We start from the raw sequence: 56,803 nt of genomic DNA on the forward strand, positions 1-56,803 counted from the left end.
GGTTGTGGGGGAAGGATCCTCTGGGGGGTTCAGGGAGGAAAGAAAGGGGGTGGAGTGGTTGGCGAAAAACCCTCCCCCCGCTATTGTCCGTGCTGGCCGGGCCTGCCTAGATGAGCCCCTGGGCGAGCATCGCGTCGGCCACCTTGACGAAGCCGCCGATGTTTGCGCCGAGCACGTAGTTGCCCGGGTCGCCGTATTCGTCCGCGGTGGCGGCGCAGCGGTCGTGGATCCCGATCATGATCTCGGTGAGCCGCTCCTCGGTATGCGCGAAGGTCCAGGAGTCGCGGCTCGCGTTCTGCTGCATTTCCAGCGCGGAGGTGGCCACGCCGCCCGCGTTGGCGGCCTTGCCCGGCCCGAACAGGATGCGGGCTTCCTGGAAGACCGCGACGGCGTCGGGGGTCGAGGGCATGTTGGCGCCCTCCCCCACGGCCAGCAGTCCGTTGCGGACCAGCCGGGCGGCGGCGACGCCGTCGAGCTCGTTCTGCGTGGCACACGGCAGCGCGACGGTCGCGTCGATGTCCCAGACCGAGCCGCCCTCCACGTACGAGACGTTGGAGCGCCGGGCCTCGTAGTCCTTGAGCCGTCCGCGCTCGACCTCCTTGATCTGGCGCAGCAGCTCGACGTCGATCCCGGCTTCGTCCACGACGTAGCCGGAGGAATCGGAGCAGGCAACGACCGTGGCGCCGAGTGACTGGGCCTTGGCAATCGCGTTGATGGCGACGTTGCCCGAGCCGGAGACCACCACGCGCTGGCCGTCGAAGGTCCGGCCGCGGGTCTTGAGCATTTCCTCGGTAAAGATCACGGTGCCGTAGCCGGTGGCCTCGGGCCGCACCAGCGAGCCGCCCCAGCTGATGCCCTTACCGGTGAGGACACCGGATTCGTAGCGGTTGGTGATCCGCTTGTACTGCCCGAAGAGGTAGCCGATTTCGCGGCCGCCGACGCCGATGTCCCCGGCCGGGACATCGGTGTACTCGCCGATGTGGCGGTACAGCTCGGTCATAAAGGACTGGCAGAAGCGCATGATCTCGGCGTCCGAACGCCCGCGGGGGTCGAAGTCGGAGCCGCCCTTGCCGCCGCCGATTGGCATGCCGGTGAGGGCATTCTTGAAGATCTGTTCGAAGCCGAGGAACTTCACGATTCCCAGGTTCACCGACGGGTGGAACCGCAGGCCGCCCTTGAACGGGCCCAGGGCCGAGCTGAACTCGACGCGGAAGCCGCGGTTGATCTGGAACGTACCGGAGTCATCGGCCCACGGGACCCGGAAGATGATCTGCCGCTCGGGCTCGCAAAGCCGCTCGAGCACGGCGCCTTCGAGGAACTCCGGGTGGCGGTCGTGCACCGGCCCGAGGCTTTCGAAGACCTCGGTGACTGCCTGGTGGAATTCCCCTTCACCGGGATTCCGTGCCAGCACCGTGTCCCGGATGGCTTCAAGCCGTGCGTCCATTCCAACTCCCTAACCTTGGCGCCCCTCGCGGGGCGCAACAAACAAGCCTATCCATGGTTGCACCGGGCGGTGAGGATTTTCTATTTCGGGCCCCAGCGGCCACCGCGTGTGACAAAAACGGGGTGGTGAGAAACACAGCGCTGCGGGTCCGTTGGCGGCCGCGCTGCCTGCGTTGAACGGTTGGCGGCGGACTGTTTGCGGCCGGCTTTTGGCGGCCGGTTACTTCCGGCGGCCGAACTTCGGCAGGCTGGCCAGAAGGTCAGCGGCCCTGGTGGCGGCGCGGCCGACGGTGCGGCCGATCTGCTGGGGCCTGCTGTCCTCGCCTGCCGTGCCGACCGGCAGGACGACGGCGGGACTGAGCGGGCTGCCGGCGGGCCGTCCGGCGAGTGCCGCGGCTGCTGCACCGGGCGGCGTTGCTGCGGCGGGCGCTGCTGCGGCGGGTGCCGGGGTGGCTGAAGAGGCTTCGGGGACGGAGAGGACGGCGGCCAGGGTGTCCGGGACGGGCTGGGTGTCCGGGACCTGCTGGATCCGGGGCTTCGCGGTCCGCGCCGCGGACGCTTCCGGCGCGGCGGTTCCGCCGACGTCGAACGTCTCCAGCCAGCTGACGATCCCGGCCAGCGGCTTCGGATTCAGTGTGTAGTAGCGCTTCTGGCCCTGGGCGCGCATGCTCACCAGGTCCGCTTCGCGGAGTACCTTCAGGTGCTTGGAAATGGTGGGCTGGCTGGCGGCGAGCTCCTGGACCAGCTCCCCCACTGCTTTGTCCCCCTTGCGGAGGGAGACCAGAATGTCACGCCGGGTTGCCTCAGCAATGACGGCAAATACGTCGTCTGTCACCATGCCCTCCACACTAGCGACATATACGCCGGATGGCATCCACCAATTGCCTGCCCCGCTGCTAGCGCCCGGGCATTGCCCCGGACCGGGCGCGGTGCTACAACGGACGCACCGCCTTCCCGGCAGGTGGGGCCGCAGCCTACCGACGCAGAGGAGTGGACCGCCATGGGTGATTTCTTCCGGAAACAGCTATTCAATATCATCGCCGCCGTGTTCCTGGCCCTGTTCGTGATCGTTTGGGGCAACGTGCTGTTCAAGGTCTGGGTGTTCATCCCGGAGGTGCCGGGTACCGCGCCCGACCTGAACGGCGCGGTCGTCTGCGCCGCCGGTGTGCTCTCCACCTCGCTGAGTTCACTCACCGCCTCCGCCCTCGGCTTCACCATTGCCGAGATGCGCCGGGAGGAACAGGGCGGCGGGCAGGCCGTGGCCGGCACGTTCGACGCCGGCGGGATCACCACGAAGCTGTCGGGCCGGGTCATCGCCGCGCTGCTGGTGTACCTCGTGATCGGGCTGCTGGTGCTCGCCGTGTGGCTCGTCAAAGGCACCGCCTCCACCGACCTGATCGGGGCGTTCTCACTCTCGCTGCTGGGCTGGATCATCGGCGCCGCCGGGGTCGTGTTCCAGACCGAGAACCCCGCCGCGCAACCCGCCGAAGCCGGTCAGCAGTCAAACCAGGCGAACCCGGCGTCCAGCGCTCAGTCGAACCAGGGGTCCAGCGCTCAGTCGAACCAGGGGTCCAGCCCGTAGAGCGGGAAGACTTCCTTGCGGGTGGCCATCACGGTCCGGTCAACGTCGTCGTTCGGGTCGAAGCCGACTTCCCAGGAGCGCCACCAGAGGTCTACGTCGTCGCCCATCATGTGCGGTGCATCGACGCCGTACTTGGCCCCGTACTTTTCCTTTACATAGCTGCGCCAGTCCTCCGGCACCGGGGTGCGGAGGGGAACGGGGCGGCCGGCCGCAATGGCGATCAGGTGGCTCCAGGACCGCGGCACGACGGTGATGACGTTGTAGCCGCCGCCGCCGGTGGAGATCCAGCGGTTGTCGCAGTAGCGGGCCGCAAGGTTGCTGATGGCGGTGGCGGCCTCCCGCTGGCCGTCGACGCTGATGTTCAGGTGCGTGAGCGGGTCCAGCCGGTGCGAGTCACAGCCGTGCTGGCTCACGATGACCTCGGGCTTGAAGGCGCCGACGAGCTGCGGCACGACGGCGTGGAACGCGCGCAGCCAGCCACCGTCGCCGGTGCCGGCCGGCAGGGCCACGTTTACGGCGCTGCCCTCCGCGTTGGGCCCGCCGATCTCATTGGCGTAGCCGGTGCCCGGGAACAGGGTCAGTCCCGTCTCGTGGAGGGAGATCGTGAGCACGCGGGGATCGTTCCAGAAGATGCTCTGGGTTCCGTCGCCGTGGTGGGCGTCGATGTCGATGTAGACCACGCGCTGCAGGCCGCCGTCGAGCAGCCGCTGGATGGCGAGGGCGGCGTCGTTGTAGATGCAGAAGCCGCTCGCGCGTTCGCGGGCCGCGTGATGCATGCCGCCGCCGAAGTTCACCGCCCGGACGGCGCTGCCGTCCAGGATCGCGGCCGCGGCCAGCAGCGAGCCGCCGGCCAGCCGGGCGCTGGCCTCGTGCATGCCGGCGAAGGCCGGGTCATCCTCGGTGCCGAGTCCGCGCTCGAGGTCAGGGGACTCCGGATCCGCGCTGACGCGCCGCACGGCCGCGACGAACTCCGGGCTGTGGACGGTGCTGAGCTCCGCGTCACTGGCGACTTCCGGGGCCGCGACGGTAACGTGCTCCAGATCCAGCAGGCCGAGGCTTCCGGCCAGCCGGGCCGTGAGTTCCATCCGCTCCGGGGCCATCGGGTGGCTGTGGCCGAAGTTGTACGCGGTCATGGCAGGATCCCACACCACCGTCGTCGGCAGTGCGGTCTTTGCGAGCCCCGGCAGGTATGTCATCAATCACAGGCTACCCGAGCGTGGGGCTCCGTTCCCCCGTCATTGCGCGGGGTTTAGTGGTTTACTACTGAAGGAAGAAGTTTCAAGCGAGGATAAGCGACACATGACGCAGAGCCAGTCGAGGTCCCAGAGCCCGGCCAACTGGCACCCCGGCGCTCCGGAGCGGGAAGGCCTGTGGATTTTCACACGCCTCCGCGACTTCATCGACAACATCGCCAACACGACGCCGGCCCGGCTCGCGCTGTCCGCGTTCGGCATGGTGATCCTGGTCTTCACCTTCTTGCTGTCCCTGCCGGTCTCCTCTGCCACCGGTGATTTCACGCCGCTGCACCAGGCAATGTTCACCGCGGTGTCCGCCGTCTGCGTGACCGGCCTGACCGTGGTGTCAACAGCGGTGCACTGGTCCTTCTTCGGCCAGCTCATCATCCTGATCGGCATTTTCGTCGGCGGCCTGGGCACCCTGACGCTGGCCTCGCTGCTGGCCCTCATGGTCAGCAAGAAGCTGGGTGTCCGCGGCAAACTGATCGCCCAGGAGGCCATGAACGCCGGCCGCCTCGGCGAGGTGGGCACCCTGCTGCGGATCGTCATCGTCACCTCGGTTGTGATCGAGGCCGCGCTGGCGGTTGTCCTGATCCCGCGGTTCCTGACGCTGGGCGAAAGCTTCGGCCAGTCAGTCTGGCACGGGGTGTTCTACTCGATTTCGGCGTTCAACAACGCCGGCTTCACCCCGCACTCGGACGGGATTGTGCCCTATGAGACGGACTTGTGGATCCTGGTCCCGCTGATGGTCGGCGTCTTCCTCGGCAGCCTGGGTTTCCCGGTGGTGATGGTGCTGCAGCAGAACGGGCTGAACTGGAAGAAATGGAACCTGCACACCAAGCTGACCATCCAGGTCTCCCTGATCCTGCTGGTCGGCGGCACGCTGCTGTGGGGGCTGATGGAATGGGAGAACCTGAGGACCATCGGCGGCATGAACGTGGCGGACAAGGTCATCCATTCGATGTTTGCGTCGGTGATGACCCGTTCCGGCGGCTTCAACCTGGTGGACCAGAACCAGATGGATTCCACCACGATGCTCCTGACCGACGCCCTGATGTTCGCCGGCGGCGGCTCGGCGTCGACCGCGGGCGGCATCAAGGTGACCACCATCGCGGTGATGTTCCTGGCGATCCTGGCCGAGGCCCGCGGCGACTCCGATGTAAAGGTGTACGGCCGGACCATCCCGGAGGGAACCATGCGGGTGGCCATCTCGGTCATCGTCGCCGGCGCCACACTGGTCGCCGTGTCGGCGATGCTGCTGCTTCACATCAGCGGCGCGTCCCTGGACCGGGTGCTCTTTGAGACCATTTCGGCCTTCGCCACGGTGGGCCTCAGCACGAACCTCAGCGCCGAGCTCCCGCCGTCGGGCGTCTACGTCCTCACCGTCCTGATGTTCGCCGGTCGCGTCGGGACCGTCACCCTTGCCGCCGCCCTGGCCCTGCGCCAGCGCAGCCAGCTGTACCACTACCCGGAAGAGAGACCGATCATTGGCTAGTTCCTCAAACGCCGTCAACCGCCCCGCCCACAACGCACCCGTGCTGGTGATCGGGCTGGGCCGCTTCGGCGCTTCCACCGCTGAACAGCTGGTCAAGCAGGGCCGCGAGGTGCTGGCCATCGAACGCGACCGCAGCCTGGTGCAGAAGTGGTCGGGCGTCCTGACGCACGTCGTCGAGGCCGACGCCACCAACATCGACGCCCTCCGCCAGCTCGGCGCGCAGGAGTTCAGCTCCGCCGTCGTGGGGGTGGGCACCTCGATCGAATCCTCGGTGCTGATCACCGTGAACCTGGTGGACCTCGGCATCGAGCACCTCTGGGTCAAGGCGATCACGCCCTCGCACGGCAAGATCCTGACCCGGATCGGCGCCAACCACGTGATCTACCCGGAGGCCGACGCCGGTGTCCGGGCCGCGCACCTGGTCTCCGGCCGGATGCTGGACTTCATCGAGTTCGACGACGACTTCGCGATCGTGAAGATGTACCCGCCGCGCGAAACCGTGGGCTTCACGCTGGACGAATCCAAGGTCCGGTCCAAGTACGGCGTCACGATTGTAGGCGTGAAGTCCCCGGGCGAGGACTTCACCTACGCCCGCCCGGAGACGAAGGTTTCCGCACGGGACATGCTCATTGTTTCCGGGCACGTAGACCTGCTGGAGCGGTTCGCCGCCCGGCCGTAACGGCCGGTGCGGGGGCTCCGGGCGTCAGGCCAGCGGCGTCCGGGCGTCAGGCCAGCTGCTGGGTGATCTCCGCGGCCCGGGCGGAGGCGGCGCGGGCGCCCTCGGCAATGATCGCGGGCAGGCCGCCGGCGTCGAAGCTGGCGATCGCGCGTTCGGTCGTGCCGTTGGGGCTGCTGACTCCCTTGCGCAGCGCCTCCGCATCCGCGCCCGGCTCAGCGAGCATATAGCCGGCTCCGGCCACGGTTTCACGGGCGATCATCAGCGAGAGGTCGCGGTCCAGTCCCAGCTCGACGCCGGCGTTCGCCATCGCTTCGGCCAGATAGAACACGTACGCCGGACCCGAGCCGCTGATCGCCGACAGCGCGTCCACCTGCTCTTCGGGGATTTCGACAACGGTGCCCGCGGCGGCCAGCAGATCCTTGGCCCGCTGAAGCTGCTCCGGGGTGCAGTGCGTGCCCGGCGACACGGACACGACGCCGCGGCCCAGCCGCGCCGGGGTGTTGGGCATGCTCCGGATCACCGGCTGGCCGGCCGGCAGTGCCGCTTCGAGCTGCTCGAGGGACACGGCGGCCGCGACGCTGATGACGATGGTGTCCGGAGCCAGCGAACCACCGATTTCCCGGGCGAGCTCAGCGGTGCCAATGGGCTTCACACCCAGGATCACGACGCCTGCGCCGGTGGCCGCCTGCTTGTTGTTCTCCGGCTCTTCCTCGCCGGCAATGGCGGTGATGCCCTGATGCCGTTTGGCGAGTTCGTCGGCCCGTTCGGCGCGGCGGACCGTGGCGACAATGTCCGCCGGGTCAGCGCCGCCGGCGATCAGGCCGGTCATGATGGCCTCGTTCATTGACCCACAGCCCAGGAATGCGATTCGGTTGCTCATGCCCCCATCATTGCAGTCCGGCCCGATTCACAGCCAGCTCACATCCCGGGGTCAGGGTCTTAACAAACTCCCCGCGTAACTTAGTAGTTACCCCATTGAGGGTGCGAGTGATGCGGCAGGCATGCGGATGTCTGCCCGGCACCGGTGGTCTGCAGCGGGTTTTCCCCCATTTTCCCGCAGCAGACGGCCGGTGCCTTTCGACGTTAAGCGGTATCTCCGGTTCCGGGAGCCGCCACGTCAAGGAGGCGGGCTTCCAGAAATCTCCGGTCGGCCGCGTTTCGGGCCAGGTTCAGGGCGGAGGCGTATGCTCCCGCGGCCTCATCGGCGCGGCCCAGCCGGACGAGGAAATCCGCGCGGACGGCGTGGAACAGGTGGTAGCCCTCCAGCTCGAGCGCGTCGGCGAGGCGCAGCGCGACTTCCGGACCTTCGAGCTCGGCCACTGCCACGGTCCGGTTGAGCGCCACGACCGGCCCCGGCGCGACCTCAAGGAGCTGATCGTAGAGCCGGAGGATCTGCCGCCAGTCCGTTGCCGCGGCCTCGGGAGCGACGCTGTGGACAACGCTGATCGAGGCCTGCAACTGGTAGGGCCCGGGCTGGTTCCGCCGCAAACATTGTCGGACCAGTGCCTGGCCCTCCGCGATCAGGGTTCGGTCCCACCGGGTCCGGTCCTGATCCGCCAGCAGCACCAGACCTCCCTCGGCTTCCCGCGCGGTGCGCCGCGATTCGGTCAGCAGCATCAGGGCCAGCAGGCCCGTCACCTCGGGTTCGTCCGGCATCAGCGCCGCCAGCAGGCGGCCCAGCCTGATCGCCTCCCGGCAAAGGTCCTCCCGGATCAGCGGCCCGCCGAAACTGGAACTGTAGCCCTCGTTGAAGATGAGATACACCACCGCGAGCACCGCCGGCAGCCGCGCGGGACGTTCCGCGCCCTGCGGCACCCGGTAAGGAATCCGGGCATCCCTGATCTTCACTTTGGCCCGGACCAGGCGCTGCGCCATGGTGGATTCCGGGACCAGGAAAGCATGGGCGATTTCCGCCGTCGTGAGTCCGCCTAGCAGCCGGAGCGTCAGGGCCACCTGCGCGTTGGTGGCCAGGGCCGGGTGGCAGCAGGTGAAAATTAGCCGCAGCCGGTCATCGTCCACGGTGCCCTCCCTTGAGAGTTCGGCGACCACGTGCTCCTCGGGCGTCCGCGGGTCCGCGGAACGGGCCGCGTGCAGCTGCGCCGCGCCGCGCTGTTTGTCCTCGCGTCCGGCTTCCCGGCGCAGACGGTCGACCGCACGGTTCCGCGCCGTGGTGATGATCCACGCCGCCGGGCTGCGCAGGACGCCGCCGGACGGCCAGTGCTGGACCGCGAGGGTGAAAGCATCCTGGACGGCGTCCTCGGCGGCGTCGATGTCCCCCAGCACGCGGGTCAGCACGGCAACGGCACGCCCGTATTCCTCCCGGAAGACACGGGCAATGTCCGGCACCGGTGTCCCAGTGGGTTCCGGCACCGGTCCGGTGGACGCTGCTTCACCCGCCATTCTGGGTGCCTAGTGCTGGATCGGGCGGACTTCGATGGGTAGCGTCGTCGCGCGGGCGAGCTTGCCGGCCCAGCCGAGTGCGGCGTCGAGGTCCTCCGCCTCGATGACGGTGAACCCGCCGAGGTGCTCCTTGGCTTCGGCGAAGGGACCGTCCGTGATGAGCAGCTCAGTGCCCTGCGGCCGGACGACAGTGGCTGTTTCGGTGGGATGGAGACCGGCGCCAAAAACCCAGGCGCCGGCGTCCTGCATTTCACGGTTAAGGGCGTCGACGTCCCGCATGATGGGCTCAAGAAAGTCCGCGGCCGGGGCGGGGCCGACGGGCTGGTAAACGTTGAGCAGGTACTGTGCCATGGTGCTGTCCTCCTTGACGAAGCGGCCGGCTTTCTGCCGGCCTCTCACCTATTAGACGAACGGCCTGCGTCCGGATCGACATCCGACAGCGCGACATCCGGTCTGCCTGACTCGGGCCTGCGCGAAATCCGGCCTGCCTGACTTGGGCCTGCGCCACGTCAAAATCCGCGGAGTCACCGGACGTCGGACGGCCGTGCCATTGCATCCTCGGGCGCCTTGGCGTCGAGTGACGGCCGCTGGACGGGGCGGTCGTTCCGGGTCACGTGTGGTGCTGGCTGCAGCGGACCCTCGAAGACCAGCTGATCCAGCCGGCGGAGGATCAGGCCTTCGCGAAGGGCCCAAGGGCAGATTTCCAGGCTCGAAAACTCGAACATTTCGAGAGCGGCTTCGGCCACCAGCGCCCCTGCCAACAGCTGGGGGGCACGGGCCTCGGAGACTCCGGGAAGGTTCAGCCGGTCCTTGACCTCCATGGCAGAAATACGCTGCGCCCAGAGACCAAGGTCCGTGGCGAACAGCTCACGCTTGACGTAGGGGCCTGCGGCGCTGGGCGCGGCGCCGGCGATGCGCGCCAGCGAACGGAAGGTCTTGGAGGTGCCCGCCACGTGGTTCGCCCTGCCAAGCTTCGCGAAGTCGCGTACGACCGGTTTGAGCGTGGCCCTGATGTAGCGGCGAAGGTCCTTGACGCTCTTGGCCGAGGGCGGGTCGTCCTGGAGCCAGTCCCGGGTCAGCCGGCTCGCACCCAGCGGGACGGAGGTCGCGAGTTCGGGGAGTTCGTCTTCACCGTAGGCCATTTCAAAGGACCCGCCGCCGATATCCAGGTTCAGCATGGGTCCGGCGCCCCAGCCATACCAGCGGCGGACGGCGAAGAACGTCATCGAGGATTCCTCGCTGCCGGTCAGCTCCTGCAAAGTTACGGTGGTCTCGTGCTTGACGCGGGCCAGTACGGCAGCCCCATTGGTAGCCTCGCGGATCGCGGACGTACAGAACGCCAGCAGGTCTTCGGCCTTGTGCTTGGCCGCGAATTCCCACGCCTCGAGGACGAACTCGATCAGCTCATGCTGCCCGGCGTCATTGATGCTGCCGTCGCTCTCAAGGAACTGCACCAGGGACAGCGGGCGCTTGTGTGAGGCGAAAGGCACCGGGCGCGCACCCGCGTGGGCATCCACCAGCAGGAGATGGACAGTGTTTGATCCGATATCGAGGACGCCAAGACGCATAGGGCCATTATCCCCCCGGGGACCAAACCCGCCTTACGCACCGGTCGCCTGACACGATCGTCACGGCCGGCGGGCCGGCTGGCCGGCGGGGCGGCGGGCCGGCCGGCCGGAGGTACCGGGATCAGGGTCGGGTCTCAGGTCCCAGGCCCCGGGCCTGGGTTACCAGGGTCCGGGCCTGGGCCTGTGTTACCCGTGCTGAGTTTAGGGTCAGCCTTAGGGCTGGGCGTCCTCGTCCTCGTTCTCGTTCTCGTCGGTGGGCTTGAAGTCGCGGCGGATGTTCGCCACGCCCTCCGGATCGATCTCGAAGCCAAAGGCTGCACCGGGGTTGATGACCATGCCGAGGTCGTCGCCGAGGTTGCCGAGGATCGCGGCGCCCTGAGTGCCGAGCACGTTGGGCGCTGCGGCCAGGTACTGCTCCGTGGCACGGTTCGGGTGGGAGAACACGGCCAGGACCGGCTTGCCGGAGGAGTTCGCCAGCACCAGCGGCTCAACCTGGGAATCGGCACCTTCGAGGACATCGGCGCTCACGATGTACACCTCGTTGTTGAGGAAGGCGAGGATAACGTCAACGGGGTTGGCGTCCGGGTCTTCCCCGCGGGCAAGCTTCTCTTCAAGGTCGTTCAGCGGCTGGAGGTCCAAGTGCTCGGGCTGTTCAGTCATGTTCCTACTCGATCACGTTGGGCCCGGGTCCGCAAACGCGAAATCGCGGGAAACCTGCGAATCCGCCCCGGAACTTACGGCGAACCCAGCAGTGCTCCCGCGATTTCGGCGCGGCTGAGCCCCCTCGTGACCGCGAACCAGCACGTATCCGGCGACTTCGGCGCGGCTGAGCCACCTCGTGACCGCGAACCAGCACGTTTCCGGCGACTCCGGCGCGGCTGAGCCACCTCGTGACCGCGAACCCGCACGTATCCCGCGATTTCGGCGCGGCTGAGCCACCTCGAGCCGCCCACCCCGGCGCGGCTGAGCTACTTCTTGGCGGTGGCCTTGCGGGCCGGGGCCTTGCGCGCCGTCGTCGTGCGCTTGACCGGGCCCTTGGCGCGCTTCTCCGCGAGGAGTTCGACGGCCTGTTCCCGGGTGAGCTCCTCCAGCGCGGTGGAGCGCGGGACGGTGATGTTGGTGACGCCGTCGGTGATGTACGGGCCGAAGCGGCCCTCCTTCACCACGATGTTCTTCTCCGACACCGGATCCGGGCCGAACTCCGCCAGCGGCGGGACGGCGGCGCGGGCGCCGCGCTGCTTCGGCTGGGAGTAGATCTCCAGCGCCTGCTCCAGCGTGATCGTGAAGATTTCCTCCTCCGAACCGATGGACCGGGAATCCGTGCCCTTTTTCAGGTACGGGCCGAAGCGGCCGTTCTGCACGGTGATCGGGTTGTTTTCGGCGTCCTGGCCGAGCACCCGGGGCAGGCTCATAAGCTGCAGGGCCTCGTCCAGGGTGATGGTGTCCACGCTCATCGAGGCGAACAGTGACCCGGTGCGGGGCTTGGCCTTCACAGGCTTCTTCGCCGGTTTGGGCTTGCCGTTTTTGTAGTACTCCACCGGCTGGTTGGCAAGCTGCTCCTCGGTCATCTCCGGAATGACCTCGGTAACATAGGCGCCGTAGCGGCCGTTCTTGGCCACCACGGTGTGCCCGGTGTGCGGGTCCGCGCCAAGAACGCGCTCTTCGGGGGCAGCGGTTTCCATCAGCTCGACGGCCTTGGCGGCGGTGAGCTCGTCCGGCGCCAGGTCCTCCGGGACGTTGGCGCGCGCGGCCTCAACCACTTCGCCGGTCTTCGGATCGACCGTCGCGACGGAGCTTTCCAGGTACGGGCCGAACTTCCCGACCCGCAGCGTGATCTCATCCGTGATCGGGATGGAGTTGATTTCCCGGGCGTCGATCTCGCCGAGGTTGTTGACAATGCTCAGCAGGCCGGGCTCGGAATCCTCACCGAAGTAGAAGTGCTTGAGCCAGGCCGGCCCCTGGGCCTGGCCGTTGGCGATCTTGTCGAGGTCGGTCTCCATGTCGGCCGTGAACTCGTAGTCCACGTAGTCGTGGAAGTGCTGCTCCAACAGGCGGATCACGGAGAACGCGATCCAGCTCGGGACCAGCGCGGAGCCCTGCTTCCGGACGTAGCCGCGGTCCTGGATCGTGGAGATGGTGGAGGCGTAGGTGGACGGGCGGCCGATGCCCTTCTTTTCCAGCTCGGCGGTCAGCGATGCTTCGGTGAAGCGCGGCGGCGGGGACGTCTCGTGCCCGACGGCGGCGATCTCCGACGCGGTCAGCGCGTCGTCCTTGGCCACGTTGGGCAGCCGGCGGGCTTCGTCGGACTCGTCGTCGCCGCGGCTTTCGTCCTTGCCTTCTTCGTAGGCGGCGAGGAAGCCGGGGAAGGTGATGACCGTGCCGGAGGCCGAGAACTCGGCGTCGCGTCCGTCCGCTGCGACCGCACCGAGGCGGATCGTTGCGGTGGAGCCCTTGGCATCGGCCATCTGCGAGGCGACGGTGCGCTTCCAGATCAGCTCGTAGAGGCGGAACTCGTCGCCGGACAGCAGCTTGGCCACCTGGGCGGGGGTACGGAAGGAGTCGCCGGCGGGACGGATGGCCTCGTGGGCCTCCTGCGCGTTGGCGGCCTTCCCGCTGTAGACGCGCGGGGACGCCGGGATGTATTCCGGACCGTACAGCTCGGAGGCCTGGCGCCGAGCCGCCGTGAGGGCCTCGTTGCTCAGCGCGGAGGAGTCGGTACGCATGTAGGTGATGTAGCCGTTTTCGTACAGCCGCTGGGCCACCTGCATGGTGCTCTTGGAGGAGAAGCGCAGCTTGCGGCCGGCCTCCTGCTGGAGCGTCGAGGTGGTGAACGGGGCGGCCGGGCGGCGGGTGTACGGCTTGGTGTCGACGGAGCGGACGCGGAAATCGGCGTCCTGCAGCCCGGCGGCAAGGGAGGTGGCGCGTTCCTCATTGAGGTGCACGGCGTTGCGGGAGGTGAGCTCGCCACTGTCGTTGAAGTCCCGGCCGCTGGCGACCTTGGCGCCGTCGACCATCGCGAGTTTGGCCTTGAAGGAGCCGGAACCTGCGCCGAACTGGCCGGTCAGGTCCCAGTAGGAGGCCGCTTTGAAGGCCATCCGCTCACGCTCGCGGTCCACGACCATGCGGGTCACCACGGACTGCACGCGGCCGGCGGAGAGGCCGCGGGCCACCTTGCGCCACAGCACCGGGGAGATCTCGTAGCCGTAGAGGCGGTCCAGCACTCGGCGGGTTTCCTGCGCGTCCACCAGGTCCTGGTCGACGTCACGCAGGTTGTCCATAGCGCGGTGAATGGCTTCCTTGGTGATTTCACCGAAGGTCATCCGGTAGACCGGCACCTTGGGCTTGAGCACTTCGAGAAGGTGCCACGCGATGGCCTCGCCCTCGCGGTCCCCATCGGTTGCGAGATAGAGAGCGTCAGCGTCTTTGAGTTGCGCCTTGAGTTCGGCGACCTTTTTCTTCTTGTCCGGGGACACCACGTAGTACGGCTTGAAGTCGTTATCAATGTCGACGGCGAACTTGCCCACCGAGGTCTTCTTCAGTTCCGCCGGCAGTTCCGAGGGCTGCGGGAGGTCCCGGATGTGACCAATGGAGGCCTCAACAATGAAGCCCTCGCCGAGGTACTTGGCGATGGTCTTGCTCTTGGCGGGAGACTCCACAATCACGAGTTTCTTACCGGTTTTGGCCTTACTTGGCACGGTGCTCCTACAGAAAAAGGTTGCTCGGGCAGATGCGCCCATACCCGCCTAGTTCACCATATTTTGCGGATTACCGCGCATTCAGCCTGAAAAGACGGGGTCCCGGACGCGACTTCCGGGCGTAAAGAACCGTCTGCGCCGCACGCTCTCGCCCGGCGCCGGCGCGCGGCCCGGAGCTTGTCAGACGGGGCCGGGACCTGGGGCGGCCGGGGACCGCCCGGGCGTCGCCGGGGACTGTCCGGAGCCCGCCGGGGACCGCCCGGGCGTCGCCGGGGACTGTCCGGAGCCCGCCGGGGACTGCCCGGGCGTCGCCGGGGACTGTCCGCGGTCATCCGGAATCATCGACCACATGGTCGCCATCCGCTCCGCACCCTCGGGGACGTGGTCCGGATCCTCCAGTTCGTAGTCCCGCAATAGTTCAAAGAGCCTGCTATTCAGCTCCGTACGCTGCTCCGGCGTCAAATAGAGCAGGTTGCTGGCCAGCACGACGGACGAGGAGGGCCCGTCCACGGTTTCGCCGCGCTGGCGCAGCTCGTCCCGGGTCTTGGCGTAGGCACTGACACGCCGGCGGTAGGCATCAAGTTCGAGATCCAGCACGGCGAACTCCGGACTTGCCACGCCGCCGCCGGAGTTGATCGTGAAGTCCGTTCCCGCCGCTTTCCAGCGGCGCTCCCTGGCGTCGCCCGCGGTGGCCGCCGGGACCACAATGCCCCATTTCTGCAGGGCGCGCAGGTGGTAGCTCATGGCGCTCGGCGTGAGGCCGGTCTGTGCGGCGAGTTCGGTGGCCGTCCGGCTGACCTGGGTCGAATACAGTTCGGAAATGACTTCCAGCCGGGCGGCGTGGGCCAGCGCCCGGATCGCCTTCGGGTCGGTGATTTCCACTTTCTTTTCCGCGCGCTGCCGACGCCTGGCCGCCGGAGGCACCGGTGGCTCCGCCGCTGGGGTTCCTGTACTCACCCTTCAAGTCTACCGAGCACCGCCAAACTATGAAAGGAATGCTTGACACCTAATTCCCGGCGCGATAGTTTGCTCTCATGAAACAGGTATTTCATGACGCTCCGGGCGGATCCGTGGCCGCGCTGCCGCTCTGGCGCAACCACGATTTCCTGCTCGCCAGCGGCTCCCGCTTCGTTGCCACGGCAGGCATGGGCGCCGTCATCATCAGCGTTATGTTGCACCTGCAGAATCTTGCCGCCGCCGGCCAGACCCCAGTTGCAGGGCCCTGGCTCGTGGCGGCCTATCTGCTCTGCTCGGCACTCCCCCTGGTGCTGCTGGCCCCGTGGGCCGGCCGGCTGGCGGACACAAGGGATTCGCGGACGCTCGCGACGGCGTCGTCCGTGGTCAGTGCCGTGGCCGTCGGCGGCATGGGCCTGGGAATGCAGTATCTGGAAAACTACCTGCCGGTGCTGTTTGCCATGACCTTCCTGCTCGACACAGCGCAGGCCGTGGCCGGACCGACCTGGCAGGCCCTGCTGCCCAGGATTGTGGGCGAGGAGCGGACCCCGCGCGCGCTGGGCACGATGCAGGCAACGATTATGATCGCCGGCATGGTGGGACCGGCGGCGGGAGGGCTACTCAGCGGCTGGGGCGGATCCGGCCTGGTTTTTGCCGTGGCCAGCGGCTGCTACCTCGCGATGGCCGCGGGCGCCATGCTGATCCGGACCCGGCGCGGGACGGCGGCCGAACGGGCCGGCATGGAACGGCCCGCCCTGCTTGACGGACTCCGCCACCTCCGGCGGGACGGCCTGGTCTGGGCGCTGGTCATCGGCGCGCTGTTCTTCATCACCGTCGGCGAGGCGACGAACGTCCTTGAGGTTTTCCTGGCCCGCGACGAGCTCGGCGCCACCGAAATGCAGTACGGGCTGCTCGCCGCGTCGTTTGGTCTGGGGATGGCTTCCGGTGCGGCGCTGGCCAGCCGGATCACGACCCCGCAGGCCCGGCTGCGCGTGCTGCTGGTCTCGATGGCCCTGACATCGGCTTTTCTGGGAATCATGGCGCAGGTGCCGAACATGGAACTGCTGTTCGTGGCCTATACCGCAATGGGAGCCTCCTGCGGGGCGCTGAACGCCTGCTTCGGGGCGATAGTAATCCTGCGGATCCCGGAAAGCGGCCGGGGCCAGGCGATGGCGATCATCGGCGGCCTGACCCGGGCGGTGACCATCGGTGCCCTGGCGCTGGGCGGGCTGCTCGGCGCCCTGCTCCCCATCCGGGTCAGCTTCCTGGTGGCGGGAGCGGCCGGGGTGCTGGCAGCCCTGGCCGTCGCCGCGCACGTCCTGCCGCGCTACGGCACCAAGGGCGCAGCCGGCCCGGTTGTCCCCGCGGCCGGCCCGGCGGTGTCAGCCTCCCCTTCCGCGCCAGCCCGCCCGTCAGCGGGCGGCGCAGTGTCAGGCGGGCAGCAGGAAGCCGTCGCGGACCAGGTTTCCCACTTCGGTGAGGAGCCCGCCCCGGAAGGCCTCGCCGTCCCAGTCCTCGCCCCCGCCCAGCAGCGCCTCAAGGGCACCGATGATCTGCCGGACGGAGAGGTCGCCGTCACACGCTGAGACAAACCCGGCCAGTTCGGTGCTCAGCAGGTTGGTGCGGCGGAGGCCCGCACCCTGGCGCAGCAGGATCACGCCGGGGTGTTCGGCGCCGGGGCGCTGGTGCCGCTCCTCGGTGACGTCGTCGGCCACGAGCAGGTGCGCTGCTGCCAGGTCATGGGCGGCCAGCCAGTCGGCGCGCTCCAGGGCGGCGCCGAGGTGCGGGCCGACGGGCTGCTCGATCGGATAGGTGATCTCCTCGAAACGCCGCAGCACTGGCGGTGAGCCTTCCGCGGGACGGCGCAGCCAGATCATCCCGAAGCCGATGGCCTCGACCTGGCGGGAGGCAAAATCGTCCAGGTATGCGGCGTACGAGTCCTGGTAGAGCCGCCGGTCGCGGGCCTCGGAGGCGTCCTGAAGCCACGTTTCGGCGTACTGTTCCGGGCTGACCTGCTCGCGCTGCAGGAACCAGACGTCCGCGTCGGCGCTGGCCCAGCTGCGCGGCCGCTCATCCCAGGCCGCGCCCGCCGGGATCTCCCAGTTGCCCAGCAGCTGGGCAGTTCCGGCAGGGGCAAGAACCGAGGGAAGGGCCCGGACCAGGTCGGCGACAATGTCATCGCCCGGCAGGCCACCGTCACGGTAGGTGAACTGGTCCGAGGCGCCCTCGCCCGGGCTGCGCGGCGTGATCACGAACGGCGGGTTGGAGACCACCAGCTCGAATTCCTCGCCCGCCACAGGCTCGAGCAGGGAGCCCCGGCGGAGACTCACGCGGGCTTCCAGATCCGAGGGGTCCAGGTGCAGCTGGCCGGCGTTGAGCAGCAGGTTGAAACGGGTGAAGGCCAGGGCCCGGTCGGAGATGTCGGTGGCGGTCACGTGCTCGGCGTGGTGCAGGAGGTGGAAGGTCTGGATGCCGCAGCCGGTGCCCAGGTCCAGGGCCCGGGCCACGTGGCGGCGGGCGGTAACCTGCACCAGGGTGGTGGATGCCTGCCCGATCCCGAGCACGTGGTCGTGGCGCAGCACACCGGGCCGCTGGTGGGCGGCGAGATCGCTGGCCACCCAGAGCTCCGCGCCGCCGCTGACATCACTTTCCCCCTGGGCGCCGTCCCCCTGGGTGTTGTCCCCCTGGGCGCTGTCCCCCTGGGCGCCGTCCCCGGGTATCCCCTCCCAGCCGTACGGCCGCAGATCCACTTTGGCCTGAACCAGACCGTCGGCGGACGGCTCAACCAGGCCCAGCTCCAGCAGACCGGCCGTGCGGATGCCGGGCAGGGCCGCGTCGAGTGTTGCGGCGGACTGCGGTTCGGCCAGCAGCCAGAACCGGACGACGGCGGCGAGCGCCGCCGTCGTCGTTTCACCCTTGCAGGCAGCCTCGGTGACGATCAGCGCGGGAACGAGTTGATCGCGGCCCAGTGCACTGTGCGCGGCAGCGCCGAGCAGTTCGGCCACGCCGTCCACGGTGTAGCCGATGCCGCGCAGGTCTGCGGCCAGGGATTCGAGCAGGCCGGGGAGGTCGCTGCGCGGGGCGTCGGGGGTGTTGCCGGCCGTGAAATGCGTTGAGGGAGTCACCGGACAAGTTTAGTCCCGGCCCGGCGGCCCGGGAGCTCGGCTGCCGGGCCGGGTGCCAGCGGTCCTAGAGGTGCCTGCCGGCGTAGAGCCGCAGGGCGTCACGGACGAACGTCGCGCCGGCTGCGCCCCCGTAGTTTGCGGCGAAGCGCGGATCGGCAACGTACATCTCGCCGAGTCCGGTGACATAGCCCTTCAGCTCACTCTTCCCGCCGGCTTTCCCGTCCGCGCCGCCGGCGGCGGCCGCCGAAGCGGGTGTGCCGGGAATCGCTGTGAGCCACTCGATGTGCCGCCGGGCAAGCTCCTGCGCTTCGGCGCTGTCCGCCGCGATGCCCGACGCCGCTGCGGCGATCCAGTCGCTGCCCAGCTGGCGCGAACGCTCCTTCCAGTCGTCCTTCTCGGCCGGGCTCATCAGGCGCCACCAGGCATCGCTTTTCGCGTACGCTTCTTTGCCCCAGCGCTCCTCAACCTCGTCCTTGTATTGGGTGTGGTCGAAGCCGTCGAACATCTTCTCCGCCATGATTTCTCCTCCTGCTTTCAGTGCTTCAAGCGTCTGCCGGACCGAGGCGATCTGCCGCGCCAGCCGGTCCTGTTCCTGCCGCAGCCACTCCAGGTGCCGGCCCAGTGCCCGTTCGGCATCGGGCTCGTGGTCGAGCACCTCGGCGATGGCCGGCAGCCCCAGCCCGAGGTCCCGAAGGAGCAGGATGCGCTGCAGCCTGACGAGGCAGGCCTGGTCGTAGAACCGGTACCCGTTCCCGCCGGTCCGGCTGGGTTTGAGCAGGTCGATGCTGTCATAGTGACGCAATGTCCGGCTCGTGGTCCCGGCGGTCCGGGCGATCTGCTGCACCGACCATTCCACGCTGCTGCCCCTTTCGGCTCCGGCCGCGGCCCCGTCCGGGCCCGTTAAGCCGATGCTAGGGCTTGACGCTACGTCAAGGTCAAGGCCCGGCATGCGGGCAGGCGGGGAATCAGCGGCCCCGGGCAACGGCGGTAAGTTGGAGGCATGCTCCTTCTCCACAGGTCCCGGCGTGCCCGGACCATCCGCCCGTGTGCCCGGCCGATCGGACGCGCCGGGTCTTTCCTGCGTGCCTGGACCACTCGCGCCGCACTCTGTGCCGCCGTGGTACTGGCCGCAGCGGCGTGCTCCCCGGCCGGTTCGATCGAATCGGCGGATGTGCCGGCGTGGAAGGCCACGGCGCTTCCCCCGGCCGACGGGATCGTGCTGGAGGACGCCGGGAAAATCCTCAACCGGGATCCGATCACCAAGACCGCCCCCGCAATAGACCCGGGCACCTATCTCCTGACGATCAGCTGCGAGGGCGGCGGCAAGGCCTTCTTCGAAGCCTCCCTCGACGGCGCCCGGCTGAGCGAAACCGGGGCGGCGTGCAACGGCAGCCGCGAGACAGCACGCATCAAGGTCCCCGCCGCCGGTGCGCTCCGGATCAGTGCCTCGAGCGTTGATGCCCCGCTCATTTATGCCTACCAGCTGGTGCCCGCCTCCTAGCCTGCCGGACACCGGCACGGCCGGGGCGCGGTGACTGCGGCGCAACGGCAGCGGCAGTAGGATCGGAGCATGTCAGCTGCCGGGGGGATGCGCGGGACGGTCCGGGCTGCCCTGCTGCTGGCGGTGGCGGCCGCGGGACTGGCCGGCTGCGAATACGCCGACGACGCCGGGATCTCACCGGCCGCCTCCGGCCCTGCGTCCCAGTCGGACCCGGCACGGGCACCATTGCCGACCCGGGATCCGGAACTGGAGGCCGTCGAAACCCGCCATCTGTCCGAGCTCGAAGCCGTCCTCGGGACACCAGACGGGCTGCTGTTCGGCGGATCGGGCGGGATTGGTGGGACCAGCAGCGGAGGGTTCTCGACGTCGGGAACTGTCACCAGGACCGGACAGTACAAGGTGACCGCAGCCTGCGTCGGGGCCGCGGATGCGCACCTGTCAGTCATCCAGGGCGCGCGGCAGGGCGGGACGCTGCTGGAGCTTAGCCTCGACTGCGGCGGCGCGGCGGAGGCGCTGGTTGACCTGGAACCCGGCCGGGTGTCGGCCCACGTTGTCAGGTACGGCGGCGGCGTCCCGGGGCCGGGGACCGGGGCCGTTGCCGGCGTCCGGATCAGCTTCAGCGGCCCCGAGCGGTAAGGCCGTAGCTGGCACTTCCCGGGGCGGCCGCAGGACCTCTGGCGCCCGGGAATGGCGCGGGGTTAAAGTATGCACATGCTCACTGTTCCGGCAACGAGCGTGCCGTTGAACATGCCTCGGACCCGCACGGCATCCGCCGTGTGTTTCTTGCTTGCGCTGGCGTTGGGAACGGCCGTGGCCGGGTGCGCTTACGAGTATGACGATGGTTTTGCCAGCGAGACGGAGTCCCCGGCCCCGACATTTACCGATGCGGCCCTGCCGCGGGATCCCCAGTTCAACCAGCCCGTCACCGGGGCAGAGCTGGAAGCCTGGGTGGCCCTGGCGCTGCCCGACGCCGAGGGACAGGTGTTTCACAGCAACTTCGGCACCCTGGGCGCCGGCGAGGAACGGGAAGAGGCCACCACGAACCTGCCCGAGGGCAGCTACGCGATTACCCTTGCCTGCCGGAGCCCTCGGCGGGTGTCGTTCAGCGTGGACCATAACGACAGTGAACTGGTGGACCTGGACCTGCGGTGCGGGACTTCACGGGTCAACGTGGTCTTCTTGCCCGCCGGCGCCGTGCTGCACATCAATGTGGGCGCATATGCGGGCGCATATGCGGGCGCCAATTTCGCATACCGGGTGAGCCGGCTCTGAGCTTTCACGCCCGTGACGAGTGTGCCTGCCGGCAGTGCGCGGGGAATCAACGCCGGGGCACCGGTGCCGGGTCGGGCAAGAGGCCTCAGGCCGCGCAGCCCTCCGGGCAGCGGAGCGTTTCGGGGCTGGCGGCGCACTCCGCGCAGTACAGCGTGAGGGTGCGGCAGGACGCATTCGAGCAGTTCTCAAACTTGCTCGTGGGCGCCGAGCAGCGGACGCACTCGCCAATGGTTCTCGCTTCGCCGCTGAATTCCAGGTGCATGCGCTTGTCGAACACGTAGAGGGAGCCCTCCCAGAGGCCCTGATCCTTGAACGTTTCGCCGTAGCGGACGATTCCGCCGTCGAGCTGGTAGACCTCCTTGAAGCCGCGGTTCACCATGAGGCTGGACAGCACTTCGCAGCGGATACCGCCGGTGCAGTAGGTGACGACCGGTTTGTCCTTAAGGGCGTCGTACTTGCCGGAGTCAAGCTCCTTGATGAAGTCGTGGGTGGTGGCCACGTCCGGGACGACGGCGTCCTTGAATTTGCCGATCTGGGCCTCGAAGCCGTTGCGTCCGTCGAAGAAGACGACCTCCTCGCCGGCCTGCTTGCGCGCTTCCACCAGCCGGTGGAGTTCCTCGGGATTGAGGTGCGTGCCGCCGCCGACGACGCCGTTGGCATCGACCCTGAGTTCCCCCGGGGCGCCGAAGGACACAATCTCGTCGCGGACTTTGACGCTGAGCCGGGGGAAGTCCGCGGCGCCGCCGTCGGACCACTTCACGTCGATGCCGTGGAAGCCCTGATATTCGCGGGTCGTCTTCACGTACTGCTTGACGGCGTTCAGCTCGCCGCCGACGGTCGCGTTGATGCCGTCCTTCGAGATGATGATGCGGCCCGTCAGGCCAAGTTTCTCGCAAAGGGCACGCTGCCAAAGCCGGATCGCGTCCGGGTCCGGGAGAGGGGTAAAGCCGTAAAAGAGCACAATTCTGTTCAAAGCCACGTTTTAAGGGTACTGGGTGGATCTGGAGCCCAGGGCAATCCAGGCCGCGGGGAGAGTAATGTGCGGGCCGCTGCGCGGGCCGGCATGCGGGCCTTCCCGGCTTCACGGGTTCCGGGTTCCCGCCGGCCGGGCCGGTCACCATTGGGCACCCAAGAATGTTCCCGGACCCGGCCCCCTGTTGCTTGTGGCAGGGCTGGAATACGCTCGTCTCATGAGTCTTGAGGCCATGGTTGCAGACACCACGCATCTGCTGGAAATCTGGGTCACCGGCTGGGCTGGCTGCCGGGGTTATCAGACGCGTCGGGAGGGCCGGTTCCCTGCGGCTTTCAGGGCCGACACCACCCACGAATGGGAGTACTTCGCCCATGACCCCTCCGAGGCTGAGTTCGCCGCGCTGGCCGCTGTCACCGCCGAAATCCCCGCCCGGGTCCTGACGGTCCTCACCAATGACGTCCAGCGGTACTCCTTCCTCGCCCAGCAGCACGGGCTCAACGTCACGTCCGCCTCGCAAACCATGATGATCGTCGACATGGAGACCCAGGACTCCGAGGACCCCTGGCTTCCGGATGATGATCTCCGCTGGACACAGTCCCAATCGGACGGCGTCCACCATGCCGTCGTCTACGCCGGCGACGAAGTGGCGGCCAGCGGGCGCGTTTTTGTGGTCGACCACACCGCAATCTTCGACAAGATCATCACCGAGCCCGGCTACCTGCGCCGGGGGTTGGGCAGTTTCATCATGCGGGCCCTCGCCGCCCAGGCGTTCGAACACGACGTCGAAAACGGGCTGCTGCTCGCGTCCCTGGACGGGCAGAAGCTGTACTCGCACCTCGGCTGGGCCACGGTCTGCCATGTCATGATGCTCTCCACCTCGGACGAGGGCTCGGACCTGTCCGTAGGCTGAGGTCCTGGCCGCGCTCCTGTCGTCGGGGGATCCCGTGCGCCCGGCCGATTTGAGGCCGGGTGAAAGAATGTATGAGTGAACCCCCATGATTCCCTGATTCCGTTGCTGGGCCGCGGCCCGGACCCGGAACAGCTGCGTCATGTGCGCACCATCGCCGCCCGCCAGGCGGTGCATGCCCCGTGGCCGGACTGGGCCCACCCTGATCTGGTGAACGCGTACGGTTCGCTGGGCATCCACGAGCCCTACCGCCACCAGATCGACGCCGCCGAACTCGCCCACGCCGGCGGGAACGTGGTGATCGCCACCGGCACCGCCTCCGGGAAATCGCTGGCCTACCAGCTCCCGGCGCTGGACGCCATCCACCGCTCCGAACTTCGCGTCCTCGCGGATCCCGGCAAGATCCACGACGACGGCGCCGTCACCCTCTATCTGTCGCCGACCAAGGCCCTGGCTGCCGACCAGCTGGCCGCCATCCGGGCGCTGAAGCTCCCCACCGTCCGGGCCGAGACCTACGACGGCGACACCGACCCCGCGTCCCGCCGGTGGATCCGGGACCACGCGAACTTCATCCTGGCCAACCCGGACATGCTGCACTTCGGGATCCTGCCCAACCACGCCTGGTGGGCGCGGTTCTTCCGCCGGCTGCGGTACGTGATCGTCGACGAGGCCCACAGCTACCGTGGCGTCTTCGGATCCCACGTGGCCAACCTGATGCGTCGGTTGCGCCGCATCTGCGCCTACTACAGCCCGGATGGGTCCGGGCCGGTGTTCATCGCCGCCTCGGCCACGGCGTCCGAGCCCGGAACCTCCTTCGGCCGGCTCATCGGCGCTCCGGTGCGTGCGGTCTCCGAGGACTCCTCGCCCCACGGGTCAACCACCGTCGCGTTCTGGGAGCCTGCCCTGACCGAGCTCCGCGGCGAGAACGGCGCCACGCAGCGGCGCACGGCCGTGGCGGAAACCGCGGATCTGCTGGCCAACCTGGTGTCCTCGCGGGTCCGGACGATTGCCTTCATCAAGTCCCGGCGCGGCGCCGAAACCATCGCCTCCATCACCAAGCGTCTCCTCGACGAGGTCGATCCCAGCCTGCCGCAGCGGGTCGCAGCCTACCGCTCGGGCTACCTGCCGGAGGAGCGCCGGGCCCTGGAAAAGTCGCTACGCTCCGGCGAGCTGCTCGGCGTCGCCAGCACCTCTGCCCTGGAACTGGGAATCGATATCTCCGGCCTCGACGCCGTGCTGGTCGCCGGCTGGCCGGGAACCCGGGCTTCCTTGTTCCAACAGATCGGGCGGGCCGGGCGGGCCGGGCAGGACGCCATCGCGGCCTTCGTCGCGAGCGATGACCCGCTGGACACCTACCTGGTGAACCACCCCGAGGCCATCTTCGACGTCTCGGTGGAGGCCACCGTCTTCGATCCCGCCAACCCCTATGTGCTGGGTCCGCACCTGTGTGCCGCCGCCGCCGAACTGCCGCTCGGGTACGCCGAGCTGGACCTGTTCGGTGCCACGTCCGAGAAACTGCTGGACCAGCTCGTTGCCCAGGGATATCTGCGCCGGCGACCCGCGGGGTGGTTCTGGACCCACCCGCAAAGCGCCGCGGCGATGGTGAACCTGAGGGCCGACGGCGGCGGCCCGGTGAGCATCGTGGACGCCGACACCGGATCCCTGCTCGGGACCATGGATTCCCCGCAAACGCATTACCAGGCCCACACAGGAGCGATCTACGTCCACCAGGGCGAGAGCTACGTGGTGGAGGACCTGAACGAGGACGATCACTGCGTGGTGGTGCGCCGGGCGAACCCGGACTACTACACCACGGCCCGTGACGTGACCCAGATCGAGGTGCTCGAAACGCAGCGCACCACCCAGTGGGGTGATGTGGCCGTGCACTTCGGGGATGTCAAAGTCACCACCCAGGTGGTCTCCTTTCAGCGCAAGGCACTGATCTCGAATGAGATCCTCGGCGAGGAGCCGCTGGAGCTCGGTGCCCGCGACCTGTTCACCAAGGCGGTGTGGTTTGTCATGGACAACCGCTCGCTGACCGGCGCGGGGCTGATCGAGGCCCAGTTCCCGGGTGCACTGCACGCCGCAGAACACGCGGCAATCGGACTGCTGCCCTTGGTTGCCTCCAGCGACCGCTGGGACATCGGCGGCGTGTCCACCGCGATTCATGCCGACACCGGGGTGCCCACCATTTTCGTGTACGACGGCCACCCCGGCGGGGCCGGCTTCGCCGAGCGCGGCTACGACAAGGCCCGGGTCTGGCTCGCCGCCACCCGCGACGCGATTATGGCCTGCGAATGCGAGTCGGGCTGCCCTTCCTGCGTGCAGTCGCCCAAGTGCGGCAACAAGAACAACCCCCTCGACAAGGACGCCGCCGTGACGCTTCTCAACGTGCTGCTGAAGGACGCGGCGGACCAGATGAACGCCGGGCAGCCGCACCACGCCGCCACACCGCTGCAGGCCTAGCCGCCTCTTCGACCGCCCGCTCACGGCGGCGGCCCCGCCCGGGCCAGCCCGGTGGCCGCACCCACGGGGGTGCTGACCTCCAGCTCGGTGCGGACCTGGACCGTGCTGCCGGCACCCTCAGTGCAGCTAAGGACCCTCGCCTTGTTCCGGCGCGCGACGTCCGCCGCGACGGCACACGGCTCGCCCGCAGTGATGCCCCGGGCAGCGTCCGCGGCGGCAAGCGCCGCCAGGTCTGCTGCTGCGGCGGCGCGGGTTGCCATCGCGGCCGACTGGGCCAGCAGCGCTATCATTACCGCAGCCAGAACGACCAGCAGCCCCAGCCCCAGCGCCAACACGGTTCCCGCACCGCGCTCGGGGTGCCCGTCTGGAGCCGTCACACCCGTCGGTGGCCGGCTCACGCCGCAAGGCTTTGCAGCAGGTGGAGACTTGCCCCGACGCCCCTGGCCGCCGAGGGTTCAGTCGTTTCGCCCCGGGCCCAGGCGCGGGCCGAGAGAGTCCAGGGCAGCAGTGACCCGACAGCGCCGGGGACTCTGCCGGAGACCGTCACGGTGAGCCATTCGCCGTCGGACGCCACGGCCGAAGCCACCGAGTCACCCGCGAGCCGGCGGACGATCAGGTCCACGGCACCGGCGTCCTCGCCCCGGGCCAGGGCGCGGGCGCCGGCACGTGCGGCCTCCTCCAGCCGAAGCTGGGTGACTCCAGCGGCTGAGCCGGCCAGCAGCAGCCCGAGCAGGAGCAGAACGGCCGGCAGCGCCACCGCGAATTCAGCCGTGACCGCCCCGTGGCTTGTTGAGTCCCGCCGGCGCGGCCGCCACCGGCCGGATGCCGGGCGGAGGAGCGCCACCCGCCGCGCCGCTCCTGCGGCCGGCCCGCGGCGGCTCACGGCAGGGCGAGCGCGGTGCGGATGAGGTTCAATAAGAAACCCCGGACCTCGTCACTGCGCATGATGAACACGAGGATGCCGGCGAAGCCCACCGCGGCGAGGGTGGCAATGGCGTACTCAGCGGTCGCCATCCCTGCCTCAGAGCCAACCAGCTTTCGCCGCTTTCGTTCCCGGAACGGGTCACCGGCAGAGGCCCCCGGGTAGATCTCGCGGATCTCAGCGCCCTCCGTCCCGGGGTAACCGTTCCGGGCGTTGCCTGGGCCGAGGGGCGAAACGTGGTGAGTTGACATGACTTTCCTTCCTCTGGTTTCCGGCGGGACGCCGGCTGTTCTTCGACTCTTCCGGCCAGCAGGGCATCAGGTAAGGCGCTCTGAGAGCCAAGTGGAAAACCGCTCCATAACCCGGGCTGTGGAGGAATGCTCCCCACCATCCATCCGCCATCCCGCCGGGCTCAGCCCGGCAGCATCGCCAGCAGCACCGGAACGACACCGAGGCAGATGAAGGCCGGCAACGAACACAGGCCCAGCGGCACGACGAGCTTTACGCCTAGGGCCGCGGCCTGCTTCTCCGCGGACCGGAACCGCTCGCGGCGCATTCGGGATGCCTGGGCGTAAAGGATTGCTGAGGACGGGGCGCCGGTGAGCGCGGCAAATCCCAACGCCTCGCGCACGGCGAGAAGTCCCGGCGACCGGATGTCGGAACTGCGCCAGGCGGTGTCCCAGTCGGCGCCGATGGCGAGCGCCGCGACGACCGGCCGCAGCGGGGCACGGACTTCCGGGGCTGCCAGCGCTGCGACGAGCGCAAGGGCCCGGCCGAGTCCGGCTCCCGCGTCGAGCATCGCGCCGATGAGTTCCAGGATCATGGCCGGGTCGCCGAGCCCGGGTCCCCCGCCCTCCCCGGCGTTCTCTACGGCCTGCTTGTCTGGGGTGTCCGGGCGTCCGTCGTCCGCGGCAGGCTGCGTCTGGCGCCGGAGTCTCCGCCGGGCCATGCCGCGGTCTGAAAACGCGGTCAGTGACGCGACCGCCAGCAGCGCAAGCACCGTCAGACCGCCGGCGTCCGCTGTCATGGCTGAAGTCCCGCAGCCGCCCGGACGAGCCGAGCCGACCAGATCCGGCCTGCCGCGGTCAGGGCCAGGCCCGCCGCGAGCGCCGCCACGCCAAGGGGAGTTCCCAGCAGGACCTTGACTGGATCCACCCCCAGCAGCACGCCCAAACCCAGGCCCAGGAACGGAAGCCACGTCAGCAGCCGAACGGTCGCCCGGGGCCCTGCGAGTGCCGTCTGGCGGGCGGCCTCGGCGTCGTCTTCGGCCTCAAGTTGGGCGGCGAACCGGGTCAGCACGTCAGCCAGCGGGCAGCCGCTGGCTTCGGCAACGTCAAAGCATGCGGCGAGCTGATACCAGACGCGCCGCTCACGCAGGTCCCCGCTAGGACTGGGGTCCCGGACCGGGCGGGCGGGTGCTGCGGCCGACGTGCTCGCGCCAGCGGAGCGGATTGCCGCCCCGACGGGTGAACCGCGCATCGCTGCGGCGCGGGCTGCGGCCAGACGCCGCACGGATCCCGGCGCCAGCATCGGGCTCCTGCCGGAGGATCCTTCCCCGGTCCGGGACCCGGCCCGCCCGGGCGGGAGATCGGTGAAGGACCCGGGCAAGGACCCGGGCGGGTCTCCCACGTGCAGGAGCCAGAGCTCATCCCACAGCCGTGCGGGAGTACGGCCGCCCCTCAACAGTGCCGCCATCTGCTGGACCAGGAGGGTCATCGAGACCGTCGGCGCCTTCCGGGGCCGCCATCCGGCCCCCCGGAATGAACCCGGACCCGGCGGGAAACCGCCGGCCGGAACACCCCGGACCGCTGCCAGCGCCGCACGGATCCGGAACCGCGGCGCTCCCGGGGGCGCGAGTGCTAGGAACATGGCGAGGGCCAGAACGCCAGTGAGCATGGCGGTCACCCAGGTCCCAACCAATCAGGGTGCTCCAACCCTCCCGGCGCCTCCGTGCCCGGGTCCAATCCAAGACGGACCGCCAGCCCGGGCCACGCCGGCCCCCGGCGTACATCCCCGGCGCAGATCTCCAGCGCGGAACCGACCGCCAGGCCCGCCGGGCCAGCTTCCAGCACACCGATGCAGGCCACAGTCCGGCCGCCGTTGATCCTTTCCACATGCACCACCGTGTCGAGGGCGCTGGCCGCCTGCAGCCGGACCGCGTCCTGCCCCATCCCGGCCAGCGCCCCCAACGCCGTCAACCTGGCGGGCACGTCGGCGGCCGTATTGGCGTGGATGGTTCCGCCGCCTCCGCTGTGACCGGTATTCATCGCCGCCAGCAGTTCACGCACCTCGGCTCCCCGGCACTCCCCGACGACCAGCCGGTCCGGCCGCATCCTCAGCGATTGCCGCACGAGCTCGCCCAGGTCCACAACGCCGCCGCCTTCGAGGTTTCCGTGCCGGGCCTCCAGCGACACGACGTGCGGGTGAACCGGGTTCAGCTCCGCTGCGTCCTCAATCAGGACCAGCCGCTCGCCCGGCGAACATAGGCCCAGGAGTGTGGCGAGCAGGGTTGTCTTTCCCGACCCCGTTGCCCCGCTGATCAGGAAACTCAGACGGTGCTCCACCATCCGTTCGAGCACGGTCTGCACGAAGGATCCGAACATCCCGTTACGCCCGAGCTCGTCCATCGAGAAGACCCGTTCCCGCCGGATCCTGATGCTCAGCAGCGTCCCCGTGGTGGAGATCGGCGGCAGGACAGCATGCACGCGGAAACCGCCGTCGAGCCTGATATCGACGCAGGGTGAGCCGTCGTCCAGGCGCCGGCCGCCGGCCGCCACCAGCCGGGCCGCCAGCGCCCGGACCTGCGGTTCACCGGAGAAGGTCACGGGTGCCCGCTCGAGCCCGCCGCCGCGGTCCAGCCAGACGGAGCCAGGGCCGTTGACGAAGATGTCGGTCACGGCCGGGTCCCGGACCAGCACCTGCAACGGACCGAGGCCGTTCAGTTCCGCACTGATCCCCTCGACCGCGGCCAGCGCGCCGGCGGTCCCCAACAGGCGTCCGCTCGCTTGCACGGCGGCTGCCACGCGCGACGGCGTCACCGGCCCGGCGTCGGACATCACGGATTCGCGGACGGATTCCAGCAGCCGGGCGTCAACGGCGGCGCGGACCGGCGGACGGTACCGCGGGGCGCCCGGGCTTGCTCCGCCGTCCGGGGGGCCCGACGCGGAATGGGAGCTCATCCGGCGGCTCCCGCTCCGAAGTCCAGCACCATTCCGGCGAACCGCCGGACGTTGCGCTGCCGTGCGGTGTCCAGCAGGCGCCCGAGCTCGGTTGCCGACGCGGCACCCCGGACATCCGGCATGACCCCGGCCAGCGGCAGCCCGACGGACTCGGCAATCAGCCCGGCGTCCAGTACGGCCCCCGGTTTTCCCCGCACCACCAGCACGGTCTCCACCGCGGGAAGGTCCTGCAGGAGCCTCGCCGTTGCCACAGCCGCGCGCAGCAGTGCGGGCGCGATGACGACTATCCGGTCGCAGTCCCAGGCGAAGGTCCGCAGCGCGTCCCGTCCCCGCCCGATGTCCACGAGGACGAGCTCGTAGCCGCGGCGGGCGGCGTCCAGGACTCCGGCGACGACTGCCTGGTCCACTCCGTTGTGGCGCTCCCGGTTGCCGGGCCAGGAAAGGAAGGGAAACCCGCCGGCAACGGGCAGGGAATCGGCAAGCTGGCGGGGATCAATCGTGCCGCTGGCGTCGGCCAGATCCGGCCAGCGGAGACCGGGGGTTTCCTCGGCAGCGAGCGCCAGCTCCAGACCCCCGCCCCACGGGTCGCCGTCGACGAGCAGGACCCGCATTCCCTCCCGGGCGGCAGCATGGGCGAGCCAGACCGCGGCCGTACTGGCCCCCGCACCGCCGCAGCCGCCGACAATGCCGAGGACTGTTCCGCCGGACTCCGGGGTGCGGGCACGGGTGAGGTACTCGGCGAGCCAGGATGCGGCATCCGGCAATACCGCGACCCGCTCGGCTTCGACGGCGGCCGCGAGGAGCCACAGACCGTCACCGTCGCTGTGATGACCCACAAGGACGGCTGGCGAACGTCCCCGCGGCGGCGAATCGGGGATGTCGCTGCCGAGCAGCACCACCGCGGCCGTGTCCCACAACGCCGCCGCCTCCCTGATGCTCCGCACCGTCCGCAGTTGACCGCCGGACGCCGCCACCACGCGTTCCACTTCCCCGCGCAGCACCTCGGACCCCGTCACCAGCAGCGTCTGCACCGAGTCCTCGGGCAGCCACCGCGCAACTCCCGGCGCGGCGCCGTCGCCGGTGCCCGACTCGCCTGATGCCCCGGGAAACGGCAGGGCGGGAACCCGTGGTTCAGCGCCGGCCCACGGAGCGTTGCCGGCGAGGGGGTCAGCGCCAGCGGTCGGAAGTTGGTGCCTGCTCATGCGGCCACTCTTCCGGGCCGCGGCACGGGCCGTAACCCGCGCCGGCCGCTATGTGGACAAACGATGGACAAGCATAGGGACATGCACGGGGGACATGCGGCAGCAGCCAGTGCGCCAGCAGCCGGCCGGCACCCTGGACGGGCCCGGTGAACAGGAACCCCACCGGCAGGGCAGAATTGATCCCATGTATCTGCTGCTCGCCGCCCACGCCGACGGCGCAGCCCTCCAGGAACTCACGGCGGACGGCGCCCCGCACCCGGACGCGCCGGCGGCCCGGATCGTCAGCGCCGGTGAGCTGACCGGCGTCGTGCGTGGCCTCGAACGGAGGCGGCCGCGCTGGATCTGGCACCGCACCCAGGACTGGTACCCCGCGCTGCTGGCCGCCGGCGTCGAGCTGGAACGCTGCTACGACCTCACCCTGTGCGGCGCGATCCTGGCGCACTCGGAGTTCACCGCCCACACCGCGTACGCGCAGAACGCGGAGAAACTGACCCAGGACGAGGACCTGCCGCCGCGCGCGCTGCAGCCGCCGCCCCCGCCCGCTGACCAGGGCGCCCTGTTTGACGATCCGGGCCTGCACCCATCACCCCGCCACAGCCCCGAGGACCTCCGCACGGAATACGCGGCACAGCAGCAGGCGATCAGCCAGGCGCCGGGGCCTGGCGTCGAACACTCCGGCGGGAACCACAGGCAGCGCCTCCAGCTGCTGCTCGCAGCCGAGTCGGCCGGTGCCATGATCGCGGCGGAAATGCAGCACACCGGTGTGCCGTGGCGCGAGGAACTGCATATGCAGATATTGGCGGACTACCTCGGCCCCCGCCCTCCCCTTGGCCAGCGTCCGGCCAAGCTGGAAGCGCTCACTGCCGAGCTGCGGCAGCTGCTGAAATCGCCCTCGCTGAACCCGGATTCGCCCCAGGAGCTCATGCGCGCCCTGCACCGGAACGGCATCGAAGTGAAGACCACGCGGCAGTGGGAACTCAAGGAATCCAGCCACCCGGCGATCGAGCCACTGCTGGCGTTCAAGAAGCTCTCCCGCCTGCACGCCGCCAACGGCTGGGTGTGGCTGGATGCGTGGGTCAAGGATGGCAGGTTCCAGCCGGAGTATGTGGTGGGCGGAGTGGTCTCCGGCCGGTGGGCGTCCCGCGGCGGCGGTGCGCTGCAGATTCCGCGTCAGATCCGCGGCGCCGTGCACGCCGATCCAGGACACAAGCTGGTCGTCGCCGACGCCTCGCAGCTCGAGCCGCGGGTGCTGGTGGCGCTGGCGCAGGACTCCAAAATGGCTGAAGCCGCGAGGGACAAGGACCTGTATGCCGGCATCGCCGCGCAGGGTTTCGGCGGTGACCGCGCCAAGGCGAAGGTGGCGCTGCTTGGAGCCATCTACGGGGCCACGACCGGCGAATCCGGGCGCCTGATGCCCCAGCTGGCCCGGACCTATCCCCGGGCTGTCGGCTTCGTGGAAAACGCGGCCCGCGAGGGCGAGGCCGGCAGGACCGTCACGTCACGGCTGGGCCGCAGCAGCCCGCCGCCGTCGGACCGGTGGCTGCTAAGCCAGCAGTCGACCAGCGCCGAGGAACAGCGCCGGGCCGATTCGATCGCCCGCTCGCGCGGCAGGTTCACCCGGAACTTCGTGGTGCAGGGTTCCGCGGCGGACTGGGCGGCCTGCTGGCTGGCAGAATTACGACGCCGGCTCCGTGCCCTGCGCGCGGACGGAACCCCCGCCGGGGAACTGGTCTTCTTCCTGCACGACGAAGTCATGGTCCACTGCCCCGAAGCCGCCGTCGACGCCTGCGTCCGCGCCATCGAGGACGCCGCGAACGCCGCCAAGCAACTGCTGTTTGGCAGGATCCCGGTGGAATTCCCGGTGAGCGTCGCCGTCGTGGATTCGTACGACAACGCCAAATAATCCGCCCGTGTCGCCCGCCGTAACGTACCCGTCGGTAGCGTTGTGCGCCGGTGTGACGGCGGTTACCCTCGAAGGGCCGGTCGGTGATCCGACAACGGACCGGCATGCAATGACGCATATTCCTTGGGGAGGCAACACTTTGGCTGGAATTTTTGAGATCGCCGAGGCCGGCGAGAAGAAGTACTTCTTCAAGCTGACGGCATCCGACGGAACGGTGGTCGCCGTTTCACCGCTGTTCAACACCATCAAGGGCGCCGCCGCGGGCATCAGGGCCGTGCGGGAGAACGCCGCGACCGGGCTGGTCGTCGACAAATCCGGGCGACGCAGCAAGCCTGTGGCCCCGAAGGCCGCCACACGGCCCGGGACGCTGCATGCTGCGACGATGGCTCCCAGTTAGGACCATGGCCTAGGTTAGGGCCACTCAGGCGGGGCGGGGGTCACGGCAGGGCCGGGACCTCCTGCTCAGCTGTGAAGCCTGCTCCAGGTGTCGACACTGAGCAGGCGCGTGCGGTCCCACGGGACCGCCCAGCCCAGCTGGTCGAAAAGCTGGTTGAGGATCATCCCGGTGAAGCCCCAGACCACCACGTCATTGACGGTAAACGCCGGACTTTCGAAGGTCTGCCCGGCCCGGGTCACGGTGGCCATCACCCGGTTGTCCGGGTCGAGCAGATCCCGGACCGGAACGCGGAAAACCTGGGCCGACTCGCCGTAGTCCACCACGCGCACGGGTGACTGGGACGCCCACCAGCCCAGCACCGGCGTCACGAGGAAATTGCCCCGGGGAAGGGCCAGCTCCGGCATCACACCGAGGACCTCGACGCCGGCCGGATCCAGCCCGGTTTCCTCTTCTGCTTCACGCAGCGCGGCATCGATGACTGATTCTCCCGGGTCGATGCCGCCGCCGGGGAATGCGACCTGACCCGGGTGGTCATCCAGGGTATGGGCGCGCTGCAGCAGCAGCACATCCAGTTCTGCCGGCGCCAGGAGTTTGACCGAGGTCGCCGGGACATCATCGAGGGAGCCGAACAGCATCAGCACGGCCGCCCGGCGGATCCGCCCGGCCGCTTCGACGGGGATTTCCCGCCACCGCGCGTCGGGGGGCGGCGCCGTTCCGGCCTCCACCGCGGCCACCAGGTCGATGAGATCCTGGCGGGCCGTCACAGCGGCCTCCGCTGGGATTCCATCCGGATTTCCGCGGCACGGTGTGTTTCGGCGAGAAGCCTCGACAGCAGCTCGTCCTGTCCCGGGGCGAGTTCGTACTTGAGCAGCTTCTTCGCCTTCTCCGGGTCGGTCTCCCCCATCCCGTAGCTCGGGCACCAGTTCGCCACGGCACAGGCGCCGCAGGCGGGCTTGCGGGCATGGCACACCCGCCGGCCGTGGAACACCACCCGGTGCGAGAGCATGGTCCAGTCTTTCGGCTCGAACAGTTCACCGACGTCGGCTTCGATCTTGACCGGATCGTCGGAATCCGTCCAGCCGAAGCGCTTCGCGAGCCGGGCAAAGTGTGTATCGACCGTGATTCCGGGGACGCCAAACGCGTTGCCGAGCACCACATTCGCGGTTTTCCGCCCGACGCCGGGAAGCGTCACCAGATCGGCCAGCCGGCCCGGTACTTCGCCGTCATACTCGTCGACGAGCCGGTTGCACAGCGCCATCACGTTCCGTGTCTTGGCCCGGAAGAACCCGGTGGGTTTGAGGATCACTTCCACTTCGGCCGGGTCCGCCTCGGCCATGCTCCGCGCGTCCGGATAGCGTGCGAACAGCAGGGGTGTGATCTGGTTGACGGTGACGTCAGTGGTCTGCGCGGACAGCACCGTGGCCACCAGGAGCTCAAACGGGCTGCGGAAATCGAGCTCCGCGTGTGCATAAGGATACTGCTCCGCCAGCGCCTTGTTGATCCGCCGGGCACGCCGTTTCAGGCCCAGCAGCGACTCCCCAGCGGTCCGCGCGCGGACACCCTTGGGACCGGCCCTCTTGCCGGGTGCGGCGCCGCCGGGTGCCGCTGTGCTGTCCTCGATGGCCACGGGGACTGGCTAACCGCGTTCGATGTTGCTGAGGTCGCGCAGCAGGCCCACACGGCCGTCGGTGTGCTGGACGAGGAACTCGTGGCCCCGGTCCTCAAGGGCGAGCACCCAGCCGCCGGGCTCAATCACGAACGCCGGCGCCCCGCTGTGCTCGTCCACTGCGGTGCGGGGCTGGGCGACGGCGAACCAGAATGCCTCGTGGACGGGCTGGACGTCGTCGTCTTCCTCGGGGCGGCTTGCGGGATCAACCGTGGCGCCGATCGGCTCCTGCTCGCGCACCTGCGGATTCACCGTGGTCGGGGCGTGGCCAGAAGCCGCGGGAACGTCGGCCGCCCGGGTGTCCTCCGCGGCCGCGGCGGCCCGGGCCTGTGCGTCCGGAACCTGCCCGGCGGGCGCATTCGCTGCGGAATTCCCGGTGGACCCTGCCGCGGCAGGGTTCACGACGGCGGCGGCCTGGGTCTGCCCGACGCCGGAGGGAGCTGGCGGCGCGGACGCCACGGGCACGATCCCGCCGACCTGGGTTTCCGGGGAACCCACGACCGGAACGGGCGCGGCGGTACGTGCCGGTGCCGCCGAGACTGCTGCCGGCGTCGACGCTTCGGGGCGGACTGCTGACGCGCCCGACGCGCCCGACACGCCTGCCGGGACGGAGGCGTCGGACTTTCCGCCCGAGGTCATCCGCTTCGCCCAGCCGGCAACGGGGTTGGCGGCTTCAGACTTCGGCGCATGCTCGTCTCTGGCGTCCTTCGGCGCCTTCGGCGCGCGCGGCTTGCGGACGGGGACCGCAGACTCGCGGGCCACCACGTGGGCCGGGACCTCGGCGCGGTCCAGAAAATCACCGGCGAAAGACGGGATCAGGCGGCCCAGCACCGTGGCCGAGAAAAGCCCCAGCGCGCCGACCAGGGCCAGCAGCATGCTGGGGACGTAGGCGCCCGCAACGGCGAGGAAGAAGAACGCGACGGCGAACGACGCGACCACGGAGCCGAACTGGTCAACCGACAGGGAGCCAATCCGGATCTTCGTCCCGGGGCTGAGCCGCCGCGCCGCGAACAGGGCAGTCACGATCACCGGCAGCAGGATCCCGAGGCCTAGGAAGAACAGGCTGCCGAGGTTCCACAGGTTGTAGCGGACGGCAAACATCGGGATCAGTGACGCAACGAACAGAATGAGCGTCGAGCCGAAAACCGTCAGATCGCGGATGGTGAACGGTCCGAGGACCGCTTCGTTCTTCTTGCCGGCCGGCTTGCTGGCTGCCTTGTCGACCGTAAAACGGGGGGCTTCCCCGTAGCCGGCAGGCTGGTCCCCGCTGCCGTTGCCCTGGCTTTGGGCGGGCGTCTTGAGTTGCCCGTTTGCTTGCTCGTTCATTCGGTTCTCCTTAGCATGGCGGCACTCTGGACAGGACCGTCTAACAGCAGGCCGAGCAGGACCGTGGGCGGTCCCGTCGCCTCCATCGGATGTCACAACTTCATCTCAGCCTAGTCAAGTGGCAGGCCGATCACTAGCTGACAAGCCGGGGGAAGGGGCACGAACTGGCGTCCCGGTTTTGCTGGGCGGGGCACCCCCGCCGCCACTCGGCGCTTAACAAACACCGCTCACGGTTCGGCATGTGACGCGGCACACGTCCGGCGCGGCGCAGGCGTTAGTGTGTATTTCGGAACAGCTTTTCGCGGTACGTCCGTGACCAGCCGATGCCCGACGACGCGCAAGCGGCCCGGCGCTGCGGCGGAACGGATGCTCCCCACAGCACGGATCGATGAATGATGAGGTTCACCATGTCCCAGCAGACACCCGGCTCCACGACGACGCAGGCTCCCCAGCGCGATGCCTTCGAAAACCTGTCGCAGGAGAACCGTAAGTTCGCCCCTTCACCCGAGTTTGCGGCCAACGCCGTGGTCACCGCCGCGGACTACGCCGAGGCCGACGCCGACCGGCCCGCCTTCTGGGCGAAGCAGGCCCGTGAGCTACTGAGCTGGAGCAAGGACTTCAGCCAGGCCCTGGACTGGTCCAACCCGCCGTTCGCGAAGTGGTTCGTCGGCGGCGAGGTCAACGCGGCCTACAACGCGCTGGACCGCCATGTCGAGGCCGGCCACGGCGACCGCGTCGCGATCTACTTCGAGGGCGAACCCGGGGACACCCGCACGTACACCTACGCCCAGCTCACCGACGAGGTCAAGAAGGCGGCCAACGCGTTCGAGTCGCTCGGCGTCGCCAAGGGCGACCGGGTGGCCGTGTACCTGCCGATGATTCCCGAGGCTGTCATCACGCTGCTGGCCTGCGCCCGGATCGGCGCCATCCATTCGGTGGTCTTCGGCGGCTTCTCCGCCGAGGCGCTCCGTTCCCGGATCGACGACGCCGAGGCCAAGCTCGTGGTCACCGCGGACGGCACCTACCGCCGCGGCAAGCCCAGCTCGCTCAAGCACGCCGTCGACGAGGCCCTGGCCCATGAGGGAGACGGTTCCGGGCACACGGTTGAGAACGTTGTGGTGGTCAAGCGCAACGGCCAGGACGTCGACTGGCACGACGGCCGGGACCACTGGTGGGCGGACACCGTCGGGACCGCATCCGGCGAGCACACCGCCGTCGGGCATGACTCCGAGCACCCGCTCTTCATCCTTTACACCTCCGGGACCACGGGAAAGCCCAAGGGAATCCTGCACACCACCGGCGGCTACCTCACCCAGACCGCCTACACCCACAAGGCCGTCTTTGACCTCAAGCCGGAAACCGACGTCTACTGGTGCACGGCCGACGTCGGCTGGATCACCGGGCATTCCTACGTCGCCTACGCACCGCTCCTGAACGGCGCCACCCAGGTGATGTACGAGGGCACCCCGGACTCCCCGCACCAGGGCCGCTGGTGGGAGATCGTCGAGAAGTACAAGGTCTCCATCCTCTACACCGCCCCCACCGCGATCCGGACGTTCATGAAGTGGGGCAAGGAGATCCCCGCGAAATCGGACCTCTCCTCGATCCGGGTCCTGGGCTCCGTCGGCGAACCCATCAACCCCGAAGCGTGGATGTGGTACCGCGAGGTCATCGGCGGCAACGCCGGCAAGAACGGCGAGCGGAAGGAAACCCCGGCCCCGATCGTGGACACCTGGTGGCAGACCGAAACCGGCGCGCAGATGATCGCCCCGCTGCCCGGCGTCACGGCCACCAAGCCCGGCTCGGCCCAGGTCCCGCTGCCCGGCATCGCGGTGGATGTGGTGGACGAGGCCGGCGAGTCGGTGCCCAACGGCTCCGGCGGCTACCTCGTGATCCGCGAACCGTGGCCGGCCATGCTGCGCGGCATCTGGGGCGACCCGGAGCGGTTCAAGGAAACGTACTGGTCCCGCTTCGAGACCATGTACTTCGCCGGGGACGGCGCGAAGAAGGACGAGGACGGCGACATCTGGCTGCTCGGCCGGGTCGATGACGTGATGAACATTTCCGGCCACCGCCTCTCCACCGCGGAGATCGAATCCGCGCTGGTGTCCCACCCCGCGGTGGCCGAGGCCGCCGTCGTAGGCGCAGCGGACGAGACCACCGGCCAGGCCGTCGTCGCCTTCGTGATCCTGCGCGGGGATGCCGTGGACACCGGGGACGCGATCGTACAGGAACTCCGGAACCACGTCAGCAAGGAGATCGGGCCGATCGCCAAGCCCAAGACCATCCTCGTTGTCCCTGAACTGCCCAAGACCCGCTCCGGCAAGATCATGCGGCGGCTGCTCAAGGATGTCGCGGAAGGACGGGAAGTCGGCGACGCCACGACCCTGGCCGACAACACCGTGATGGCCCAGATCGCGCAGTCGCTCCGGAAGTGAGCACGCCCCGGTGACCTTGTCCGTATCGCGCCGGGTCGCGGCGTCCGTCGAGGACGTCTGGGATCTGCTCACCGATACTGGGAAGTGGCCGGCCTGGGGGCCGTCGATCACCGGCGTCGAGCCGGTCCCGGCCGGGAGTGCGGCCGGGACCGCAGGCGGAGGGATCCGGCTCGGCAGCCGCGGCAGGGTCCGCACCGTCCTGGGTGCGGCCCTGCCCTGCACCGTGACGGCGTTCGAGCCGGCACGGTTCTGGTCCTGGTCCGTGGCGGGGATCCCTGCCACGGGCCACCGGGTCGTTCCGCAGCCCGGCGGCTGCCTCGTCACCACCGTGCCGTGGTGGGCGCCGGCCTACCTTCCGGTGTGCGCCCTGGCGCTGCGCCGGATAGAACGGCTTGCAACACGTTAAGGACTCATTCCGTGGCCAGCTCCCGGATATAAAGCAACGCGGGGTCACCTATCGCCCATGTCGGCCCCGGGGATGGGCCCGGTCTGACCCCGCGTTGTTCACCCGGAGCAGGCCCCGACCAGGACGACCTCGAAGCTCGTGGCGTGCGGCGTCGAGAATTTCGCGTTGACGAGGGCGAGGGTATCGCCGAACAGCGCCGCCGTCGTCGGGACGTCGAAGTTCGGGCTGGTGATGACGTCATGAACCTTCCCCTTGCCCAGCGACCCGTTCAGTTCAATCCGGCTGACCTGGTTCGAGAAGTTCTGCACGGCCCAGAGGGTGTCGTTCCGGACCACGATGCCGTCGACGTTCGTCACCTTGACCGGGGCGCCGGAGGAGTCCGTGACGCCGATCTGCTGGTTGGATCCGTTGTCCGGGTCCACCGCGTACAGGGCGCCGCGGGCGCTGTGGGCCACGATCAGCGTGTCGCCGTCGTCGGCGGCGGCGATGCCGTTGAGGTTGAACCCGTCGTCCACGGTGCCGGCCGGTGCCTTCAGCGCCAGGGTCCGGACGTGGCCCAGTTTCCCGTTATGGCCGATCGGGATCCGGTAGAGCTCCCCGGCGCGGGAGTTGGTGAACCATGCGCCGTCGCCGGTCAGCGCGACGTCGTTGATGAAGCTGGCGCCGGCGGGGGCGAGTTCGTAGACTTTCACGGTTTCTTTGGTCGCCAGGTCATACACGTAGGCCTGGCCGGTGGCGCCGCCGGCGACGAACAAAAGGTCGTTGTCCCGGTCAACTTTCAGGCCGACGGCTGCCCGGCCCTCCGGCGCTGTGATGAACAGTTTTGCGGTGCCTTTGTCGACGTCGCCGCGGTAGATGTTGCCATTGAGCAGGTCGCCGGCGAAGAACGTACTGCCCTCCCCCGCGGCGATGCCTTCAGCGCCGGTGGCGCCGGGAAGTGTGATGACCGGTGACCGGTCATCCCGGTCCGCGCCGGATGCGGCGGCCGGCGGCGCCGGCACGAGAAACGCGGCCAGGGCGATGATGCCCACGGCAAGCCGGCGGAATGATTTTTCTGCAGAAATATTGCGCATGATGTGCTCCGTGATCGGGCTTTCCGCGCACGAGCTGACCGGTACGGGAGCTCCGCACGGTGGTCCTTTCAGTTTAGGTAGGACAGCAGCTGCGTTCCAGTGGCCGCCGGCCACTCCGGGCTGTCATCTGCCCGCCGCTTCGCTGACGATTCGCGCCGCCGTTTCTGCGCCGGGGCCGCGGCCCTCGACGCAACGCGATACATTGGCAGGCATGAGCGAAACCACCCCCGACGGCGCCGGCCGCGGCACCATCCTGGTCCTCAACGGACCCAACCTGAACCTGCTCGGCACCCGCGAACCCGACAAGTACGGCACCGCCACCCTCGCCGACGTCGAACGTCTGGCCAAGGACACCGGCGCGGCGCACGGACTCGACGTCGAGTGCTTCCAGTCCAACCATGAGGGGGCGCTCGTGGACGCCATCCATGCCGCCCGCGGGAAGGCGCTCGGCATCGTGATCAACGCCGGCGCGTACACACATACCTCGGTCGCCATCCGGGACGCCATCTCCGCGGTGCAGCTGCCCGCCGTCGAGGTCCACATCACGAACGTCCATGCCCGCGAGGAGTTCCGGCACCACTCCTATCTCTCCGACATCAGCAAGGCCGTGATCGCCGGCGCAGGGATCCTGGGCTACCAGTTCGCCGTCGAGTACCTCGCCGGGCTGCAGGCCGGCAAGGACTGAACATGTCCCCCGGTGAGCGCGGCGCCGTGCCCGGCAGCGCTGAGCCCGTGCCCGGCAGCGCCCCCGCCGCCGGGGGGTCGGCCACGGCCGAGTGGTACCGGCACTTCGGCACCGTCGACGCGCCGGGCAATTCCGCCTGTTACGCGGAGTGGTCCGTGCGCATCGCGGATGACCCGGAGCTGATCCGCCGGATCGACCAGTGGCCGTACAACAAACGCCAGCCGCTGCTGATGCTCGCGGCCGCCCGGTTCCTCGGCGCGCGGATCAGCCCCTACCCGGACTTCCGGGCGTTCCTGGACGCCCGCTGGGACGAGGTCACGCGGATCGTGCTCAGCCGGGCCACCCAGACCAATGAGGCCGGGCGGTGCGCCTCCCTACTGCCGTCCCTGGCGCAGATCGCCGCCGCCGGCGGGCGCCCGCTGGCACTCCTCGAGGTCGGGGCGTCGGCCGGTCTCGCCCTGTTTCCGGACCGCTACGGCTTTGAGTACGACGCCGGCGGCGAGGTCACGCGGCTGCTCCCGGCCGGCGCCGCACCGGGCAGCTACCCGGTCCTGGGCTGCACCGTCACCGGCCCGGTCCCGCTCCCGCTGCCGGCGGAACTTCCGCCGGTGGTCTGGCGTGCCGGGATCGACCTTAACCCGCTGGACGTCCGGAACGCCGACGACGTCGCCTGGCTCGAAGCGCTGGTCTGGCCGGAGCAGGACTTCCGCCGCGAACGGCTGCGCCAGGCGGTCGCCATCGCCCGGGCCGACCCGCCGCTCCTGGTGGCCGGGGACCTCAACGACCGGCTCCCCGCCCTCGCCGCGCAGGCCCCGGCGGATGCCACCCTGGTGGTCTTCCACAGCGCGGTCATGGCCTACCTCGATGCGGAGGCCAGGGAGCGTTTCCGGGGTACCATGGCCCGGCTCGCCGCCGAACGAGGCTGCCACTGGCTCTCGAACGAAGGGCACACGGTGATCATCCAGGCCGATGGCTCCAGCGTGGTTCCCGAAATGGAAGAATCCCGGCTCCGCGGCCGGTTCCTGCTGCTGCACAACGGCCGGCCCGCCGCGATCGCCGGACCGCACGGCCAGAGCCTGGAATGGCTCTAGCGGCCGATCCCCGGAAGCCGGGGCGTTTCGGCCGGTTCCGCCGGCCCGGTTATTTCTGGATGCACTGTCCCGGGGAGACGGCACGGCCGAGGCCCGGCGCCTTGGCGGCGACCGGCCCCAAATCCGTCATCGTGATGGCATAACCCAGCGACGATTCCTCCGTGGCCTTGGCGAAGATCACGCCCGCGACCTGCCCGTCGGGGGTCAGCAGCGGTCCGCCGGAGTTGCCCGGCTGGACGTCCCCGGCAATCCGGTACACGTCCTCCGGCGCGGGATTGCCGCCGTAGATGTCCGGCACCAGCACCGTCGCAATGTCCTGCACGGTGGCGGGTTTGGACTGGAACGGGCCGCCGTGGGGGTAACCGGCAAACGCTGCCGGGCTTCCGGCGGGCAGGTCGGCGCTGAGCGGCAGCGGGGCCGCGCCCAGGCCGTCCACGGCCACGACGGCGAGGTCATGCTGGCTGTCGAAGTACACCACGCGCCCGGGCAGGGCGCCGCCACCGGGGATTTCCACGACCGGTTCGGGCACGCCGGCGACCACGTGGGCGTTCGTGACCACCCTGCCGGGAGACACCACGAAACCCGATCCGGTCTGGTTCTGACCGCACTGGTAGGCGGTGCCCGCAATCTTCAGGACCGAAGCCGCGGCGTTGTTCAGGGCCGGGGTGTTGGTGCTTGCGTCCGGAACGGCCACCGGCTGGCCCTGGCCGATTCCCTCGAACAGGGTCGGGATGCCCTCGCCGATCACAGTGGACCGCAGCTGGGCCATCGACGCCTTTACCGGCACGGGAGTCACGCCGTCGATGAAGCGGATGACCTTCGACTCGGCCAGCGGCTGGGAGACGAAGGGAACGCCGAGCGCACCGAGGCTGAAGGCCAGCATCGACATGACCAGGGCGGAGACCACCACATTGACGCCGCCGCCGGCCACGCGGTCGATCGACCGGAGCGGCCTGATCCGCACGACGTTGCGGACCCGGCGGCCGATCGCCGTGCCCAGCCCGTGCCCCAGCACCATCAGCAGCACGGCGGCGGCAATGATCGCCGTGAGGCGCCAGCCGCTGTCCGGCACCAGGCCGCTGACAATGGGGACGGACAGGAACGCCGCCACGGCGCCCGCGGCGAAGCCCGCGATGCCGCCGACGGTGACCAGGAAGCCGTTGCGCAGGCCATGGATCAGGTAGGAAAGCAGCGTCAGGATCAGGACGAGGTCCAGGATGGTCAAGCCGAACACCAAAGCTCCTTGATAGGCAGGTAAGCCCCAATTCTACCGGCGCCGGCTGACAGTTTGCCGGGCGCGCCGGGCGGCCCCGCGGTGGGTGCTCCTGCCGCCCCGGGCATGACGTTTGCCGCGTTTCGGTGCCAAGTACGTCACAGAAGCTCCAAAATTCTGAAACAATGGCTGAAGCGCCCCAGCCGACACAGTTTAGTCAGGAGTTTTCATGGATATCGAGGTATTGCGCCGCGCACCCCTTTTCGCCACGCTCGACGACGAGGCGTTCCGTCTGTTGACGGACGAACTCACCGAGGTGGACCTCTCACGCGGAGCCTCGGTATTCCGGGAAGGCGACCAGGGCGACCAGCTCTACTTCATCGTCTCCGGCAAGGTCAAGCTCGGGCGCACGTCCCCGGACGGCCGCGAATCACTGCTGGCCATCCTCGGCCCGGGTGAACTGTTCGGCGAAATGGCGCTGTTCGATCCGAGCCCCCGCACTGCCACGGCAACGGCCGTCTCGGAAACGCGCCTGGCCGGACTCAAGAACGAGAGCCTCAATGCGCTGCTGCGCACCCGTCCGGAGGTTTCGGCCCAGCTGCTGCAGGCCCTGGCCCGCCGGCTGCGCCGCACCAACGATTCCCTCTCCGACTTGGTCTTCTCCGACGTTCCGGGCCGGGTCGCGAAGGCGCTGCTCGACCTGGCGGACCGCTTCGGCCGTCCCGCCACCGACGGCGTCCTGGTCGCCCACGAGCTGACCCAGGAAGAACTGGCCCAGCTGGTCGGGGCTTCCCGCGAAACCGTCAACAAGGCCCTCGCCGAATTCGTGCAGCGCGGCTGGCTGCGCCTGGAGGCCCGCGCCGTCGTCATCCTCGACATGCAGCGCCTCCGCCAGCGCTCCCGCTAACCCTGTTTGGCAGCACACCGAAGGCCGGCCCGTGAAAACGGTGCCGGCCTTCGGTGGTTAAGCCCTACCCCTATCCCCCTCCCGCGGGACATGCCCAGTCCCCGCGTCCAGGAGTGGACACAATGCCATCATGTCCATCCGCCCGGGCCACCGGTGGACATGTCCAGTGGTACGGCGGGATGAGCCAGAGGACATGCCCTGTCCTGGTCAGAGCTCCCGCGGGACATGCCCAGTCCCCGCGTCCAGGAGTGGACCCAATGCCATCATGTCCATCCGCCCGGACCACCGGAGGACATGTCCAGCCGGGGGCGGGGTGGAGGCGGGTCAGCGTTCGCGCTGGGGTTCTCCGGCGACGGTCTTGGCCGCCTCGACCTCGAGCATGAGCTGCCCGTCTTCCTCGACGAGCTTCGGCTGGTAGACGTGGAATTTGCGCTTGTAGCTCAAGTACGCGATGCAGCCGTTGGCCGCCGCCATCTTTTCGAGCATGATCTCCGAGCCGGGCACCAGGAGCTCGCCGAGCGTGCGCCCGACCGTGTTCTCCTGGCCCACCTCGTCGCCGAGTGCGGTGGTGGTCCGTTCGTCGATGACCCTGCGGGCGCAGACCCAGCGGCCCCAGACGCCCTTGGTGGCCAGCAGCGACGGCTGCTGGTTCACGGGCACCGTTGCGGCGAAATAGCGGGTGTTGAAGCGGCGGTGCGCGAAGTCCGGGCTGAGCCAGTTGACCAGGGGTTTGAGCAGGTCCGTCCGCACCGAGAGCCCGCGCTTGGCGAGCACCTCGGTGAAGGACTTCTCCTGCTCCGCGACGGCAACCCGGGCCCGCATCCAGTCCGCGGAAGTGGTCGCCTCCACCGTGGTGGACAGGTCGGGCCCGGCCAGCAGAATGCCGGTTTCCTCGAACAGTTCACGGATGGCGCCGACCACGTGGCGGCGCGCCAGCCCGACGTCGGCGGTCCCCATCTGCTCGGCCCAATGCTGCGCCGAGGGGCCCAGCCAGCCGACGGCGTCGTCGTCGGACGCCTCCAGCGATCCGCCGGGAAAGGCGAGAACACCCAGCGGTGACGTGCCGGGCCGGTAGCCCAGCCACGTCTCCAGCCCCGTCGGCGAATCGCGCAGCAGCACCACCGAGGAAGCGAAGCGGGGCTTGCGGGGCGTCCGCTCACCGTGTTCAATCCAGCTGCGGGCCGCCCCCTCAAGATCCGGGGGAAGATCAAACAGGCGTCGGGCTAACTGAGGCAAGGGAGTTGACCGGCCTTTAGGCGAATTCGGCGATCAGTTCGACTTCAACCGGGGAGTCGAGCGGGAGGACGGCCACGCCGACGGCGGACCGTGCGTGCTGGCCGGCGTCGCCGAGGACCTTGCCGAGCAGGTCGGACGCGCCGTTGATCACACCGGGCTGGCCGGTGAAGGACGGGTCGGAGGACACGAAGCCGACCACCTTAACGATCCTCGTGATCCGGTCCAGGTCACCGATGACACTCTTCACCGCGGCCAGGGCGTTGACGGCGCATACCGCGGCGTACTGCTTGGCAGCCTCCGGCGAGACGGTGGCCTCATCCGAGGCGCCCTCGGTGCCGGAGGACACCTTTCCGGTCGCCTCAAGCTTGCCGTTGATGAAGGGCAGCTGGCCGGAGGTGTACACGTGGTTGCCGGAGACCACGGCGGGCACGTAGGCGGCGACCGGGGCGGCGACCTCCGGCAGGCTCAGGCCGAGCTCGGCGAGGCGCTGCTCGACGGCGGACGACGCGCCGGTGCCGGCGGCGCTCTGGGCCGGCGCCACGGACTCTGCGGAGGCGCCGGGAGCGGCGGATGCGGGGGTGCTCATGGCTACTGCTTCTCCCGCTTCAGGTAGGCAACGAGGCCGTTGCCGTCCGGGCCTGTGACAACCTGCACGAGCTCCCAGCCGTCGTCACCCCACTGGTCCAAAATCTGCTTTGTGGCGTGGATAATGAGCGGAATCGTGGCGTACTCCCATTTGGTCATGAGCTAAAGCCTAGTCCTTGCCGGTAAAGTGGAAAACATGGCGACTGGTAAGAACCCTTTATTTGACACGGCCACCACCCTCGGAAAGATCCTTCTTTTCCTGGGCGTGAGCGCCATTTGTGGCGTCCTGGTGGCGGGGCTGCTGGTCCCTGCGGCCGCTGTCACCGGCGGCTCCGCGAGCGGATCGATCAAGTTCTTCGAGACCCTCCCGGCCGAACTGCAGGTGGACCCGCCGAGCCAGTCGACGTCGATCCTGGCCTCCGACGGCAGCGTGATCGCCAACCTCTACGCCGAGAACCGCACCCGGGTGTCCCTGGACCAGATGTCGCCGTATGTCAAGGACGCGGTGATCGCCATTGAGGACAGCCGCTTCTATGTGCACGGCGGGGTGGACACCACCGGCATCATGCGAGCCCTGGTCAGCACCGCCCGCGGCAACCGGCAGGGTGCCTCGACCATCACCCAGCAGTACGTGAACAACGTCATCAACTCCACACTCGAGGCCGAGGGCAAGGGTGACCAGGTTCTCCTGAACGGTGTGAACAAGGGCGTGGGCGACAAGCTGCGTGAGATGAAGCTCGCCATCGCGCTCGAGAAGAAGTTCACCAAGGAGCAGATCCTTGAGGGCTACCTCAACATCGTGTTCTTCAACCGGGACGCCTACGGCATCGAGGCCGCGTCCAAGTTCTTCTTCAGCACCACCGCGAAGGACCTGACCCTGCCGCAGGCAGCGCTGCTGGCCGGCCTGGTCAACAGCCCGTCCTACTTCGACCCGATCAACAACCCGGAAAACGCCAAGGTCCGCCGAGACCTCGTGCTGCAGTCCATGCTGACGCAGGACAAGATCAAGCAGCCCGCCTACGACGCCGCGGTGGCCACCCCGGTGGAAACGAAGGTCACCCAGCCGCGCCAGGGTTGCGCCTACTCGACCACGGCCCCGTACTTCTGTGACTACGTGCTGCACCTGCTGCTGAACAACCCGGCCTACGGCGCCGACGCGAAGGAACGTGAGCGGGCGGTGTTCCGCGGCGGCCTAACCATCAAGACCACGCTGGATCCGAACGCCCAGGCGGTGGCACAGGCCCAGGTGGAGGCCTCCGCCGGGGAAAACCCGGACAAGTGGGGCGCCTCGCTGGTCTCCGTGCAACCGGGCTCGGGCAAGATCGTATCGATGGCCCAGAACACCCAGTTCCTTGAGGCCGAAGGAAAGTTCAACAACGTCATCAACTTCAACGTCGATACGCGGGACGCCCAGGGCAACGACCTCGGCGGCCTGGGCGGCTTCCAGCCCGGCTCCACGATGAAGCCCTTCACCTTCGCCGCGTGGCTCAACGAAGGCAAGTCGATGAACACGGTCCTCAACGGTTCCGTGCGCAAATACCCGTTGAACTACCGGTGGAAGAACACCTGCCCCACCCCGGTCGACGGCGCCTACAACACGGCGGAAAAGCGGCTCGGCGCGGCCGATGACCTGCAGAACGCCGAAGACGGCTACTACAAGAACATGAGCGTCGTCGACGGCCTCGCGAACTCGATCAACACCATGACGTTCGCCACGGCGGCGGGTGTGGACCTTTGCGGCATCCAGAAAATCGTCGACGCCGCCGGAATCCACGCGGGCCAGACCAACGAGCCCGTCCCGATGACGCGGCTGTCCAACCTGATCGGCGCGACCCAGACCTCGCCGCTGACCATGGCCAGCGCGTTCGCCACCTTCGCGAACGACGGCAAGTACTGCGAGCCGATGGCCATCGAGTCGGTGACCGATGCCAGCGGAAAGCAGCTGCCGGCGCAGGCCACCAGCTGCCGCGATGCGATCAAACCGGAAGTTGCCCGAGGTGTCAGCTTCGCGCTGCAGGAAGTCCTCAACCGTGGCTCCGGCTCCCTGATCAGGCCGCGGATCTCCACCAAGACCAGCTTCCCGATCGCCGCCAAGACCGGCACCAACGACCCCAACAACTCCACCTGGGTGGTCGGCTACACCAGCGGACTGGCGACGGCATCCTGGTTCGGCGACGCGCTGGGCGGCCAGGACCGGCCGGGACGCAACCTGACCTTCAACGGCAAGTCCTACAAGGCGATCGACGGCTACATGATCGCGGGCCCGCAGTTCTCGAACTTCATGACCCAGGTGGCCCCGGCCTACGGCACCAACCCGTTCACGGCCCCGCCGTCGAATCTGGTGACCGGCCCGACTCCCACCACGGCACCGAGGCCCTCGACGCAGTCGACACCGTCGGCACCGGATCCGTCCGCCCCGGCCCCGGAGCCGGTGCCCACGGACACCAAGCCCGGCAACGGCGACAAGCCCTAACCGATGGCCACCAACAACACACTGGCAAGCCGCGTCCGAAGCATCGGGCGCGGCTTTGCCGTCACCGCCGCCGCCGGTGCCCTGACGGGTGCCGCCGCCACCGGCTACGGGCTGTGGGAGAAGAACCAGTTCGTCCTGCGCGAGGAGACCCTGCCGATCCTCCCGGCCGGATTCGGCCCGATCCGGGTTCTGCACCTGAGCGATATCCACTTCGTGCCCGGACAGCACCGCAAGGCCGCGTGGCTGTCCTCGCTCGCGGAACTGGAACCGGATCTGGTGGTCAACACCGGCGACAACCTCAGCCACGCCAAGGCGGTGGAACCGGCGCTGGAGGCGCTGCGCCCGCTGATGAAGTTTCCCGGCGTCTTTGTCCCCGGTTCGAACGACTATTTCGCCCCGCGGCTGAAAAACCCGGCTGCCTACTTCCTGGGACCGTCCGCCAAGCCCCAGGATCCCATCAAACTGGACTGGCCGCGGCTCCGTGCCGGCTTCGGCATGGGCGGCTGGGTGGACCTGACCAACCGCTGCCAGTCGCTGATCGTCAGGAGCCTGCGCGTCGATTTCTCCGGCGTCGACGATCCGCACCTGGGCCTCGAGCAGTACGCCGGCTGGCCCCGGGGCACCAAGGGCCAGGACAGCGCTCCGCACCTGCGGGTCGCCGTCATCCACGCCCCGTACCAGCGCGTCCTGGACCACTTCACCGCGGACCAGGCCGACCTGCTCCTCGCCGGCCACACCCACGGCGGCCAGATCTGCGTCCCGGGATTCGGTGCGCTCGTGGCCAACTGCGATCTGCCGACCTGGCGAGCCAAGGGCCTGCACGACTGGGAAAGCAACGGACGCACGACGCCGGTCAACGTCTCCGGCGGCATCGGCACCTCACGCTTCGCCCCGGTCCGGATCGCCTGCAAACCCGAGGCCGTGCTGCTCACGCTCACACCGCGCCCCTGAGCCCACCCGGCTTCTCCCGGCCCCGCCACCGTGCCCCGGCCCAGCCACCCGGTCACCGGGCACCGCTAGGCCCCGCCAGGCCCCGCCACCGCCGGGCCCCGCCACCGCCAGGCCCCGCCACCGCCAGGCCCCGCGGGGCATGCCCTCCCCGGGGCTCCGCGGGTGGACATAGTGGCCTTATGTCCACTCCCCGAGGCCGACGCTGGGCATGTCCTCCCCCGGCCTGCCCCGGCCTGCCCCGGCCTGCCCATGCCACCGCGGGACATGCCCTCCCCGGGGCTCCGCGGGTGGACATAGTGGCCTTATGTCCACTCCCCGAGGCCGACGCTGGGCATGTCCCGCGGCCAGCATTGGGCATGTCCTCCCGGGCGGCCGCGGGGCATGTCCCGCGGGGCGATGATGGCCTAGGGTAGTTGCTACAGATAACTACATCCGGTTGCGTTTACCCCTACGCAGCTGAGTTCTTAAGAAGCGGGCATGGCCAAGCAGACCTCATTTTTCTCCTCCATCAGCCGTCTTTATCCCCACGTCAGGCCGATCATTCCGCGGCTCGTTATGGGTCTGCTCTGCGCCCTGACGGCCAGCGTGGTGGCCCTGACAATCCCCCAGGTGCTGCGGGTGCTGGTCAACGAGTCGCTCCAGCCCGGCGGCAGCGCGGACGCGGTCTGGATCGCGTCCCTGGTGGTCCTGGGCCTGGGTGTCGCCGAGGCCGGCCTGGTCGCGCTGCGCCGGCAGTTCGTGATCAATCCCGCCACCACCGTCGAGACCCGGATGCGGGTGTCCCTCTATGACCATCTGCAGGACCTGACTGTCTCCTTCCACGACCGGTGGGGCTCCGGCCAGCTGCTTTCCCGCGCCATGACGGACCTGAACTTCCTGCGCCGCTGGATGGCTTTCGGCGCCATCATGCTCGTGGTCACCACCCTGACCGTGGTGATCGGCGTCGTGGTGATGTTCACGATGAGCTGGCAGCTGGCGCTGATCTTCCTCGCCGCCGCCGTGCCGATCATGGTGTACGGCTTCCGCTTCCGCACCCGCTTCAGCAAGGTGGCCCGCCGCAGCCAGGACCAGGCCGGGGACCTCGCCACCACGGTCGAGGAATCGGTCCACGGGATCCGGGTGCTCAAGGCGTTCGGCCGCAGCCGCGAGGCGCTGGAGAACTTCAACGAACAGGCCGAGGAGCTCCGCCAGACGGAAATCGTCAAGGCCAAGCACGTGGCCACGTTCAGCATGGTCGTGACGCTCCTGCCCGAGCTCGCCCTCGGAGCCGGCCTCGTCGTCGGCGTCCTGCTGGTTTCAACCGGCGAGCTGAGCATCGGCGCGCTGGTGGCGTTCTTTGCCACCGCTGCGGTGGTTGCCACGCCGGTCGAGTTTTCCGGCACGCTGCTGGCCATGGCCCTCAACGCCAAGTCCGTGCTGGACCGGCACTTCGAGGTGATGGACTCGGTGAACACGATCACCAGCCCGGCACAGCCGCGCCGCCCGGCCGAGCTGAAGGGCACGCTTAGCTTCAACGAGGTCACCTTCGCCTATGAGGATGCCCCGGACAAGCCCATCCTGAAGGGCATCAGCCTGGCGCTCGAACCCGGCGAAACGATGGCCCTGGTCGGAACCACCGGCAGCGGCAAGAGCGCGCTGCTCCAGCTGGTTCCCCGGCTCTTCGATGTCACCGACGGCGCCGTCACCATTGACGGGGTGGACCTGCGCGAGTTCAGTGTCGAGGAGCTCCGCACGGTCGTCGGCGTTGCGTTTGAAGACACCACCCTGTTCTCCAACTCGGTCCGCGACAACGTGATGCTGGGCGCCCCGGCCGGCCTGCCGGACGGGCAACGCGAGCGGGCGCTGGAGGAAGCGCTCGACGTCGCCCAGGCCCACTTCGCGTACTCGCTGCCGGCGGGCCTGGACACGCTGATCGGCGAGGAAGGACTCAGCCTTTCCGGTGGCCAGCGGCAGCGCATCGCCCTGGCCCGGGCCATCGCCGCCCGGCCCAGGGTCCTGGTCCTGGACGATCCGCTCTCCGCCCTGGACGTCCACACCGAGGAACTTGTCGAGACCAGGCTGCGGCAGGTGCTCTCCGGCACCACCACGCTGATCGTGGCCCACCGCCCGTCCACCGTGGCAATGGCGGACCGGGTGGCGCTGCTGGAGGACGGCCGGATCACCGCGGTCGGCACCCACACCGAACTGCTCGCCGAGAACCGCCACTACCGCCACGTGATCGCCAGCCTCGATCCGGAGCCGCGGGACCTCGACTCCGACCTGCTGGATTCCGATCTGTCAGGCCTTGGCGCCGAGGAGATTTCCCGATGAGCAGCACAACGTTCGGCACCGCGAACGAGGACAACGCGCACCTGTCCCGGACCGAGAGCAAGGCCGTGCGGCGCCGCTCCCTTGCCCTGCTCGGCTCGCTCATCCGCCCGGTGCGCCGGCGCTTCTGGCTGACCATTGCCGCCGTCGTGCTGTCCCAGGCGGCGCGGGTCGCCGGGCCGGCGCTGATCGCCTTCGGCATCGACCGGGCACTGCCTGCCCTGCGGGCCGGTGACAACGTCCCGCTGCTGCTCACCGGCGCCGCCTACCTGGCGGCCGCCGTCGCGACGGCGGGCCTCACGGCCCTGTACGTGACCTCGACGGCGCGGCTGAGCCAGGCGATGCTGCTGGACCTGCGCGTCCGGGTGTTCCGGCACACCCAGCGGCTCAGCCTGGAATTCCACGAAAAGTACACCTCGGGGCGCATCATCGCCCGGCAGACCTCGGATCTGGAGGCGCTGCGGGAGCTCCTGGACTCCGGAATCAGCTCGCTGGCCTCGGGGCTGCTGTTTATGGTGCTGACCGCCGCGACGGTGGTCGCCCTGGACTGGCGCAGCGGGCTGCTGGTCCTGGCCGCCGGCGTGCCGATGTACTTCCTGACGCGGTGGTACCAGAAACGCTCCCAGATCGCGTTCCGCGAATCCCGCGTCGCCTCCTCAGGGATGATCGTGCACTTCGTGGAAACCATGACCGGCATCCGCGCGGTCAAGGCCTTCCGCAAGGAACGCGACAACGCCGCACGCTACGCCACCCTCGCGGAGGACTACCGCAGGGTCACGGTCCGCTCCATCAACCTCAACGGCATCTTCCAGCCCGGCCTGGTGCTGATCGGCAACGTCTGCGTCGCCGTCGTCCTGCTCTTCGGCGGCTTCCGGGTGCTCAGCGGCGATCTCGCCGTCGGCGTGCTGCTGGCCCTGATTCTGTCCACCAAACGGTTCTTCCAGCCGGTGGACCAGATGGCCATGTTCTACAACTCCTTCCAGAGCGCCCAGGCGGCGCTGGAGAAGGTCTCCGGGCTGCTGGAGGAGGTTCCCACCGTCCGGCCGCCCACGAACCCGGTGGCACTGCACGACGCCCGCGGAACGATCGACTTCAAGCAGGTCGAATTCCGCTACGGCGACGGCCCGGTGGTCATCCCCACCCTGGACCTGCACATCCCCGCCGGCCAGACCGTGGCGCTGGTGGGCCAGACCGGTGCCGGCAAGTCCACCTTCGCCAAGCTGATCGCCCGCTTCTACGACGTCACCGCAGGCTCGCTGACGCTCGACGGCGTGGACCTGCGGGAGCTCGCGACGGCGGACCTGCGCCGGAACGTCGTGATGGTCACCCAGGAGGCCTTCCTGTTCAGCGGCTCCGTGGCGGACAACATCGCGCTGGGCCGGCCGGAGGCGTCCCGCGACGAAATTGAGGCCGCCGCGCGGGCCGTGGGCGCGCACGGGTTCATCCAGGCGCTCCCCGAAGGCTACGACACGGATGTCAACAAGCGCGGCGGCCGGGTTTCCGCCGGGCAGCGCCAGCTGATCAGCTTCGCCCGGGCGTTCCTGGCCCGACCCGCCGTGCTGATCCTGGACGAGGCGACGTCCTCACTGGACATCCCCTCCGAACGGCTCGTCCAGACCGGCCTCGCGGGGCTGCTCAAGGGCAGCGGGCGCGACGCCGGACGGACCGCCCTGATCATCGCGCACCGCCTGTCCACGGTGGAGGCCGTCGACCGGGTCCTTGTGATCCACGACGGGCGCGTCGTCGAGGACGGCAGCCCGGCAGCGCTGATCGGCGGCGGGGGCCGGTTCGCCCAGCTGCACGGAGCCTGGAAGGATTCGCTGGTCTGAGACCCCGATTTCGCATCCGGGCCCCCCATCGGATAGTCTTGTGAAGTTGCTTTTGAAGTAACGGATCGGGATGTGGCGCAGCTTGGTAGCGCGCGTCGTTCGGGACGACGAGGTCGCAGGTTCAAATCCTGTCATCCCGACCAATCAAGAAGAGGGCCTTCCAGCTGGAAGGCCCTCTTCTTTGTGTGCCCGCCATGTGACCGACTTGTGACCGACTTGTGGCCTCCGACCCCATCAGCCGGCGCCGCCGTCGAAAACCCCATCGGCTGCTCCACAACTGCCGTTTTGACCCCTCAAAAGGGCCGAGATGGAGCAGCCGCTAAGGGCTTCAGGGCAAAAAACAGCTCCGGGACACCCTTGCAGGTGTCCCGGAGCCATGTAGAGCTACTGCTTACATCGGGTCGGGCCAGTTGCCGATGTTGGTGGAGAAGGTCATCGGGTCCGGCCAGTTGCCAATAGCCGAGAGGCTTCCCTGGGGGGAGCTCATCGGATCGGGCCAGTTCCCGATCGCCAGGATGGATCCCATGGGATCCGGCCAGTTGCCGATAGCGTTGATGGACAGGACTGCGGGAGCCGCTGCGGAAAGAGCCAGCGCCCCGGCCAGGGCGACAGAAGCTGCAATCTTCTTGATCATGTGGGTTCCTCAATACGAGTCTGAAACGAGTCGGACACAATACAAAGCCAGCAAGAGCCCTTGTTGACATATATTGTAAAATGGCTTGTACAGAGACTGTCAAGCATTTAGTACAAAGACTGTCCGGAATTAGGAGGTATCCGTGGGGAACGGATTCGGGGAAAAACTCCGAGCAGAACGGCTGGAGCGCGGCCTGACGCAGGCCGAACTGGGCCGCGATCTGTACTCGCCCAGCTACATCTCCCTGCTGGAGACTGGGCGCCGTGAACCAACGGCGGACGTGATCGAGGAGCTGGCCCGGCGGCTTGAACTCGCCCCCAAGGCCTTGGAAGCCTGGAGCCAGCCGGTGTCCGTCAGCGACGCCGAATACGTGCTCGCGGGACTGTATGCCCGCCAGGCCTGGGACCTGCGGGATTACAACCTCGCCGCGTCACACGCTGCGACGGCTGCGCAGATCGCGCTGGAGGCCAAGAACACCAGCGCCTGGTGGAACATGAGCTACATGCAGGCGGAATGCCTGATGAAACAGGGTGAGCTGAAGGAATGCCAGGACCTGGTGCAGCGGCTGCTGGACCACCCGATGGCCGCCGAGTCAGCGGGCCTGGGCGTGCGGGCCCGGCAGATGCTCGCGGCGGTATGCCACGGCCGGGGGCAGCTGGCAGTCGCCGTCGAACACGCGCAGGAAGCGGTCCGGCTCTGCGCCGAACTGCCGAAGGGATCCACCCTGATCATTGGCGCGCTGCGCGCCCTGATCGGCGCGCTGGCCGAAAGCGGCCGCCTCGATGAGGCATGGCAGTACTGCCAGGACATGAACGAGCAGATGGACGACCATTCCATGACCCAGCTCGCCGGCGAGGTCGCCTGGGTGATCGGCAACGTGGCGTTCATGCGCCACGACTACCAGGAGGGCATCAAGTACCACGAGCGTGCGGCGCAAATGCTCTCCCCCGCGAACGACATCGACCTCTGGGCCCGGTTCAACAAGGCCTCGGCCGCCGTCCGCCTGTCCTCCGGGATCGTCGAGCCCGAAACGCTGACCTCGATCGAACGGGCCGAACTGGCGCTCTCCATCGTGGGGGGCAACAAAACGGACCACCTCGAGGTCGCGTTCATCCGGGCCCGCTGGCTCTACTTCACCGGCGATATTGTCGCTGCCGTCCAGAAACTGCGCGAAATCCACGCCGACAAGGACGCCCTGGCCAAGCACGTCGCCGGCGAAGTCTCGCTGCTGCTCGGCAAGGCGCTCAAAGCCGCCGGCGAATCCGACGAGGCTCTCGTCTACCTCGAGGAAGCGCAGCGGGAATTCAGCGCAGCCGGCGCCTCGGACCGGGTCCAGCAGTCAATGGACGCCGTGCTGGAAATCCGGCTGGCGCAGCGCCGGGCGCAGGCCGCAGCTTCCGCCGGAACCTAGCGGCCCCCGCCCGTGGTCATTACAGCTCGGCGAAGGTGCGCCCGGTGAGCTTCTCGTACGCCTCCACGTAGCGGCCGCGGGTGCGGACGACGACGTCGGCGGGCAGCGCCGGCGGCGGGGCGTCCGAGGACCTGTCCCAGCCGGATTCGGCCGAGGTCAGCCAGTCGCGGACGTACTGCTTGTCATAGGACGGCTGGGCCTTGCCCGGCTCGTAAGTGGCGGCATCCCAGAACCGTGAGGAGTCCGGGGTGAGCACCTCGTCGCCGAGGGTGATGACGCCGGTGGCGGCGTCGAAGCCGAACTCCACCTTGGTGTCGGCGAGGATGATGCCGCGGCCGCGGGCGATCGTCTCGGCCTTGGTGTAGATCTCCAGCGTGAGCTCGCGGAGCCGGGCGGCGATGTCCGCGCCGACGAGTTCGACGACGGCGTCGTAGGTGATGTTCTCGTCATGCTCACCCACCTCAGCCTTCGCGGAGGGGGTGAAGATGGCCTCGTCGAGCCGTGACCCGTCCACGAGTCCGTCCGGCAGCGGGATGCTGCACACCGTGCCGGACTGCCGGTACTCGAGCAGCCCCGAGCCTGTGAGGTAGCCGCGGGCGATGCATTCGACCGGGAACATGTCCAGCTTCTTGCAGATCATCGCCCGGCCCTCGACGGCGGCGGGCACGCCGGCGTCGACCGTGGAGGCCAGCACGTGGTGCTCCACACCGAGCTGTTCGAACCACCAGAGGCTCAGCTGGGTCAGGATGCGGCCCTTGTCCGGGATCTCGCTGGCGAGGACGTGGTCGTAGGCGCTGATCCGGTCGCTGGCGACGACGAGGACGCACTCCTGGCCGATCCGCTCCGTGATGGATGCGTCGGACGGGACGTACAGGTCGCGGACTTTGCCGGAGTAGATGTGCTTCCAGCCGGGCAGGTCCAGCGTCGCGGTGTCCAGGCCGGTCTTCGGCGCGGAGGCGGGCGCTGTGGTCTCTGTGGGTTCCGGGGCGGAGGATTCGGGGGTGCTCATGCTCAGGCCTTCGCTTTCGTGGCGCCGGGGCTGCCGGGCGTCTTGACCTTGATCTCGCCGCGGGCCGCCTTGCCTCCGATGTCGGTGCGGAACTGGCTGCCGTCCAGCTGGACCAGCTCAACGCCGTCGTAAGCCCGTTCCCTGGCCTCGACGAGGTCGGTGCCCAGCGCCACCACGGCCAGGACCCGGCCGCCGGCCGAGACAACCTTGCCTTCGTCGTCGAGCTTGGTGCCGGCGTGGATCACGTGGACGCCCTCGATCGACTCGACTTTTTTGAGCCCGCGGATCCGGTCGCCGGTGCGCGGGGTGTCCGGGTAGTTTTCGGCGGCGACGACGACGGCGACCGCCGTGTCCTTGGACCAGCGCAGCGGCTGGACCTTGTCCAGTTCGCCCTTGGCGGCCGCCATCAGCAGCCCGCCGAGGGGGGTCTTGAGGCGGGCGAGCACGGCTTGGGTTTCCGGGTCGCCGAAGCGGACGTTGAATTCGATCACGCGGGTGCCGCGGGAGGTCAGCGCGAGGCCGACGAAGAGCACGCCGACGAACGGGGTGCCGCGGTGCGCCATCTGGTTGACCGTGGGCTGGGCGACGCGGTCGATGACTTCCTGGACGAGGCCTTCGGGCGCCCATTCCAGCGGGGTGTAGGCGCCCATGCCGCCGGTGTTGGG

51 protein-coding genes, 1 tRNA gene and 1 pseudogene (1 of these 53 cut by a window edge) are annotated in these 56,803 nt (G+C 68.8%); 22 read left to right on the plus strand and 31 right to left on the minus strand.

Annotation, left to right across the window (positions count from 1 at the left end; translation table 11 throughout):
* Positions 1-106: 106 nt before the first annotated feature.
* Both gdhA and AC50YM_RS15090 read right to left on the minus strand, forming a co-directional pair.
* Complete coding sequence (gene gdhA / locus AC50YM_RS15085) at positions 107-1,444, minus strand: NADP-specific glutamate dehydrogenase (protein ID WP_494957769.1); 1,338 nt, start codon at positions 1,442-1,444, stop codon at positions 107-109.
* A 219-nt stretch (positions 1,445-1,663) separates the two neighbouring features.
* Entirely contained in the window at positions 1,664-2,281 is a 618-nt protein-coding gene (locus AC50YM_RS15090; RefSeq protein ID WP_494957770.1) for an ArsR/SmtB family transcription factor, read from the minus strand.
* Positions 2,282-2,443: 162 nt separating this feature from the next.
* Here AC50YM_RS15090 and AC50YM_RS15095 point away from each other — a divergent pair, with 162 nt between their 5' ends.
* Positions 2,444-3,025, plus strand: a complete 582-nt coding sequence (locus AC50YM_RS15095; RefSeq protein WP_494957771.1) for a hypothetical protein — start codon at positions 2,444-2,446, stop codon at positions 3,023-3,025.
* On the opposite strand, the gene AC50YM_RS15100 is transcribed toward AC50YM_RS15095, so the two are convergent.
* Entirely contained in the window at positions 2,998-4,221 is a 1,224-nt protein-coding gene (locus tag AC50YM_RS15100; protein ID WP_494957772.1) for an acetoin utilization protein AcuC, read from the minus strand. The two genes, AC50YM_RS15095 and AC50YM_RS15100, sit on opposite strands and share 28 nt — an antisense overlap.
* A gap of 103 nt (positions 4,222-4,324) precedes the next feature.
* Here AC50YM_RS15100 and AC50YM_RS15105 point away from each other — a divergent pair, with 103 nt between their 5' ends.
* Positions 4,325-5,755 carry a TrkH family potassium uptake protein gene (locus AC50YM_RS15105; RefSeq protein ID WP_494957773.1) on the plus strand — a complete coding sequence of 477 codons (1,431 nt, stop codon included), beginning with the start codon at positions 4,325-4,327 and terminating at the stop codon, positions 5,753-5,755.
* A gap of 40 nt (positions 5,756-5,795) precedes the next feature.
* A complete protein-coding gene (locus AC50YM_RS15110; RefSeq protein WP_494957839.1) occupies positions 5,796-6,434 on the plus strand; it encodes a potassium channel family protein in 639 nt (212 codons plus the stop codon).
* Between the two features lie 46 nt (positions 6,435-6,480).
* Here the strand turns inward: AC50YM_RS15110 and proC are convergent, their stop codons facing one another.
* The 7 genes from proC to AC50YM_RS15145 all read right to left on the minus strand — a co-directional run bounded on the left by proC (position 6,481) and on the right by AC50YM_RS15145 (position 15,054).
* A complete protein-coding gene (proC, locus tag AC50YM_RS15115) occupies positions 6,481-7,314 on the minus strand; it encodes a pyrroline-5-carboxylate reductase (RefSeq protein WP_494957774.1) in 834 nt (277 codons plus the stop codon).
* A 203-nt stretch (positions 7,315-7,517) separates the two neighbouring features.
* The gene (locus tag AC50YM_RS15120; protein WP_494957775.1) at positions 7,518-8,834 is read right to left on the minus strand and encodes an RNA polymerase sigma factor; all 1,317 of its coding nucleotides are present in this window, start codon (positions 8,832-8,834) and stop codon (positions 7,518-7,520) included.
* A gap of 9 nt (positions 8,835-8,843) precedes the next feature.
* The gene (locus AC50YM_RS15125; RefSeq protein WP_494957776.1) at positions 8,844-9,185 is read right to left on the minus strand and encodes a YciI family protein; all 342 of its coding nucleotides are present in this window, start codon (positions 9,183-9,185) and stop codon (positions 8,844-8,846) included.
* Positions 9,186-9,358: 173 nt separating this feature from the next.
* Positions 9,359-10,402 carry a Ppx/GppA family phosphatase gene (locus tag AC50YM_RS15130; RefSeq protein ID WP_494957777.1) on the minus strand — a complete coding sequence of 348 codons (1,044 nt, stop codon included), beginning with the start codon at positions 10,400-10,402 and terminating at the stop codon, positions 9,359-9,361.
* A 213-nt stretch (positions 10,403-10,615) separates the two neighbouring features.
* Positions 10,616-11,062 (minus strand): SseB family protein, encoded by a 447-nt coding sequence (locus AC50YM_RS15135; protein ID WP_494957778.1) that lies wholly within the window; start codon positions 11,060-11,062, stop codon positions 10,616-10,618.
* Positions 11,063-11,370: 308 nt separating this feature from the next.
* Complete coding sequence (gene topA, locus AC50YM_RS15140; protein ID WP_494957779.1) at positions 11,371-14,097, minus strand: type I DNA topoisomerase; 2,727 nt, start codon at positions 14,095-14,097, stop codon at positions 11,371-11,373.
* Between the two features lie 180 nt (positions 14,098-14,277).
* Positions 14,278-15,054 (minus strand): ArsR/SmtB family transcription factor, encoded by a 777-nt coding sequence (locus AC50YM_RS15145; RefSeq protein ID WP_494957780.1) that lies wholly within the window; start codon positions 15,052-15,054, stop codon positions 14,278-14,280.
* 212 nt (positions 15,055-15,266) lie between these two features.
* Here AC50YM_RS15145 and AC50YM_RS15150 point away from each other — a divergent pair.
* Positions 15,267-16,334 (plus strand): annotated as a pseudogene (locus AC50YM_RS15150) (MFS transporter); the annotation flags it as partial.
* A gap of 147 nt (positions 16,335-16,481) precedes the next feature.
* Here the strand turns inward: AC50YM_RS15150 and AC50YM_RS15155 are convergent.
* Positions 16,482-18,176 (minus strand): DUF7059 domain-containing protein, encoded by a 1,695-nt coding sequence (locus tag AC50YM_RS15155; protein ID WP_494957781.1) that lies wholly within the window; start codon positions 18,174-18,176, stop codon positions 16,482-16,484.
* A gap of 64 nt (positions 18,177-18,240) precedes the next feature.
* Positions 18,241-19,032, minus strand: coding sequence for a MerR family transcriptional regulator (locus AC50YM_RS15160; RefSeq protein ID WP_494957782.1), 792 nt, complete (start codon positions 19,030-19,032; stop codon positions 18,241-18,243).
* A gap of 144 nt (positions 19,033-19,176) precedes the next feature.
* Between AC50YM_RS15160 and AC50YM_RS15165 the strand changes: the two genes are divergently transcribed.
* From AC50YM_RS15165 to AC50YM_RS15175, 3 genes are all read left to right on the plus strand, one after another.
* Positions 19,177-19,677, plus strand: a complete 501-nt coding sequence (locus AC50YM_RS15165; protein ID WP_494957783.1) for a DUF6023 family protein — start codon at positions 19,177-19,179, stop codon at positions 19,675-19,677.
* A 69-nt stretch (positions 19,678-19,746) separates the two neighbouring features.
* Complete coding sequence (locus AC50YM_RS15170; RefSeq protein ID WP_494957784.1) at positions 19,747-20,313, plus strand: hypothetical protein; 567 nt, start codon at positions 19,747-19,749, stop codon at positions 20,311-20,313.
* Between the two features lie 75 nt (positions 20,314-20,388).
* Positions 20,389-20,949 (plus strand): DUF6023 family protein, encoded by a 561-nt coding sequence (locus tag AC50YM_RS15175; RefSeq protein WP_494957785.1) that lies wholly within the window; start codon positions 20,389-20,391, stop codon positions 20,947-20,949.
* 85 nt (positions 20,950-21,034) lie between these two features.
* On the opposite strand, the gene trhO is transcribed toward AC50YM_RS15175, so the two are convergent.
* On the minus strand, positions 21,035-21,928 hold the full coding sequence (trhO, locus tag AC50YM_RS15180) for an oxygen-dependent tRNA uridine(34) hydroxylase TrhO (RefSeq protein ID WP_494957786.1): 894 nt from the start codon (positions 21,926-21,928) through the stop codon (positions 21,035-21,037).
* A 211-nt stretch (positions 21,929-22,139) separates the two neighbouring features.
* On the opposite strand from trhO, the gene AC50YM_RS15185 reads away from it, so the two are divergent.
* Complete coding sequence (locus AC50YM_RS15185; protein ID WP_494957787.1) at positions 22,140-22,832, plus strand: GNAT family N-acetyltransferase; 693 nt, start codon at positions 22,140-22,142, stop codon at positions 22,830-22,832.
* 75 nt (positions 22,833-22,907) lie between these two features.
* Complete coding sequence (locus AC50YM_RS15190) at positions 22,908-25,295, plus strand: DEAD/DEAH box helicase (protein WP_494957788.1); 2,388 nt, start codon at positions 22,908-22,910, stop codon at positions 25,293-25,295.
* Between the two features lie 20 nt (positions 25,296-25,315).
* On the opposite strand, the gene AC50YM_RS15195 is transcribed toward AC50YM_RS15190, so the two are convergent.
* From AC50YM_RS15195 to ssd, 7 genes are all read right to left on the minus strand, one after another.
* The gene (locus tag AC50YM_RS15195; RefSeq protein WP_494957789.1) at positions 25,316-25,693 is read right to left on the minus strand and encodes an Rv3654c family TadE-like protein; all 378 of its coding nucleotides are present in this window, start codon (positions 25,691-25,693) and stop codon (positions 25,316-25,318) included.
* Positions 25,690-26,139, minus strand: coding sequence for a TadE family type IV pilus minor pilin (locus AC50YM_RS15200; RefSeq protein ID WP_494957790.1), 450 nt, complete (start codon positions 26,137-26,139; stop codon positions 25,690-25,692). Before AC50YM_RS15200 ends, AC50YM_RS15195 begins: the two co-directional genes overlap by 4 nt.
* 35 nt (positions 26,140-26,174) lie before the next feature.
* Positions 26,175-26,468: a DUF4244 domain-containing protein gene (locus tag AC50YM_RS15205; RefSeq protein WP_494957791.1), complete on the minus strand. Its 294-nt coding sequence runs from the start codon at positions 26,466-26,468 to the stop codon at positions 26,175-26,177.
* A gap of 161 nt (positions 26,469-26,629) precedes the next feature.
* Positions 26,630-27,244, minus strand: a complete 615-nt coding sequence (locus AC50YM_RS15210) for a type II secretion system F family protein (RefSeq protein ID WP_494957792.1) — start codon at positions 27,242-27,244, stop codon at positions 26,630-26,632.
* On the minus strand, positions 27,241-28,113 hold the full coding sequence (locus AC50YM_RS15215; protein WP_494957793.1) for a hypothetical protein: 873 nt from the start codon (positions 28,111-28,113) through the stop codon (positions 27,241-27,243). The genes AC50YM_RS15210 and AC50YM_RS15215 overlap by 4 nt, the downstream gene beginning before the upstream one ends.
* A gap of 5 nt (positions 28,114-28,118) precedes the next feature.
* On the minus strand, positions 28,119-29,396 hold the full coding sequence (locus tag AC50YM_RS15220) for a TadA family conjugal transfer-associated ATPase (protein ID WP_494957794.1): 1,278 nt from the start codon (positions 29,394-29,396) through the stop codon (positions 28,119-28,121).
* Positions 29,393-30,598 (minus strand): septum site-determining protein Ssd, encoded by a 1,206-nt coding sequence (gene ssd / locus AC50YM_RS15225; RefSeq protein ID WP_494957795.1) that lies wholly within the window; start codon positions 30,596-30,598, stop codon positions 29,393-29,395. Before ssd ends, AC50YM_RS15220 begins: the two co-directional genes overlap by 4 nt.
* Before the next feature lie 184 nt (positions 30,599-30,782).
* Here ssd and AC50YM_RS15230 point away from each other — a divergent pair, with 184 nt between their 5' ends.
* Complete coding sequence (locus tag AC50YM_RS15230; RefSeq protein ID WP_494957840.1) at positions 30,783-32,501, plus strand: bifunctional 3'-5' exonuclease/DNA polymerase; 1,719 nt, start codon at positions 30,783-30,785, stop codon at positions 32,499-32,501.
* Positions 32,502-32,640: 139 nt separating this feature from the next.
* Positions 32,641-32,898, plus strand: a complete 258-nt coding sequence (locus AC50YM_RS15235) for a YegP family protein (protein WP_494957796.1) — start codon at positions 32,641-32,643, stop codon at positions 32,896-32,898.
* A gap of 65 nt (positions 32,899-32,963) precedes the next feature.
* Here AC50YM_RS15235 and AC50YM_RS15240 read toward each other — a convergent pair whose 3' ends face one another.
* The 3 genes from AC50YM_RS15240 to AC50YM_RS15250 form a co-directional block, all read right to left on the minus strand.
* Positions 32,964-33,662: an NUDIX hydrolase gene (locus tag AC50YM_RS15240; RefSeq protein ID WP_494957797.1), complete on the minus strand. Its 699-nt coding sequence runs from the start codon at positions 33,660-33,662 to the stop codon at positions 32,964-32,966.
* Complete coding sequence (gene nth / locus AC50YM_RS15245) at positions 33,659-34,429, minus strand: endonuclease III (RefSeq protein WP_494957841.1); 771 nt, start codon at positions 34,427-34,429, stop codon at positions 33,659-33,661. The genes AC50YM_RS15240 and nth overlap by 4 nt, the downstream gene beginning before the upstream one ends.
* A gap of 105 nt (positions 34,430-34,534) precedes the next feature.
* Positions 34,535-35,890 (minus strand): hypothetical protein, encoded by a 1,356-nt coding sequence (locus AC50YM_RS15250; protein ID WP_494957798.1) that lies wholly within the window; start codon positions 35,888-35,890, stop codon positions 34,535-34,537.
* Between the two features lie 407 nt (positions 35,891-36,297).
* On the opposite strand from AC50YM_RS15250, the gene acs reads away from it, so the two are divergent.
* Both acs and AC50YM_RS15260 read left to right on the plus strand, forming a co-directional pair.
* The gene (gene acs / locus AC50YM_RS15255) at positions 36,298-38,328 is read left to right on the plus strand and encodes an acetate--CoA ligase (RefSeq protein ID WP_494957842.1); all 2,031 of its coding nucleotides are present in this window, start codon (positions 36,298-36,300) and stop codon (positions 38,326-38,328) included.
* Positions 38,329-38,338: 10 nt separating this feature from the next.
* Complete coding sequence (locus AC50YM_RS15260; protein ID WP_494957799.1) at positions 38,339-38,734, plus strand: SRPBCC family protein; 396 nt, start codon at positions 38,339-38,341, stop codon at positions 38,732-38,734.
* Positions 38,735-38,832: 98 nt separating this feature from the next.
* Here AC50YM_RS15260 and AC50YM_RS15265 read toward each other — a convergent pair whose 3' ends face one another.
* Positions 38,833-39,807, minus strand: a complete 975-nt coding sequence (locus AC50YM_RS15265) for an SMP-30/gluconolactonase/LRE family protein (protein WP_494957800.1) — start codon at positions 39,805-39,807, stop codon at positions 38,833-38,835.
* A 211-nt stretch (positions 39,808-40,018) separates the two neighbouring features.
* Here AC50YM_RS15265 and aroQ point away from each other — a divergent pair, with 211 nt between their 5' ends.
* Both aroQ and AC50YM_RS15275 read left to right on the plus strand, forming a co-directional pair.
* Positions 40,019-40,492, plus strand: coding sequence for a type II 3-dehydroquinate dehydratase (gene aroQ / locus AC50YM_RS15270; protein WP_494957801.1), 474 nt, complete (start codon positions 40,019-40,021; stop codon positions 40,490-40,492).
* A gap of 2 nt (positions 40,493-40,494) precedes the next feature.
* Complete coding sequence (locus AC50YM_RS15275) at positions 40,495-41,583, plus strand: DUF2332 domain-containing protein (RefSeq protein WP_494957802.1); 1,089 nt, start codon at positions 40,495-40,497, stop codon at positions 41,581-41,583.
* A gap of 49 nt (positions 41,584-41,632) precedes the next feature.
* Here the strand turns inward: AC50YM_RS15275 and AC50YM_RS15280 are convergent, their stop codons facing one another.
* Positions 41,633-42,817, minus strand: a complete 1,185-nt coding sequence (locus AC50YM_RS15280; RefSeq protein WP_494957803.1) for a MarP family serine protease — start codon at positions 42,815-42,817, stop codon at positions 41,633-41,635.
* Positions 42,818-43,025: 208 nt separating this feature from the next.
* Here AC50YM_RS15280 and AC50YM_RS15285 point away from each other — a divergent pair, with 208 nt between their 5' ends.
* The gene (locus AC50YM_RS15285) at positions 43,026-43,703 is read left to right on the plus strand and encodes a Crp/Fnr family transcriptional regulator (protein ID WP_011693220.1); all 678 of its coding nucleotides are present in this window, start codon (positions 43,026-43,028) and stop codon (positions 43,701-43,703) included.
* 324 nt (positions 43,704-44,027) lie between these two features.
* Here AC50YM_RS15285 and AC50YM_RS15290 read toward each other — a convergent pair whose 3' ends face one another.
* From AC50YM_RS15290 to sp36, 3 genes are read right to left on the minus strand one after another with little or no spacing between them, the layout of a single operon-like run.
* The gene (locus tag AC50YM_RS15290) at positions 44,028-44,939 is read right to left on the minus strand and encodes an NUDIX hydrolase (RefSeq protein ID WP_494957804.1); all 912 of its coding nucleotides are present in this window, start codon (positions 44,937-44,939) and stop codon (positions 44,028-44,030) included.
* 16 nt (positions 44,940-44,955) lie between these two features.
* The gene (locus AC50YM_RS15295) at positions 44,956-45,525 is read right to left on the minus strand and encodes a RidA family protein (RefSeq protein WP_494957805.1); all 570 of its coding nucleotides are present in this window, start codon (positions 45,523-45,525) and stop codon (positions 44,956-44,958) included.
* Positions 45,526-45,527: 2 nt separating this feature from the next.
* Positions 45,528-45,683, minus strand: coding sequence for a Sp36 family protein (gene sp36 / locus AC50YM_RS15300; protein ID WP_159828426.1), 156 nt, complete (start codon positions 45,681-45,683; stop codon positions 45,528-45,530).
* A 37-nt stretch (positions 45,684-45,720) separates the two neighbouring features.
* Here sp36 and AC50YM_RS15305 point away from each other — a divergent pair, with 37 nt between their 5' ends.
* The 5 genes from AC50YM_RS15305 to AC50YM_RS15325 all read left to right on the plus strand — a co-directional run bounded on the left by AC50YM_RS15305 (position 45,721) and on the right by AC50YM_RS15325 (position 53,227).
* Entirely contained in the window at positions 45,721-47,997 is a 2,277-nt protein-coding gene (locus tag AC50YM_RS15305; protein ID WP_494957806.1) for a transglycosylase domain-containing protein, read from the plus strand.
* A gap of 3 nt (positions 47,998-48,000) precedes the next feature.
* Positions 48,001-48,948, plus strand: coding sequence for a metallophosphoesterase (locus AC50YM_RS15310; protein ID WP_494957807.1), 948 nt, complete (start codon positions 48,001-48,003; stop codon positions 48,946-48,948).
* A gap of 477 nt (positions 48,949-49,425) precedes the next feature.
* On the plus strand, positions 49,426-51,258 hold the full coding sequence (locus tag AC50YM_RS15315) for an ABC transporter ATP-binding protein (protein ID WP_494957808.1): 1,833 nt from the start codon (positions 49,426-49,428) through the stop codon (positions 51,256-51,258).
* A complete protein-coding gene (locus AC50YM_RS15320) occupies positions 51,255-53,084 on the plus strand; it encodes an ABC transporter ATP-binding protein (protein WP_494957809.1) in 1,830 nt (609 codons plus the stop codon). The genes AC50YM_RS15315 and AC50YM_RS15320 overlap by 4 nt, the downstream gene beginning before the upstream one ends.
* A gap of 66 nt (positions 53,085-53,150) precedes the next feature.
* Positions 53,151-53,227, plus strand: a tRNA-Pro gene (locus AC50YM_RS15325).
* 248 nt (positions 53,228-53,475) lie between these two features.
* On the opposite strand, the gene AC50YM_RS15330 is transcribed toward AC50YM_RS15325, so the two are convergent.
* Entirely contained in the window at positions 53,476-53,718 is a 243-nt protein-coding gene (locus tag AC50YM_RS15330; RefSeq protein ID WP_494957810.1) for a hypothetical protein, read from the minus strand.
* A 142-nt stretch (positions 53,719-53,860) separates the two neighbouring features.
* Here AC50YM_RS15330 and AC50YM_RS15335 point away from each other — a divergent pair, with 142 nt between their 5' ends.
* Positions 53,861-55,129 (plus strand): helix-turn-helix domain-containing protein, encoded by a 1,269-nt coding sequence (locus AC50YM_RS15335; protein ID WP_494957811.1) that lies wholly within the window; start codon positions 53,861-53,863, stop codon positions 55,127-55,129.
* Between the two features lie 19 nt (positions 55,130-55,148).
* Here AC50YM_RS15335 and AC50YM_RS15340 read toward each other — a convergent pair whose 3' ends face one another.
* Together AC50YM_RS15340 and purD are read right to left on the minus strand one after the other, a co-directional pair.
* The gene (locus AC50YM_RS15340; protein ID WP_494957812.1) at positions 55,149-56,138 is read right to left on the minus strand and encodes a phosphoribosylaminoimidazolesuccinocarboxamide synthase; all 990 of its coding nucleotides are present in this window, start codon (positions 56,136-56,138) and stop codon (positions 55,149-55,151) included.
* A gap of 2 nt (positions 56,139-56,140) precedes the next feature.
* On the minus strand, positions 56,141-56,803 hold the 3' portion of the coding sequence (gene purD, locus AC50YM_RS15345; protein ID WP_494957813.1) for a phosphoribosylamine--glycine ligase. Its footprint extends 648 nt past the window's final position; 663 of the gene's 1,311 nt are visible here — the last part of the coding sequence; its start codon lies beyond the right edge, outside the window; the stop codon is at positions 56,141-56,143.

The sequence above is a fragment of the Pseudarthrobacter sp. RHLT1-30-1 genome, from assembly GCF_059383415.1.

What these genes read in the sequence shown, in the direction of transcription:
- AC50YM_RS15295 (WP_494957805.1), bottom strand. Translation starts at nt 45,525, where the DNA reads ATGAGCACCCCCGCATCCGCCGCTCCCGGCGCCTCCGCAGAGTCCGTG.
- AC50YM_RS15315 (WP_494957808.1), top strand. Translation starts at nt 49,426, where the DNA reads ATGGCCAAGCAGACCTCATTTTTCTCCTCCATCAGCCGTCTTTATCCC.
- AC50YM_RS15105 (WP_494957773.1), top strand. Translation starts at nt 4,325, where the DNA reads ATGACGCAGAGCCAGTCGAGGTCCCAGAGCCCGGCCAACTGGCACCCC.
- AC50YM_RS15215 (WP_494957793.1), bottom strand. Translation starts at nt 28,113, where the DNA reads ATGCTCACTGGCGTTCTGGCCCTCGCCATGTTCCTAGCACTCGCGCCC.
- AC50YM_RS15275 (WP_494957802.1), top strand. Translation starts at nt 40,495, where the DNA reads ATGTCCCCCGGTGAGCGCGGCGCCGTGCCCGGCAGCGCTGAGCCCGTG.
- AC50YM_RS15250 (WP_494957798.1), bottom strand. Translation starts at nt 35,890, where the DNA reads ATGAACGAGCAAGCAAACGGGCAACTCAAGACGCCCGCCCAAAGCCAG.
- ssd (WP_494957795.1), bottom strand. Translation starts at nt 30,598, where the DNA reads ATGAGCAGGCACCAACTTCCGACCGCTGGCGCTGACCCCCTCGCCGGC.
- AC50YM_RS15285 (WP_011693220.1), top strand. Translation starts at nt 43,026, where the DNA reads ATGGATATCGAGGTATTGCGCCGCGCACCCCTTTTCGCCACGCTCGAC.
- sp36 (WP_159828426.1), bottom strand. Translation starts at nt 45,683, where the DNA reads ATGACCAAATGGGAGTACGCCACGATTCCGCTCATTATCCACGCCACA.
- AC50YM_RS15265 (WP_494957800.1), bottom strand. Translation starts at nt 39,807, where the DNA reads ATGCGCAATATTTCTGCAGAAAAATCATTCCGCCGGCTTGCCGTGGGC.
- AC50YM_RS15100 (WP_494957772.1), bottom strand. Translation starts at nt 4,221, where the DNA reads ATGACATACCTGCCGGGGCTCGCAAAGACCGCACTGCCGACGACGGTG.
- AC50YM_RS15125 (WP_494957776.1), bottom strand. Translation starts at nt 9,185, where the DNA reads ATGGCACAGTACCTGCTCAACGTTTACCAGCCCGTCGGCCCCGCCCCG.
- AC50YM_RS15220 (WP_494957794.1), bottom strand. Translation starts at nt 29,396, where the DNA reads ATGAGCTCCCATTCCGCGTCGGGCCCCCCGGACGGCGGAGCAAGCCCG.
- AC50YM_RS15120 (WP_494957775.1), bottom strand. Translation starts at nt 8,834, where the DNA reads ATGGCGGGTGAAGCAGCGTCCACCGGACCGGTGCCGGAACCCACTGGG.
- AC50YM_RS15175 (WP_494957785.1), top strand. Translation starts at nt 20,389, where the DNA reads ATGCTCACTGTTCCGGCAACGAGCGTGCCGTTGAACATGCCTCGGACC.
- AC50YM_RS15095 (WP_494957771.1), top strand. Translation starts at nt 2,444, where the DNA reads ATGGGTGATTTCTTCCGGAAACAGCTATTCAATATCATCGCCGCCGTG.
- AC50YM_RS15340 (WP_494957812.1), bottom strand. Translation starts at nt 56,138, where the DNA reads ATGAGCACCCCCGAATCCTCCGCCCCGGAACCCACAGAGACCACAGCG.
- AC50YM_RS15090 (WP_494957770.1), bottom strand. Translation starts at nt 2,281, where the DNA reads ATGGTGACAGACGACGTATTTGCCGTCATTGCTGAGGCAACCCGGCGT.
- AC50YM_RS15305 (WP_494957806.1), top strand. Translation starts at nt 45,721, where the DNA reads ATGGCGACTGGTAAGAACCCTTTATTTGACACGGCCACCACCCTCGGA.
- AC50YM_RS15165 (WP_494957783.1), top strand. Translation starts at nt 19,177, where the DNA reads ATGCTCCTTCTCCACAGGTCCCGGCGTGCCCGGACCATCCGCCCGTGT.
- AC50YM_RS15310 (WP_494957807.1), top strand. Translation starts at nt 48,001, where the DNA reads ATGGCCACCAACAACACACTGGCAAGCCGCGTCCGAAGCATCGGGCGC.
- AC50YM_RS15135 (WP_494957778.1), bottom strand. Translation starts at nt 11,062, where the DNA reads ATGACTGAACAGCCCGAGCACTTGGACCTCCAGCCGCTGAACGACCTT.
- gdhA (WP_494957769.1), bottom strand. Translation starts at nt 1,444, where the DNA reads ATGGACGCACGGCTTGAAGCCATCCGGGACACGGTGCTGGCACGGAAT.
- AC50YM_RS15185 (WP_494957787.1), top strand. Translation starts at nt 22,140, where the DNA reads ATGAGTCTTGAGGCCATGGTTGCAGACACCACGCATCTGCTGGAAATC.
- AC50YM_RS15170 (WP_494957784.1), top strand. Translation starts at nt 19,747, where the DNA reads ATGTCAGCTGCCGGGGGGATGCGCGGGACGGTCCGGGCTGCCCTGCTG.
- AC50YM_RS15330 (WP_494957810.1), bottom strand. Translation starts at nt 53,718, where the DNA reads ATGATCAAGAAGATTGCAGCTTCTGTCGCCCTGGCCGGGGCGCTGGCT.
- proC (WP_494957774.1), bottom strand. Translation starts at nt 7,314, where the DNA reads ATGAGCAACCGAATCGCATTCCTGGGCTGTGGGTCAATGAACGAGGCC.
- AC50YM_RS15320 (WP_494957809.1), top strand. Translation starts at nt 51,255, where the DNA reads ATGAGCAGCACAACGTTCGGCACCGCGAACGAGGACAACGCGCACCTG.
- aroQ (WP_494957801.1), top strand. Translation starts at nt 40,019, where the DNA reads ATGAGCGAAACCACCCCCGACGGCGCCGGCCGCGGCACCATCCTGGTC.
- AC50YM_RS15205 (WP_494957791.1), bottom strand. Translation starts at nt 26,468, where the DNA reads ATGTCAACTCACCACGTTTCGCCCCTCGGCCCAGGCAACGCCCGGAAC.
- AC50YM_RS15230 (WP_494957840.1), top strand. Translation starts at nt 30,783, where the DNA reads ATGTATCTGCTGCTCGCCGCCCACGCCGACGGCGCAGCCCTCCAGGAA.
- AC50YM_RS15210 (WP_494957792.1), bottom strand. Translation starts at nt 27,244, where the DNA reads ATGACAGCGGACGCCGGCGGTCTGACGGTGCTTGCGCTGCTGGCGGTC.
- AC50YM_RS15130 (WP_494957777.1), bottom strand. Translation starts at nt 10,402, where the DNA reads ATGCGTCTTGGCGTCCTCGATATCGGATCAAACACTGTCCATCTCCTG.
- acs (WP_494957842.1), top strand. Translation starts at nt 36,298, where the DNA reads ATGTCCCAGCAGACACCCGGCTCCACGACGACGCAGGCTCCCCAGCGC.